Genomic DNA, 57671 nt, shown 5'->3' with positions numbered 1-57671 from the left:
CATGCATCTGCCGTCAGTCCTCAGCTTTCTCATCTGGATTCCCGTGGTGTCAGGCATCTTCGTGCTGACGTTCAGCCCGTCCGCGACGCTCGCGCGCGCGGCCGCCCTGTTCGGCGCGGTGCTCGGCGCGCTGCCGCTCGTGCCGCTCGTCGCGCACTTCGACGCTGCCTCGGGCGCGATGCAGTTCGTCGAGCGCGTTGAATGGCTGCCGCAGTTCGGCATCGCGTATCACCTCGGTGTCGATGGCATTTCGCTGTGGTTCACCGTGCTGACGGCGGTGACGACGCTCATCGTCTTCATCGCGTCGTGGCAGTCGGTCACGAAGCAGGTCGCGCAGTATTACGGCGCGTTTCTCGTGCTCTCGGGCTGCATGCAGGGCGTGTTCGCCTCGCTCGACGGCATGCTGTTCTTCGTGTTCTTCGAGGCGTCGCTGATTCCGCTGTATCTGCTCATCGGCACGTGGGGCGGCGGCGAGCGGCGCGTCTACGCGGCCATCCGCTACTTCTTCTTCTCGCTGCTCGGCTCGCTCGCGATGCTCGCCGCGCTGATCTATCTGTGGTCGCAGGCGCATACCTTCGACATCGACGCATGGCGCCATCTCGAACTTGGCTTCGCGCCGCAGATCGCGATCTTCGTCTGTTTCCTCGCGGCCTTCTCCGTCAAGGTGCCGATGTGGCCGGTCCACACCTGGCTGCCCGACGTCAACGCAGAAGGGCCGACTGGCGCGGCGGTGCTGCTCGGCATGCTGAAGATCGGCGGCTACGGGATGCTCCGCTACGTACTGCCGATCGTGCCCGACGCCGCGCATTTCTTCGCCCCGGCGATGATCGCGCTGTCGCTCGTCGCGGTCATCTACGGCAGTCTCGTCGCGCTCGCGCAGACGGACATGCGCAAGCTGCTCGCGTACTCGGCCGTCGCGCACATGGGGCTCGTCACGCTCGGCCTCTTCACCTTCGACCGCCTCGGCACCGAAGGCGCGGTCGTGCAGATGTTGTCGTACGGCATCGTGTCCGGCGCGATGCTGCTATGCACGGGCGTGCTGGTCGAGCGCACGAACAACGGTTCGATAGATGCCTACGGCGGCGTCGCCAACACGATGCCGAGGTTCGCCGCCTGCGCGATGCTGTTCTCGATGGCCAATGTCGGCTTGCCGGGCACGTCGGGTTTCGTCGGCGAATTTCTGGTGCTGATGGGCGCGATCCGCGTGAACTTCTGGATCGGCGCGGCGGCGGCATCGTCGCTGATTCTGAGCGCGGCCTATACGCTGTGGATGGTCAAGCGCGTGATCTTCGGCGCGGTGAAGAACGACCGCGTGGCGATGCTGCGCGATCTGGGCAAGCGCGAGTTCGCATTGTTCGGCGCGATGGCCGTGCTGGTGCTCGCGATCGGCGTGCATCCGAAGACGTTCACGGACGCGATGGGCCCGTCCGTCGAAAGCCTTCTGTCGGCGGCGCAAGGCTCGTCATTGCCCGCCGATGAAAACGCGCCGTCCTACGACGCCCATCACGTCACGGTCTCCGGGCGCACGCCAGGCTGACGCGCTCATCGCACCGCCGCGTGCCGGTGCACGAGCGGCAGGCGCACCTGAAACGTGGTCCCGCCTTCGTTGGCCACGACATTGAGCCGTCCGTCGTGGCGCAGCACCACCGTCCGGTACGCGATGTGCAGCCCGAGGCCATTGCCCTTGCCGGGCGGCTTCGTCGTGAAGAACGGCTCGAAGAGGCGCGGCAGGATATCGGCGGGAATGCCGTGGCCGGTGTCCGAAATCTCGATCACCGCGCAGTTGCCTTCCTGATGCGAGCGGATCGTGAGCTCGCCGCTTTCGTCCATTGCGTCGATGGCGTTGTCGATCAGGTTGGTCCACACCTGATTCATCTCGCTGCCGTACACCGGCACGGGCGGCAGCGCGCGATCGTAGTCCCGCTTCACGACGACGCCATGCTTCAGGCGATGCTGCATGATCGTCAACGTATCCTCGATGCCGCTGTGAATGTCGACTTCCTGCAGCGGCGCCTGATCCATGTAGGAATACGACTTCATCGCCTTCACGATCTCGGAGATGCGCCCGGCGCCGAGCCACGTCTGCTCCGACAGAAAGCGCATCTCGAAGGTCGCCGCGAGCCAGCGCACGCCCGCGACGAACTGATCGCGGCTCGCGCGCTGCGCCACGGCCTCCAGCTCGTCGGGCGCAAAGCCCGCCGCCACGAGCCGCGGCGCGATGAGCCAGGGCTTCTCGAATCCATACGATGAGAGCCACTGCGCGAAACGGTCTTCCGCCTCGCTCTGCCGCAATGCGCCCTGCGGCGTGGCGTCGATGGCGGGCGGCGCGCGGCTCGCCCAGGCGTCGAGCGTATTCATGATCTCAGCGGGCATCGCGCTCAGGACGAGCGCGCGCGTCGCGCGATGCAGGCTGTCGAGCGCATCGCGCATGCCGTCCGCCGCGCGCGACACCGCCGCCGCCGGATTGTTCAGCTCATGCGCGAGCCCTGCCGATAGCCGTCCCAGCGCGGCAAGTTTTTCGCCGCTGAGAATGAACATGTCGTAGGCGCTGATGCGGCCGTACATCGAACGGAAGATCTGCTTGCTGAACGACTCGCATTCGTTCATCAGCGTGCGCACGACGCTCTCGGTCAGCGAGACGAGATAGCAATCCGTGTTCGCGGTGAAGGTGAGCGGCAGCGGCATGCCCGCGAGCAGCGAGGCCTCCGCCACCGATACCGGCGCGGTCCGCGTGTCGTCGATCACCTGACGGCCCGCGACGCGCTTCTCCGTCAGCAGCTCGCCCTCGAGCAGAATGTAGTGATGCGTCACCGTCTGCCCTTCGCGCATCAGAACGTCGCCCTTCTTCAGCCGATGCTCGCTCAGATTCGCGCGCAGCCAAACCTTCCGCTCGGCCGACAATCCCGCAAAAAGCGGCATCTCGAAGAGCATCGATGGATCGCTCATGGGTTGGCGAGATATTGATGAATGAAGTGCACCGCGATCGAACCCTCGCCGACCGCCGCGGCGACGCGCTTGACCGAATCGGCGCGCACGTCGCCCGCCGCGAAGACGCCGGGCACGCTCGTTTCAAGCAGGAACGGGTCGCGGCCGGGCTCCCATCCCGCGGGCGCGCGCCCGCCTTTCACGAGCGCGCGGCCCGTCAGCAGAAAACCGTGCTCGTCGCGCTCCACCACGCCGCGCAGCCATTCCGTGCACGGCGCCGCGCCGATGAACACGAAAAGCCCGCTCGCCGGCACCGTTTCCGAACGCCCGGTCTGCAGGTCGCGCAGCGTGATCTCCGCGAGATGGCCATCGCCGCTCACGCTTTCGACTTCCGTATGCGGCCGGACATGGATGTTCTCCGTCTCGTGAATCTGCTCGACGAGATAATGCGACATGCCCACGCTCAACGATGGCCCGCGGCACAGGATCGTGACCGAGCGCGCGTACTTCGACAGAAACATCGCGCCCTGCCCGGCCGAATTCGCGCCGCCCACGATAAACAGATCCTGCTTCGAGCACGCGACCGCTTCCACCAGCGCCGCGCCGTAGTACACGCCCGCGCCGGTGAGCTCGTGCATGCCGCGCGCTTCCAGCTTGCGATACGACACGCCGCTCGCGACCATCAGCGCGAGACAGCTCACCTCGGAGCCATCGGAGAGCTTGACGAACTTGTACGGCGGCTCGATGCGCAATCCCACCGCGTGCTGCGTGAGGATCATCTCGGCGCCGAAGCGCCGCGCCTGCGCGAGCGCGCGCCTCGAAAGATCCGCGCCGCTCACGCCGGACGGAAAGCCGAGATAGTTGTCGATATGCGAGCTCGTGCCCGCCTGGCCGCCGGGCGCATCGCACTCGATGATCGCGACATGCAGCCCCTCCGATGCGCCATACACGGCCGCCGCCAGTCCCGCCGGCCCGCCGCCGACGATGACGAGATCGTAGAAAGGCGTCGTCGAGCGCGTGTGCAGCCCGACTTTTTCAGCGATTTGCGCGATCGTCGGACGGCTTTGCACGGAGCCGTCCTCGAACACGACGACGGGCAACTGACGCTGGCCCGGGGCAAGCGCATTCAGCAGCGGATCGGCCTCGGCGTGCCGCTCGACATCGAACCAGCGGAACGGAATGTGATTGCGCGCCATGAAATCGCGCAACTGATGCCCTTGCGGCGACCAGCGATGATCGAGAATGCGGATGCCCTGAAACGCCGAGCGCGACGACGCGTGCCAGTCGGCGAGCAGATCGTCGAGCGCGGGATAGAAGTTCTGCTCGGGCGGATGCCACGGCTTGAGCAGATATTGATCGAGATGCACCGTGTTGATCGCGCGGATGGCGGCATCGGTGTCGGCGTAAGCGGTCAGCAGCACGCGCTTGGCCTCGGGAAACAGTTCGATGGCCTGTTCGAGGAACTCGATGCCGCTCATTTTCGGCATGCGCTGATCCGCGATGAAAAGCGCCACGGAGCGATTCTGCAGGCGCAGATGCTGCGCTGCTTCGAGCGCCGCCGGACCCGAATCCATGCGCACGATCTGGTAGTGCTCGCCATACGCGACCTGCAGATCGCGCGCGACCGCGCCGGCCACGATGGGGTCGTCGTCGACGGCGAGGATCACGGGTTTGTCCATGATTATTCACGCGCCGGGCGTAGGGCGCGGCATACGTTGCAGACATTGTAGGCGCTATGACGGCGCAGGTTTCGCGCAGCTTGCATGCCTCACAGCACCGGGCCCGCGAGCCGCTCGCCGGCGTGCGTCTCGCCGCGCCGCCCCGCGAGCGGCAGCGAAACGCGAAAGACCGTTCCGCTCACATCCGATCGCACGCCGATCGTTCCGCCATGCCGGTTCACCACGATGCGGTACGCGATATGCAGACCGAGCCCGAGACTCGGGCCGTGCGCATGGAGCGCGGATCGAGCCTGTCGTTTCAGTGTAGGCAATCCGTGCGCTGGAACGCCGACCGGCCTCGCGGACCGGCTGCACTATCGCAATTGCGCGACTTTCAGCAAAAATCGAAGAGCGCAGCTAACATTTAACCGTTTACGGACGCACGCCGCCCCGCATCGCCTGTTCCGAAATTTGAAATGCAGTCGCCCGATATGCAGTCAATGGAGGCCTGGAGATGAACAAGAAGAATTCCGCAGCCGTCTGGATTCTGGTCGCGATGGTCATCGGCATCGGCGTGGGCTACATGATCTTCACGAGTTTTCCCGACAAGAAGAGCGCCACCGAAATCGCGGGTTACATCTCGCTCGTGTCGGACGTCTTTCTGCGGCTCATCAAGATGCTGATCGGGCCGCTCGTGTTTTCCACGCTGGTCGTCGGCATTGCGCACATGGGCGACGCGGCGTCGGTCGGGCGCGTGTTCGCCAAGGCGCTGGGCTGGTTCGTCACCGCCTCGCTCATTTCGCTGCTGCTCGGGCTGGTGATGTCGAACCTGCTGAAGCCCGGCGACAACCTCGGGCTGCCGCTACCCGACATCGGCGCGTCGGCGAATCTCGCGACATCGAAGTTCACGCTGAAGGACTTCGTCAGCCACATGGTGCCGCGCTCGTTCGCCGAAGCGATGACCAACAACGAGATCCTGCAGATCGTCGTGTTCTCGATGTTCTTCGGCGTCGCGCTCGCCGCGCTCGGCGACAAGGGCAAGATCCTGCTCGCCGCGATCGATCAGCTCTCGCACGTCATGCTGAAGATAACCGGCTACGTGATGAAGCTCGCGCCGCTGGCCGTGTTCGCCGCGATGGCCGCGACCGTCGCGGTCAACGGCCTCACGATCCTGCTCAAGTTCGCCGTCTTCATGGCCGACTTCTATCTCAGCCTGTTCCTGCTGTGGGGGCTGCTCGTGCTCGCGGGCTTCCTGTTTCTCAAACGACGCGTCTTCAGGCTGCTGTCGCTCATCAAGGAAGCGTTCATGCTCTCGTTCGCGACCGCCAGCTCCGAAGCCGCGTATCCGAAGATTCTCGACGCGCTCGACCGCTTCGGCGTGAAGCGCAAGATCTCCAGCTTCGTGATGCCGATGGGATATTCCTTCAACCTCGACGGCTCGATGATGTACTGCACCTTCGCGACGCTGTTCATCGCGCAGGCGTACAACATCCATCTGCCGCTCAGCACGCAGATCACGATGCTCCTGATCCTGATGCTGACGTCGAAGGGCATGGCGGGCGTGCCGCGCGCGTCGCTGGTCGTCATCGCGGCCACGCTCAATCACTTCAACATTCCAGAGGCGGGCCTGCTGCTGATTCTGGGTGTCGACACGTTCCTCGACATGGGCCGTTCCGCGACGAACGCCGTGGGCAATTCGATCGCGAGCGCGGTGGTCGCGAAGTGGGAAGGCGAGTTGCTGTCGGAGTCTGACGCGGCAGCGAATGCGGCGCGCATCGAGGCCGAACAGGACGCCTCGCTTGCGCACCCGGCGCAAGTCTGACGGAGGCGAGCCATGAAGACGCAGCGCTTCTGGACGGCGCTGGCGATGGCGAGCCTCGTCGCCATCGCCAGCGGCGCGCGGGCCGAAGACGTGCATACGCCCGCACCCGACAACGACGCCTACGCGCCCGCCGCGCTGACCGGCACGCTGGCGAAGGCGCGCGATACGGGCGCCATCGCGATCGGTTATCGCGATGCCTCCGTGCCGTTCTCCTATCTCGATGCGCGCAAGCAGCCCATCGGCTATTCGATCGAACTGTGCAAGGCGCTCGTCGCCGCGATCGGCAACGCGGTCCACAAGAACCTGAACATTCAGTGGGTGCCGGTCACGCCGGAAACGCGTATCGATGCGGTCGTCGATGGCCGCGTCGATCTGGAATGCGGCTCGACCACGAGCAATGTGGAGCGGCAAAAGCGCGTGGCCTTCTCGCCGATCTTCTTTGTCGCCGGCACCAAGGTGATGGTCAAGAAGGGCTCGCCGATCCGCTCGTTCCGCGATCTCGCGGGAAAGAACGTCGCGGTGACGGCGGGCACGACGAACGAGAAAGCCTTGCGCGATCTCGACAGGAAATTCGCACTCGGCATGCACTTGCAGGTCGTGCCGGATCATGCGGAAGGCTTCGCGCGCGTGGCGAGCGGCCAGGCCGATGCGTTCGCCACCGACGACGTACTGCTGTACGGCCTCATCGCCGAGAATGCCGCCAAGGGCGGCGCGTATCAGGTGATCGGCGATTATCTGTCGTACGACCCGTACGGCATCATGTACCGCAAGAACGATCCGCAACTCGCGCAAGTGGTGAGGGACACGTTTCAGCAGCTCGCCGCCGATGGCGAAATCGAGCGGCAATACAAGCGCTGGTTCCTGCAACGTCTGCCGTCCGGCAAGAGCCTCGACATGCCGATGAGCGCGCAGCTCGAAAGCATCATCGAAACGATGGCGGGCGGGGAGTCTCAGTGACGCCTCACCAAAGCGCTAGTCCTGGATGAGTTGCCGCACGCGCGCTGCGAGCGTTTCGATCGCGAACGGCTTGGTCAGCACCTGCATGCCGGGTTCGAGCCGCCCGTTGCCGATCACCGAATTTTCCGCGTAGCCGGTGATGAACAGCACCTTCAGGCCGGGACGCGCCTGCCGCGCCGCATCGGCCATCTGGCGGCCGTTCATGCCGCCGGGAAGGCCGACATCGCTGATCAGCAGGTCGATCCGCACGTTCGATTGCAGCAGCTTCAGGCCCGCGACGCTGTCGGCTGCTTCAATCACCGCGTAGCCGGCTTCTTCGAGCACATCGGTGACGAGCATGCGCACGCTCGGTTCATCGTCGACGATCAGCACGGTCTCGCCCGCTTCGCTGCCCGAAATGGGCGGCGCGGCGTGATGCGCGGCTTCGCCATCGGCATCGCCGTAGAAGCGCGGCAGATAGATGCACACGGTCGTGCCCTGCCCGACTTCGGAGTAGATCCGCACTTGCCCGCCGGACTGCTTCGCGAAGCCGTAGATCATCGAGAGGCCGAGACCGGTGCCCATGCCGATCGGCTTCGTGGTGAAGAACGGGTCGAACACCTTCGCCATGACGTCGCGCGTCATGCCGGTGCCGGTATCCGTCACGCACAGCGACAGGAACTGGCCTTCGGGCATGTCGAGGGTCCGGGCCGCGTGCCGGTCGATCCACTTGTTGGCCGTCTCGATCGTGATGCGCCCGCCGTCGGGCATCGCGTCGCGTGCGTTGATGCACAGGTTCAGCAGCGCGTTTTCGAGCTGGCCCGAATCGACGAGCGCGGGCCACGAACCCGCCGCGCCGACTGCCTCGACCCTGATGCCCGGCCCGACCGTGCGCTGGATCAGATCGGTCATGCCGTTGACGAGCGCGTTGACATCGGTGGGACGCGGATCGAGCGTCTGACGTCGTGAGAACGCGAGCAGCCGATGCGTCAGCCCCGCGGCGCGGCGCACCGCTCCTTGCGCGGCGACGACGTATTTATCGACATCGGCGACGCGCCCCTGACTCAAGCGGATGCTCAGCAATTGCAGCGAGCCCGACACGCCCGCGAGCAGATTGTTGAAGTCATGCGCGAGGCCACCGGTGAGCTGGCCGACCGCTTCCATCTTCTGCGACTGCCGTAACTGCTCTTCCGCGCGCATGAGTTCGGCGGTGCGCTCGGCGACGCGCTGCTCCAGCGTCTCGTTGAGCGCACGCAGCGATGCCGCCGCGCGATCGCGCTCCTCCTCCGCCTTCCTGCGCGCGGAAATATCGCGAAAGAGCACGGACACCTGGCGCAGGCTCGGCGGCTCGACGCGCGCCGCCGACACTTCGATATGCCGCGCCGCCGTCAGAAAGTAACGCTCGAAGCGCGCGGGCGCACCGGTGCGCAGCACCGCGCCGTAGAGATCGATCCATCGGTCGGCGTCGGTCGGATCGATATCACGCAGCGTCTTGCCGACGACATCGCGAATGCCCGTATGCCGCTCGTAACCCGAATTGGCTTCGATGTGAACGTAATCGCTGAGCGGTCCGTGCGGACCGTCGAAGAATTCGATGATGCAGAAGCCGTCGTCGATCGTATCGAACAGCGCGCGGTAACGCGCGAGAGCGGACGGGCGGGCGGCGTCGAAATCGGGTGCATCGTTCATCGGTGGATTCTTGTTGAGCGCGTGTGCAGGGCACGGCGACGAGAGCTTACGTCAAACGTAGCACACGGTCACGCCACAACAATATCTACGATAAAAGACGAACTTTCGTCCACCGCATTCAGCGGATTTTCGACGAAATCACGCGGGACTCGACTGCATCACGCGGTTGCGTCCGGATGCCTTCGCGTCGTAGAGCGCTTCATCGGCGGCGCGGATGAGCGCGCTCACGTCGTCGTCGCGTTCGGGCTGCCAGCTCGCGAGGCCGATGCTCGCCGTCACGCGGCCGAACTCGCTGCCCGCATGCTCGATCGACAGGTCGCTGATGGCCGCGCGAATCTTCTCCGCGATGCATGCCGCTCCGTCGGCGGACGTATCGGGCAACACGACGATGAACTCCTCGCCGCCATAGCGCGCGGCGGTATCGGCGGGCCGCCGGATGTTATCGCCGATGCAGCGCGCGACGGCCGCGAGCGCATCGTCGCCGGCCTGATGACCGTAAGCGTCGTTGAAGGCCTTGAAGCGGTCGATATCGACGAACAGCAATGAAAAGAGACTGCGCGTGCGGCGCGCGCGGCGCCATTCCTGATCGAGAATCTCGCCGAGCGTGCGGCGATTGTGGAGACCCGTCAGGCCATCGGTGCGGGCGAGCAATTGCAACTCGGACTCCGCGCGCATGCGCCGCCTGAATTGCGCGGCGAGCACGAACGACAACGCGATGAAACCGATTGCGAGCACGCCCATCGACGAGCCGATGATGATCGCCCGCCGATGCCACGCCGCATAGATATCCTCTTCGCCCTCGGCGACCATGATGATGAGCGGCAGCGTCGGAAAATTGCGGAAGTAGTAGAGGCGCCGCCTGCCGTCGATGGACGATTTCTCGGCGAAGCTCCCTTGCTCGGCGGTGCGAAAGCGCTTGAACGTGTCGGCGTTGCTGATGTCGCGGCCGATCACCTTTGCGTCGAAGGGCTGACGCATGATCATGAGGCCGTCCTGCCCGATCAGCGACACGGCGCCGTGCGGCCCGAGCGAAAGGCCCGCGAAAAGATTGCGAAAGTATTCGAGGTTGACGGCGATCATCGCGACGCCCGCGAACGATCCGTCGGGATGCGAGAGCCTTCGGCTGAGCGCGATGCTGGGCGCACCGTCGCGCAAGCGCGACGCATACGGGCCGCTGATGAAAAGCCCGGTGTCGGGATGATCCCGCTGCGCCGTGAAGTACGCGCGGTCCGAGAAGTCGCCGGGCCTCGGCGTGAGACTGCCGGAATCGATGACGATTTTGCCGTTCGCATCGAGCACGAGGATGGATCCGAGATCGCGCGCGGTCGCGGCGCGATCGAACAGCACGTCGCTGCGCAGTCGTGGCGGCAAGGCCATGACATCGGCGCGTCGCACGCCTTCGACGACGGCCAGCAAGGAGAGTTCGTAAAGTTCGAAATTGCGCTCGATGTCGCGCTCGGCGAGCAGCGCCAGATTGCGCGACGTATCGCGTGCGCGATCGAGCGCGTCGATTCTGCCCTGATACAGCACCAGCCCGCACAGCGACACCATCGCGAGCGCGATGACAGTGCCGCATAACACGATGACACTCGGCGCGGAGAGCCGGCGGCGCGCAGGCGCCGGCGGGTTCAGACTCGGGTCGGAGAGTTTTTCGGTGGCCACTATTTGGAAATCCCGGATACTGGCTCGCGAGTTTATCTTTGCTCTGCACGGTCCTTGGGTCAGCGAGCTCGGCCGATATTCTCTCTCATTTGGCGGATTTGGGTGGGAAGACGGGGAATTGGGGGTTCCCGTCGCGGCATAACCAAGGCGCCTATCCCTCGAAATCGTAGCGCTTACGCTTCAGAAGATTTTTGGTTCGCTCGAGAACGGCGCAGTTCGGACACCATCTGCCTTTATTGATGTTGTGCGGCAATGCCTTCCAGACGTGTGCCAGATGGCACTTCCATTCGAGCTTTTCACTGCTGTGATTCACCTCGGTTGAAAGACACTCCCCGCCGCGTGATTTCGCAATCTCACGCAATCGTTCAATGGTGAGGGTCCGGCGTCCCAGATCGGCGCAACGCTTACACCACGTACCTTGCCATATACGTGCCGCGCTGGTTGTCCATTCATGTCCTTGAGCGCAGCGAAATGCATACTGCTTTTGAGAGCCGTCATAGACGGTGGACAGGCATTCACCGTTGCGCTGACGCGCGGCCTCCTGAAGGCGCTGCAAACCGTCCTTGAACAAGAGCGCTTCCCTAACCCGATCGCCGTGCTCCATGTGCGCGCACTTGGCACACCAACTGCCTTGCACGATGGTGTGCCCCGCCGCCTCCCAGCGATGCCCGCGCGCGCATTCGAACGGATAAAAAGCCATGGTTCCCATGTACACGTCGGCCAGACACCGTCCCCCTTTGTCCACCGCCATCGCTTGTAATCGCGCCAGACCACCCGTCTTGAGCTGGGCCTGCCTGCTCGCCTCTTGTGCGCATTGAGGACACCAACTGCCTTGACGAATGACGGTCCCAAGCGTCTCCCATTCATGCCCGCTCGCACAGCGCAGGCGATACTTTTCGCTGAGCCCGGTAAAGGCGCCAAGCAAGACTCCGCCGCGCGCATGAACAGTGTCGAGCCAACGCGCCCTGATTTCATCGGCCTGGCATTCCTCGCATCGGGGGACGCTCTTCGTGCCGCGCATTACATGGCTCGCGTGCCGTTTCAAACGGTGTCCCTTCGCACACTCGAAATCGTATTGCGTCTTCTCGCCCACCCATCCTTGCGAGACGCAACGCCAACCCAGCTCCGCTGCAATTTCCTGAAGTCGCCTGAGGTGCGGATGCGAGGAGTCGGCGCTCGCCCGCGCACGCGCCGAGGCGTAGCGCTGCGCGTTGTCCTGTCCCCGTTCGAGAATGGCGCACCTGGGGCACCACTGCCCGCTCGTCACATTGTTGGGATTGGCCTGCCACACATGCCCCATCCCGCACTGCCACGTCAGCTTGTCTTTGACATCATCTCGCTGCGACGAAAGACATTTTCCCCCACGCGCCTCGGCGATCTCCTGCAGCGTTTCGATGGGCGTGCGCTGTGCAAAATGCGCGCAGCGTGCGCACCACGAGCCCTGCCAGATCGCATTGGCCGTCTGCGTCCACTCGTGGCCAGCCGCACACCGAAACTGGTATTTCGCCCGCTGGTTGGTGTATTCACTCGATAGACATTCGCCACCATGCTTTCGTGCCGCATCGTGTAGCCTCTCGAGGCCGTATCGACAAGTGAGCGCTTTCGCCGCCCGAAGCCCAACTTCGGCGTCGGCGCATCGACGGCACCATGTCCTTCGGATGACCGCATTACCCGCCGCCTCCCATCGATGCCCCTTCGCGCATTCGAACAGATAGTGGTCATGCCCCGTCGTGTAGGTATCGGACAGACAGCGTCCGCCTCTTGAAGCGGCCACCGCTTGCAGTTTTTCCAAACCATCGCTGCGACGCCGAGCCAGTGACCTTTGCTCACAAGCGCATACCGGACACCATTTCCCGTTGCTCGTATGGATACCGAGTGTCTCCCACTCGTGACCGTTCGCGCAACGCAGGCGGTGGCGCTCGCTCAGTCCTTTGAAAGGACCCAGCATGACGCCGCCATGCGCGGCCACGTTTTCCAGGCAGCGCACGCGAATTGCATCGTCACGGCAAGCAACGCATCGCGGCATCCTATCCAGAAAAGCCGCGGCAACGCGCTCGCTGCGATGCCCACGCGCACATTCGAAGACGTAGAACGCTGCGCGGCCTGCCCATTCATGGGAGAGGCATCGCCAGCCAAGCTCCGTGGCCCGGGCGTGAAGCCTGGCCAGGTGCGGATTGGGTTCACAACGCGGATCTCTATTCATGACTTGCCCAACTTCGTATCTCACTCGGTTTCATAGCGGCGCCCGCCATGTCTTGCTGCGCGGCGATTCGATCGTGTGGATTTGACGCGTGAGCGCCAGGTGCATCGCGAAGGCGGTCGGCAACCCCAGATACAGGCGACGTTCGACGTATGGATCACGGTCACCCACGCGGTCGAGATTGAGCATGCGCGCCCGGTCCGGATGCGCGCGTGTGAACTCGCGCCCCGCCTCGCGCAGGTAGCGCATCTCGACTTCGTGGTAGTGCAGCACGGGATCGGGATGCTGGTCGGCATTCTGTTCGACGCCGGGCGTTTTATCGTTCTTCATTCAGATTCGCATGGTGACGCACACGGGCGTCACTTCATCGACGGCAGCGGTACGCCGAGCTTTTGTGCGGACGCGATGGCGCCCGGCGGCAGGGGCGGCGGTGTCGGTCCCGAAAGCTTCGATCCATCTTTCGCCGAGCTCGTCACGAAGATGCGCGCAGGCAGCGCGAAATGCCGCAACTGCAGCACGTCGAGCGGACCCGCGCCCGCCTCAGCGCGCAGTTGCACCGACAGCGGCAGGCTCGTGCCCTGCTCGGGCGTCCACGACAGCAGATAGCGCGCGTTGTCCTGCTGTTCGACCTTCGCGCGTTCCAGCAGGCGGATCAGTGCGAAACGGCCCTGCGCGTACATCGTCGAGCGCAGGCCCGCCTGCTCGGTCTGCCATTCGAGTTGCGCGTTGTTGTCGAGCGCCTGGCCCGGCCATTCGAACGGTATCCATTGCTCCATCTGGTTGAAGTAGTGCAATTGCTGGCCCGATGAGATGAACTTCATGTCCGTGATGCCCGGCGTGGGCACGCCGCGTAGCTCGAAGCGCACGCGGGCGTCGCCTGAGGGGAATAGCACCGTCGAGACTTGCGTGAGCTTGTTCAAGGCCGCGAGAAACGTCGGATCGAGTGCGAGCGTGCCTTGATTCGTGCCTTGCGCCGCGACCCACCGATCGCCTTGGCGCTTGACGACGCCCGCGAGTTCCGTCGCGACGAACTGCGCGATCAGGCCGTTGTCCGGGCGCATGAAGCGAGCCATGTCGGGCAACGACGCATCGTTGTCTGAATCGGCGAAGGGATAGCGTCCGCCGAAGGCGCGGTTCCAGTCAGCCACGACCGAGGTGCGCCAGATATCGTTCAGGCTCGACGACGCGGGCTGTACGACGACCTGCCACGTTTGATCCAGCGGCGCTTCGAACAGATGTCCGAAGCCCGACCACTGTTCGCCCAGACTCGCGGCGAGGCGGCTCGCGTAGTCGCGGCTGTCGGCGATATCCGAGGTCTTGCCTTGCAGCATCGCTTGAGCGGCCATGCGCGACACGGCGTCTGGGTCGGCGCTCGCCATCATCTGCTGCGTTTTGAGGCGCATGGCGGTCACGCGCTCCAGATAGCGTGGCAGGCTCAGGTCGCCTGTCTGCTGTTGTTGTGTTTTGGCGGTGTTGGCCACGTCGCTGCCCGTCAGACGCAGGATCGGGCCAAAGGCCGCGGCCAGCGGCGCAAGTTCGGCTTGAGTCTGCTTCGACGGGTCTTTTTCGTCCGTGCCCGCCCAGTGTTGTGCCTTCGCGATCAGGTTGTCCGAGAGCGACTGCGTCGAAGCGCCCGCGCTTGCCTGATAGACGATCGCGTTCATCAGCGCCACGAGCGGCGAGCGTTGCGGGTCGCCGAGCAACGTCAGTTGATCGACCGTGCCCGAGAGCGATGATGCGTTCTGCCAGCGGATGCTGTTCAGGAACTGGGCCCACGCGCGGGCGTAGTCGTCGAAGTAGCGCTGACGCAGTTCGGCCTTTAGCGTCGAAGGTGCGGTGTTGTCGATCTTGGCGTCGGACAGCACCCAGTCGCCCGTGACCGTGCGCTGCTCGCTCGCCTCATCAATCGCCTTCGGGATGCGCTCGTCCCATGCCGCGCGCGTGAAGACGCCGGGAACCGTGGCGGTCGTGTTGAATAGGCCGCGGCTTGGGTGGTCGCCCAGCAAGGTTGCGAGCGTGATCGGCGGATACTTCGGCTTCGCGTCCTCGATGATCTGCTGATAGATCTCATCCGTCGAGTTCTGGATGCCGCGCACGCCGATGATCGTCTGACGCGTGGAGGCGACAAGGGATACGTCCGGCGTGATGGCCGGTGCGGAGTCACGTTTGAGGTGGCTCGCGTAGAACGCGATCGCGTGCTGGCGTAGGTCTTCCCAGGTGCCAGGCGTCACGGACGAATTGTTGGGACGCGTCGGTGCGTTGGTCGCCAGCAGTTGCGCGGTCAGGAACGCCGGATCGGCGTGCTCAGGGTGCGCGAGCATCAGGTACGTCTTGAGCGTGTCGTACGCCGCCTGCACTTGCGCGTTGCCGCCGCTGGCGATCTCGGCGTCGGAGAGCGAGGCGAGTTGATTGAGACGTTCTTCGAGTTTGGCCTGAATCGGTGCGATCAGCACGCGCGAGGCTGCGCGCTGGTAGCCTGGTCGGAGCGCTTCCAGCAACTCGGCGTCATGGTTCAGCCCGAAACGCTCGAACCACGGCGCACCTTCCTTGCGATGCACTTCGAGCGTGTCGATCTGTTTGTCCAGGCTCTCGAGGGCCAGCACCGCTTGCGTCGTGTCTTGCACGGACGAGAATTTGGACAGCGTCGCCGACGCTTCCTGCATCGATGCGCGATTCGATACACCCGAAATGACGGTGCCGAGCGACCAGAGCGCAAGTACGGCGATCGCGATCCAGGCCGCTATCGTCGACAACGAGAAGCTCACTCGCCGGCCATGAACCTTGCGGCTGTGATCCGCGATGGTTTGCCAAACCGGATGCTGCACGTTCTGCTCGATGGCCGACGCGTTAATATCCGCATGACGGGCCAACTCCTCAGGCGTCTTGCCGATCGGAAGCGATGCAAACAGCAACCCTTGCACGGAACAACGCGCGAGATGCGATGCTCCCGCCTGCGTCACAAGGTCCACCAGCACCACCCGCAGACTCTCGATGTGCAGCGAAAGCGCTCCAAGGAAGCGATCGCGGGGATTGCCGGCAAGACGCACCACGCCGGTATCCGCCAGACGCGCCGCCAACGTTTGCAGCGTCCCGTTCAGTTCTGCCGGATTCACACGGGCCTCTCCCCATGTCTCACCGACCACGTCGAAGCTGCTCGATGCGTTGCGCCCTAGATCAAGCACGTTGAGCAAGTATGCGGGCGCGGCCCACCCGAGCGCACGGGCGTGACGAGCGAGCTTTTGCGCGATGGCTGGCCCATCGAACGATCGCGTTATTTGAGCGCTCGACTGTTCGATCGCCACCATTGCGTCAACGGGACGCCCCCGCCGAAGTTCACGAATTTGTTCGAGCCAGCTTGCGTCGAGCGAATCGCCGTTCTGTCTCGCATAAAGGAGGACAGTCGAACCGGCAACGGCGTAGCCGTTCTCAACCAAACCGGGCGTCATGCGTGCGACCACCCGCTCATCACCGACGATGGCAAGCCACCGGTCTCGATAGCGCCAACGTCGTCCGTGTCGGTCACGAAGCGTCAGTTCCAGTTTCTCGCGGCGCGATGACCCGAGATCGGCGGCGGTGACTTCAGTTGACTTCGCACGGGCGGAAGCCTCGCGTTCATGCTTTTTGGCGCCGTCACGCGCTGTACTACGTGCCACACGGCGCCATCCCCCAGTGAAATTCGCTCGCGCCACGAGTGCGAACGCGCCGATGGCACACACGTACATCACCCGCTTATAAGGTGATGGATCAATGCTGTCCCCGTTGTACCAGGCAAAGATCGCGCCGCTCACAGTGAGCGCGCCAGCCAGCAGCCAATAGCCGGAGATTTTTGAAAACTTCATACTTCGAATGGGAAAATAAGTTCAGGCGACCGGTTGAACGATCGAGAAACGAAGCGATGCATCGCGCCACGCCACAAGTTGTGGTCGATGCGTCCGTGCCGCGTGTTCGAGACTCAGCGCCAACGCAAGCCATGCCGAGGCACAGCCGCTTCGGCCGAGCGCGGCATCAACATCATGTATGCCGCTTAAGTCATCGGCCTTCGACACGCCGAGTTCGAGCGCCGATGAACCATTCAGCACAGTTGCCTTGTCCGCTTTATCGAGTCCGGCCTGCCACAGATCGGTGACGGCGTCATGTTTCGCACGGCCCCATTGCAGTGCGGTGGATAGCGGTCCGTTGATATCCTCGCCTGATACGTACACCGGACGATGCAGCGATCCGATGCATCCGATCCGCCGACGTGACGCAAGCTGCGGCCAGCCGATCAGCATCGCCACCGCCGCTTCGCCGCTGTTCTGAGGTGGCGAGTCATGCAGTTGCACAGCGACGAACAGCAGGAACTTCTCAAGCGTCGGGCCGCCCTGCTCATCGAGCCATTCGTCCAACGCCATCGCACCTTGATCGGGCGAAACGAGCACGGAATGGGCGGGGCGATTCATCGTCTCATCCCAACAGGTTTGCCAAGTCTGTTGCAATGCCATTTGATCGACATCGGCGGGTAGTTGCAGGCGCACACCGAAAGGCACATCGAATGGAACAGCTTCGATTGCCTTATTTACCGAAGCGATCACCCGCTTGAAGCACACGCGATAGCGACAAGGGTTCTCGTCGTTGCTCACCAATTCAAGCGCGGAGTGCCGAATCGCAGGCTTCCCGTCCAGCGTATCTTGCGCCTCGATCACGCTTTTGAGTTTCACGACATCGGCGGCTACGTGCTCGTTCTGAGTACCCGCTGCGCTCAGATACGCCAATGCCGTCACCGCGAGCGGCTCGCTCGCGAATTCAAGCGCTTTCTCGCGGTCCTCGCGCAAGACTTCCTCTTCCGCGTCCAGGCGCTCGTTCTCCTGATCGCGATACAGAAGGCGAAACCCGAGCGCGACGGCCCACGCGAGCGGAGGAACACCCAGCAGGCGAATCCAGAATTGGACCGTGCCGGTAGGTTCGCCCTTCGGCCAGGTAAGAAGCGTGATCGTGACGCCCGCCACCATGAATACGAGCAGCAGAACCAGCCAAACGATGACGTTCGGCGGCTTGGGACGATCCTCGGTGGACTTCTCGGGAGGCAACTCGACCGGCATCGTGCGACTCAGAGCAAACTGGAGATGAGGTGACAACCGCACATCGCGCGATAGCCGTGGCGAGCTACGGGCACGCCCTCGTCCACCGTCTCTTCGTCGCCATCGATAATGAGGTTCGGCTTGACCTCGGGATGCTTCGGGCAGGTCACCTGGTCGCCCTTGCGGGCGACGCCACGCCCTTCGTAGATCATCGTGGTCGATGCGGTAATGACGCGGCCACCGTGGTCGGTGGCGTCGCCGAGAAGAATCAGGTCGGGCATGGTTACGTCTATCGGGTTAAGAAAGGCTGCTGGTACGACCCGGCGATGCGCAGCTTCCTCACTACGCATCGCGACTTCGTCGTTGGTTATGCTTCGTTGCCGTATGAAATCAAGCGCCACACGCCATCGGTGTGCATGCGACGAACGCCGAGCATGCTATCGAGCATGCCGATCGCCCGCGGTTGCACGACCTCGAGAAGCGGAAGTTTCTCGCCCTTCTGGAAACTTCGTTCGGCGGATGTCGCCACATAACCCGACGGCGGGCAGGCTCGCCAAACGCCGGATTGCGGGCAGACTTCCATAGCGCGAACCGTGGTATTCAATGGGACCTTCGTCGCCATAGCGGATTTTTGTTGCTCCGATAGCGGCAGTCCCGTGGCAGGGTCGAGACTCTTTTCCTTGGCCAGCCGTTCGACTAGTTCTTCAGATGGCTTCGGCGGAGGAACTGCCGCGTCCTGCTGCTTTTGCCATTCAAAAGTGCCGTCCCACGGTGGTAGCTTCGCCGGTGGAAGCGGTACGATCTTGTCGATGTCCGGGACCTTGGGGTTGCGGCTCTCGTTTGAACTTAGAAAGTCTGCGATCTTTCGATAACGTCCGACGCGTTCTGGGTCCTTAGGCAAAGCGAAGAACGTAGCGTCATCCTCTGCAGAGGCGGTCTCAAAGCCCATAGCTAGCATCGAAGCTGACGTTCGATTTCCTGCCTTGACTCCGATCTGGAGAGATCGAACTGCATCGACGAACTGACGATCTCCAATTTGCAGCATCAGTCCAAGCGACAACGCCGCTTCACCGTTCCCTTGGTCAGCGGCGCAGGCATACAACTTTTTCGCAACCTCTGGCGCTTTGTCGTGAGGAGAAAGCTTTTCTCCAACATAAAACTGGGCATCCGGGTTACCCAAGTCCGCCGCTCTCCGGAAATATCGGAGCGACATCTCAGAATCTTGTTTCAGACCATACCCAAGCTCCAGATAGTGACCGATATCGTAGTAGCCACCGGGTACACCTTGCTTGATCAGTTGTTCCGCCAAACCAAGGACTTCACCAACCCCGTCTGGAGAATCGGCAAGCCCTTGCGAAATCAATAGCTGTAGGTTGTGATTGGCCTTGTAGTGATCGTGCGCCGCTGCAATCCGGTAGTAGCGAGCTACTTGATTGAAGTTCTTCTCCCCATCTTGTTTGTATAGGTAACGACCGTACGCAAACAAGCTCTCGGTTCGACCGTCCAACGACGGTAGACGATTTACTTCATGCGAGCATGTGAATGCCAGATTTGCTCGAACTTCTTTAAGGTCAGGTACAGATGCGGACACTGAATTCTCCCTCTCACATGCATTCAACAAAATCACCGTCGCAACGGCCGATAGGATAAAAGTCTTTTTCATCATCAATCACTATCCTGCCGATCCGCCGATAACCTGATGAACTTTACTACCGACGCAAGCGGTGAAGCCTTACCGGTGGCTTCCCGACGCTCGTTTATTTTTAATATATCTTCCCATGCCCTGAAAGCCTTTCCGGCATCATCCTGTGAACCATTCAGATCGCTGTCGACACCGTCTGAACCTGCTCGACGCATCTTCGTATGCATCTCCCACAAGCGCTTCCTCAAAGGCCTTGTAACCTCAGTGTTTTCGTGACAGATATTCAACTCACTGTCTCCTTCCATGCTTCGAGAATTCAAGTTCGCCGATCCCTGCGTCGTGAAGACGTCGTCCACAATCATCAACTTAGCGTGGATATACACGTAATCCCATGCACTTGGCGGCGAATCTGGCGCTACAAGCGTGCAGATATGCATCTTGAGCCCGGGAATAGGCGTCGGGACGACCGGCCCTGGCTTCTGCTTCATTTGCTCCTTGAACTTCGCCGCTTGTGCGCGAGCCGCCTTAGCTCGCTCTCGCGTAGGATTCACCACCGACTCCGGAAACCGTCCCGCGGCCTGTTGAAGCGCCCATTCAAGCTGACTCGCCTCGTAGTCGGCCTGCGATGCTCGTTTCACCAGATCAGCTTGCCTTGCATCCTCTCGCTCAAGGGTCGCAACGCCTGGAATTTGATCTGCACTGCCGAGTGCCTCTAACATCCGATAGGTATTGACTGTTCCAGGGCCGATCCCTTCGTCATTCGAATTTGTAATTACGAACAGATAAATCGGGTTATCAGGACTTCGCCCCTTCGTTATTTGGCGTGCGACGGCTGTCTTGATTTTTTCCGCTAGCGGCACGAACCGAAAATACTGATTCTCCACATAGATATAGTTCGAGACGTTGTTCGCCGCCTGCAGATAGAGCTGTTCAATGTCTCGCTTGCCTTTCTGAGACTGCGTTCGAAGAATCTGAGCCCGAACCGTCGAATGGTCACCAAGGTCAGTTCGTCGTTTCAGTTTCTTATAGAGCAACGCCCGCGAGACAGCGAGAAACTCGCCGGTTGCATCGTCCCACGCCTCACAGAAGTTATGGTTGAGATCCTTCAGGATTGGCCCACTCACTCGACTTGAGATGTCATGTCTCGGATGCAAGCCATTTCGCCCCACGTTCGGCTTTTGCCGCACGCAACTGTGGTCGTCCTTATCCCAATAGGTATCGAGCATGTTATGCCCCATGACGAATCCCACTGCGTTTTCAGGATCCTCGTAGTCAACCAACACCATCTTCTGATGATGCGTGGCAAAGGCGCCCATTACAGCGCCATTCTCCGCTTTGCCTCCCGCACTTCGTTGTTTGTCTTTGCCAAGCAGCGCCGTCCTGAAGGCAATCTCCGCGCGATCTTTTGTGTCGAATCCTCGTGTAGCAAGATCGATGTTCTTGAAACTCCCTTTGCCGAGCAAAGATTCGACCATCGGTGTGATCGGCCCCGTGAACAGTCTATCCATCGTGGATTTGGACACCAGGGGCAAAATGAGTGACTTCGTAACGTTATTCTTGTTGGCGCGGCGATACCACTCCCGATCGAAATCAAGCTGATCATCCGTCTCATAAGGTCGCGAGAACATAGACGACACGACCGGAATGCGCTTCACCACGCCATCAGGTAGATGCTGTTGCGCTTCGGTCGCCACACTGTTCCCGGGCATGTTGTTCTCCGAAATCTCTGCGAGATGAAGGATATCCATCCAGCAAAGGAGCCGCACCTTCACCCCTTCTGCGCCCTTCTTGACAAGCAACGAACCGATAGGCAAGTAATCGGAGTTTCCAGCCGCCCTCTTGAAATACATTGACGGTTGAAATCCCCAACAAATGATGTCGACACTTTTCTTGGCTTGTAGTATGGCGTCATACACTGCTCCGAATGCTTCCTCCCCGTTGACCAATTGGCGGTAGGTAGCGTCTGCCGGGTTGTATTCCGTTTTCTGAACGAACCATGGAAACGTGCCCGTTGCACTATTCGTACTAGACAGAGCAATAGGCGTAACAATTGTGCTAGGGCTAGACATCACTGTTCTCTGAGTCGGTTGAATTCAATAGATTGCTGTATTGCATGCGGTGAACAGCCCTGTCCACCGCATCCTCTGAGCCAGCCAATCCTTCGTGAAACTGAAAGCCCTTGTTAGCGAGTTCGCCGTTGGCGGCATTACCCCGATAGTTTTCCGCGACTGGCACGGAGTAAGTCACGCCGTTCGCTAGCTCCAACCTATATTCCTTTGTCGTGGTCATGTGGTTGACGGGTATCTGACCGTTTTTGCTGATCAACCCTTTGCTAACGACTTTGCCATCAGCAGAAAGTGTGTACGGCATGCCCGCAGGAACAACCGATCTGGACGCCGGTGATGCGGCCAGATTGATCGTAAGCGGCTGGCCCGGCAGGCTGTCTGGCAGCTTCGAACTGATCTGCGCCGACGCTGCGCTCGGCTTGCTCCACACCGCACATTTCTCGAGAATGTCCCCTGGCGTGCCGTTCTCGATGCGATTGGCGTTGATCTTGATGTACGACCCGCCCGCACCAATCCAAACTTCTTTGGCCGCGGACAGTACGAGCCGACCGTCCACGCTCGAAATCGTCACGTCCTTGAGCGCCGACAGTGCCATCTCATCGCCCTGCGACTGCACTTCCACCTTGCCCTTTGCGAACAACTTCATCCCCAGTCTTTGCGCAAAAATCGACACCGCTTCGCCCGCTGCGACTGTGAAGCGACGCAGCACACCAATATCGGCGCTTCCCCCCGCAGTCGCCATGAGGTTCTTGGCCGCAGTCAGCTGCAGATGCTCACCCGATGCAACGCCCACGCCCGCTGGAGCGCTCACCAGTACGCCCGCCTTCTTCAGTTCGCGCAGGGTGCCGTCAAGCAGCGCCTTCTGACTCTCATAGTCGGCCGCAATGGCCTGCGCCGCCTTGGCAGTCACGACGAGGGACTGAGTTTGTAGCAACGCCTGTTCGAGCAGGCCTTGTGCGGGCTGCATATCAAGCTGTTTGCCGCCGGCCGCATTCTGCACGTCCGCAGAAATGAATACGCCCTTCCCCCCTCGGACGGCGACGTGCTCATCGCTGCGCAGCTCCGCCCCGCGCCCCCTCTCCTTGCGATCCCCATCGACCATGTGCCCGAGAGTGAGCTCACTGGCCTGAAATGGCGTCGTCAGATGGATATGCTCGAATCCCCGCTTGTCCTCCATACGCATCTCATTGAGCGCGGCGGTGCGGATGATATTCCGCGTGTGATTCAGGTTGTTGACGAGGTCCGGATTCAGACTGTCATGCAAGGCGCCCGCAATCATGGGCCGATTCGGATCTTGCGCAGTGAAGATCAGCGCAACTTCCGCCCCGTCGATCAGCGGGAAATGGTGACCGTAGTTCTGCCCCGCATACGGCTTCATCATCCGAATCGCACGGCTGCGGCCACCCGGACTCCATTCGTCCAGATCGAACGGCATCGTGGTGACGTACAGCCCTTTCTCGGTCAGATACGAATAGGTGTACTTCCCCGGCGAATCGATTCGCGCTGGCAGGATGCCTTCGATTTTGGGTCGCGTGATCGAACTGATGCTCGTACGCCACCTCCGATCCGCTGGAATCGCCCGGAATGCGCACCAGTACGACGTGCGCCGACCGCCGCCGAGACGGATGGACGTCACGAGCAACCCGTGCGGCGCATCCTTCGGGTTGACGTCCAGGTTCATCGCTTCACCGATCTCGAGCGAGAACGGATTGCCCCGTCCGCGAAAGCTGATCTGCGTGGCCAGATGCTCTTCATGGCGACGGCGCGCGATCTCCTTACCCTCTTCGCGGGTTTCGTAATGTTCACCCCAAGTCGAATCCACGCCATCCGTGGTCTTGTCCGCCGGCGCGACATTCTCTTCCACCAGCAGCGAAACATCCGCTTGCCGATGGTTGTAGTCGTTCAACTGGATCGCTTCAGGCACGCGCCGGGTGATGGTTTTGAGCGAACGGATCGACTCCGCGCCTGCGCTCTCAAGGCCCGAATACAGACGAAATGGCACAATCCTTTTCTTACGAGCATAGGCCTCCAGATCATCCCCGAATATAATCACGGCGCGATCGCGCTTTTGCTCGAAGCGGAACCAAAGGCCTTCCTCCGCACAGAGCCTTTGAACGAATGCAAAGGTCGTCTCGTGATATTGAGTGACGTACTCGTGCCGCTTATACTTGCCGCGAAGTTTCAGAAAATCGAAGTCCACGCCCAAGCGGTAACCGTAGTGGCGCAAGGTGTCCGTGATAATTTCAACGACCGACTGTTTCTGAAACAGTCTGCTTTTGCGCACCCTGGCCAAATCTGCGATTTTCGGCACGAGTGTGACGCGATATCGCGTCTCGTCGGCCGACGTGCCGAGTTTTTCGAACGTGTCAATGATCCCGTGCGTCGCAAACGCCTTGGGCACCTTGCTGAAGTCCTTTGCCCGCTCGCCAAACATACGGGAAAGATAGTCCATATCCGGGTCCACGGGTTCCACCGTGAACGCTGCGGGACGCCCAACCACCTCGTCCATTCCGATATCGGAGTCCGGACTGGTGAATTCGATATTGAATTTGTATAACTCACTAATATCAAGCTTTCCATTGAAGCTCGACACAGAGATAAGCCCGGGCTGCGGCTTGAGTACCAGGCTATACGCCTGACTCGGTAACACCATCGACATGCGAAATACTCCCTGCTGAACTTGCGCCGTTGGCTCGACGACTACACTGAAGCGTTGCGCTACGCCCCATCGGATCACATGCCACGAATTAGCTTTGTAATTCGGGTCAAACCGTTCGATTGTGACCTAAATTTTTACTGCCTGGAGTCAACAATCAATCGCAGTCCGTATAATTGGGAGCATTCCTAGTGGTTGAAGACTTTCCGGCGGTGGCAGTTACCGCTGCGGCGGAGACAAGTGGAAAGACGCCGCGGCCTGGGCCGCGCGTTCAGGTACCTGAGTCCGCCGCCATGCCCGCCGACGTCGCTTACAGCGTCATGGCTTCCCTCGATATGCACCTCTGGTTGAACGCATCAGGGACGCGTAGCGCGTTCGCCTACCATGCGTCGGGCGCGTTCCTGACAACGCCGAGTCTCCCGGTGGACTGTTTGATAGTCCCTACCCTGCCTTCATCTGAAACCGGGCGTTACAACCGCCCGCTCACATCCGGTCCGCCTCGATCACCGCATCGGCGAAAGCGCGCGGCGCTTCCTGCGGCAAGTTATGCCCGACGCCGCCACCAATATTCCGATGCTCATACTTGCCGGTGAACTTCTTCGCATACGCGGACGGCTCGGGATGCGGCGCGCCGTTCGCATCGCCTTCCATCGTGATGGTCGGCACGGCGATCGTCGGCGCGGTGGCGAGGCGCGCTTCGAGCGCATCGAATTGCGGCTCGCCCTGCGCGAGTCCCAGACGCCAGCGATAGTTGTGAATCACGATAGCCACGTGATCCGGATTATCGAACGAAGCGGCCGAAAGTTCATAAGCGGTATCGTCGAACTGCCATTGGGGCGATGCGAGGCGCCAGATCAGCTTGTTGAAGTCGTGGCGATTCGCTTCATAACCCGCGCGGCCGCGCTCCGTCGCGAAGTAGAACTGATACCACCACTGCAGCTCCGCCTTGGGCGGCAACGGCGTTTCGCCGGCCTTCTGATTGCCGATGAGATAGCCGCTCACCGACACCATCGCCTTGCAGCGCTCCGGCCACAGCGCCGCGATGATATTGACCGTGCGCGCGCCCCAGTCGAAGCCGCCGAGAATCGCCTTGTCGATCTTCAAGGCATCCATGAATTCGATGATGTCATGCGCGATCGCCGCCTGCTGCCCGTTGCGCGGCGTGTCGGAGGAAAGAATGCGCGTCGGGCCGTAGCCTCGCAGATACGGAACGAGCACGCGATAACCCGCCGACGTGAGCATCGGCGTGACTTCGGCGAAGCTATAGATGTCATACGGCCAGCCGTGCACGAGTATGACGACGGGACCATTGCGCGGTCCGGCTTCCGCATAACCGATGCGAAGCGTCGACGTCTCGACATAGCGTAGATTCGTGAACGAAGCGGGCGGCGTGAACATGCTGCGCGGCGTGCTCGCGTGCTGCGCTTTCGCGAGCCCGCTCAGGCCGAGTTCGAGAAGGCCGATGCCGGCAACGATCGTGCCCAGCAAACGGCGGCGGCGTGTATTGATCGGATCCGACATGGCATTTCCCCTTGTTGTGCGTGTTGGCTTGGGGATATTAGAACCGGCCGACGTATCCGGCTCATGTCGAATGCGGGTGAAGTTGAATCGCTATGTATCGCCGCGCCGCCCGGATACATTGCGATACACAAGCCTGCTTCAGCGACGAAGCTCCGCGCGTTTCAGCCTGCCGCTGTAGTACCGTTCACGCGATACGCGGATCGCCGTATCGAAGTCCGGCGCCGTCGCGAGATGCTTGTGGTCCACGCTGACGAGCCATCCTTGCGCGGACCGGCACCAGCGGATTCGTCCTTCGTCGTACAGTCCGGAAAACCAGCGCCAGAGCGTGGTATCTTCCTTGTCGGCCAGCTTGGCCGCGTCGCTTCGGACGGTGTCGTTAATGATCGCGAGCATGGTCGTTCAAAGCCTCAGGCTAGTTCATTTGCCTGACACGCGCTCAGGAAACGGAAGCACGTCCAAGTTCCATATAGCGGGCAAGATGATGATCCTCGTCGCCGAGTTGATGATCGATCATCACGAGGCGCTTCGCGTAATGAGCAAGCGGCAGCTCCCACGTCATGCCGATGCCGCCATGCAGTTGAATCGACTCCTCTGCGACGCGCGCGCCGATGCGCCCGACCGAATACTTCGCCGCCGACAATGCACGTTCACGCGCGACACCCGATTCACCGACCGCCGCCGCCGCGTTGATCGCAGCCGAGCGCGCCTGTTCGATCTCGATCAGCACATCGGCCATGCGATGCTGCAGCGCCTGAAACGCGCCGATCGGCGTGCCGAACTGCTTTCGCGTGCGCAGATACTCGAGCGTGTGCTCTTTCGCGACGTCCATCGCGCCAACCGCTTCCGATGCCAGCGCGACGAGTCCATAGCCCACTGCATGCTCCAGCGTCGCGTAGCCATCGCCTTCATGACCGACGAGCGCGTCGGCATCGAGCGTGACATCGTCGAGCAAGACTTCCGCCGCGCGTCCGCCATCGATCTTTCGATAGCCACGCACGCTCACGCCTCGATGCTCACGCGGCACCATGAAAAGCGCTATGCCCGCTCGTTCGAAATCGCCGCCGGACGTGCGCGCCGACACGAGCAACACGTCCGCATGCTCGCCCTGCTGCACGACGCCCTTCGCGCCTTTCAACACCCATTGATCGCCACGCCGTATGGCGCGCGTCGTCACGCGCGCGCGCTCGTAGTGCGAGCCGGGTTCATCGTGCGCGAATGCCGCGATCGTTTCGCCCTCAATCAACTTCGCGATGATGTCACGCTGCGCCTCGCTGCCCGCATGCGCGAGCGCGCGCCCGACGATCAGCGCATCGATAAACGGCTCGACGACGAGCCCGCGCCCGAGCGCTTCGAACACGACGGCGACATCGAAACCATCGCCGCCGAAGCCGCCCGCCGCTTCATCGAAAAACGCGCCGATGATGCCGAGCTCGCAAAAACGCCGCCACATGTCGCGGCTGAAGCCTTCTTCGGAGCGCGCGATGCGATCACGCATGTCGAACCCGTATTGTTCGACGATGAAGCGATTCAGCGAATCCGCGAGCATCCGCCGGTCTTCGGTGTGCTGGAAATTCATCGCGCGATTCCTTTAGAGCCCGAGCATCATCTTCGCGATGATGTTCTTCTGAATTTCGTTGGAGCCGCCGAAGATCGACAGCTTGCGATTGTTGAAGTACTGCGCGGCCTCCGTTGAAGTTTCGTCATCCGAACCATATTCGATGACAGGCTGCGCATACGGCCCCATCGCGCGGCGCATCAGCGACGAGATCTCCTGGCGAATCTCCGTGCCGCGAATCTTGAGCATCGAGCTTTCCGCGCCCGGCGCGCCGCCGCCCGCAACCGCCGCGAGCACACGCAGGTTCGTCGTCTTCATGTTCTCGAGATCGATCTCCACACGCGCGAGACGCGCGGCGAACAAGGGATCGTCGATGAGCGCGCGGCCATTGCTCTGCATCCTGCCCGCCGCCGCTTTCAGGCGGCCAAGCGCCGCGACCGAAAAGCCCACGCCCGCGATATTCGTGCGCTCGTAGGTCAGCAGATATTTCGCATAAGTCCAGCCCTTGTTCTCCTCACCGACGAGATTCGCGGCGGGCACGCGGACATCGGTGAAGAAGACTTCGTTGACTTCATGCTCGCCGTCGAGCGTGATGATCGGACGCACTTCCACGCCCGGCGTGTTCATGTCGATCAGCAGAAAGCTGATGCCTTCCTGCTTGCGCGCGTCCCGCGATGTGCGCACGAGGCAGAAGATCATGTTCGCGTAGTGCGCGAGCGTGGTCCACGTCTTCTGTCCGTTGACGACGTAGACCTCCTCGCCGTTCTCCATCGTACGCACCGCCGACGTGCGCACCGATGCGAGATCGGAGCCCGCGCCCGGCTCCGAATAACCCTGACACCACCAGTCGGAGCCATCGAGAATGCGCGGCAGCCAGTGGCGCTTCTGTGCCTCGCTGCCGTACTTGATGAGCACCGGCCCAAGCATGTTCACGCCAAAGGGCACGATGCGCGGCGCGCCCGCAATCGCGCATTCGTTCTCGAAGATGAACTTCTGCACCGCGGTCCAACCGGGTCCGCCGTATTCCTTCGGCCAGTGATTCGCGAGCCAGCCTTTCGCGTCGAGAATGCCGTGCCATTGCGCCATGTCGTCGCGCATCAGACGCTTGCCTGTACGCACTTTTTGCGCGATGTGCTCCGGCAACGACGTGCGCAGGAATTCGAGCACTTCGGCGCGGAAGCTCTTTTCCTCCGCGGTGAATTTCAGGTCCATGACTGCCGATCCCTATGAAGTTCGATTCAGGCTCGCGAAGTTTTTGCCGCGCTCGACGAGATCGACGATCAATGGCGATGCGCGCCAGAACAGCGGATCTTCCTTCGCGAACGCGCGGATATCGGCGAGCACGTTGGCAAGGCCGATGGTGTCAGCGTAGTGCATCGGACCGCCGCGATGGCGCGGAAAACCGAAGCCGTGCATCAGCGTGGCGTCGACATCGAGCGGACGCTGCGCGACGCCTTCATGCACGATGTTCGCGCCTTCGTTGATCATCGCGGCCATATAGCGGCGCACGATCTCGTCGTCGCTGAACGTGCGCGGCGTAACGCCCGCACGCGCGCGCTCCGCGTCGATGATCGCCTCGACTTCCGCATCCGGCTTGCCGATGCGCGCGCCGTCTTCGTATCGATAGAAACCGCGTCCCGTTTTCTGGCCGAACCATCCGCGCTCGCACAGTTCATCGCCGACACGCACATAGCGCGCATTCGGATCGCGCGTTGCGGCGCGGCGCTTTCTCGCGGCCCAGCCGATGTCGCCGCCCGCGAGATCGATGACCTGATACGGGCCCATCGGAAAGCCGAAGTCGCGCACGGCTTGATCGATCTGATACGGCGACGCGCCGTCTTCCATCAGATGATCCGCCGCCGCGCGATACACCGCGAGCATGCGATTGCCGATGAAGCCGTCGCACACGCCCGCGCGCACGGCCACTTTCTTCAGCTTCTTCGCGAGCTCGAAGCCGGTCGCGACGACATCGGCGGCGACGCGCGCGGGCACGACCACTTCGAGCAGCTTCATGATGTTCGCCGGCGAAAAGAAGTGCAGCCCGAGCACGTCTTGCGGACGCGAGATGCTCGCCGCGATCTCGTCGATGTCGAGATAGGACGTGTTGGTCGCGAGCACCGCGCCCGGCTTGCACACGCGATCGAGCTCGGCGAAAACGGCTTTCTTCACCGCCATGTCCTCGAAGACGGCTTCGATCACGACATCGGCGTCGGCGAGCGCGTCGTAGCGCGTGGCGCCGTCGAAGCGCTGCAGCGCACGCGCCTTCGCTTCCTGCGTGATGCGCCCTTTCCCGATCAGCGCGTCGTACACGTTTTCGATGTGCGCGCGGCCGCGTTCGAGCGATGCGTCGTCGCGTTCGATCATCGTCACCGCGAGGCCCGCATCGAGCAGCGCGACGGCGATGCCCGCGCCCATCGTCCCGCCGCCGACGACTCCGACGGAGCGAATCTCGCGCGGCTTTGCATCGCGCGTTTCCGGCGACTTCTGCACCTCGCGCTCGGCGAAGAACGCATGCACGAGTCCCGCGCGCTGCGGGCTTTCTCGGCATTCGAGGAATCGTTCGCGCTCGAAGCGCAGACCTTCATCGAAGGGAAGATTCAGCGCCGCTTCCACGCAGTCGACGATCTTCAGCGGCGACAGCAGCCCGCGCGATTTCTTCTGCGTTTCCGCGCGCGCGGCGGCGATCGCGGCGGTGCTCGCGTCCTTGTCCGCGAGACCGCGCGCGTTTTTCGTGCGACGCGGCGCGGCCTGCGTCGCGATGAGTTCGTGCGCGAAGGCGAGCCCTTCGGCGACCACGTCGTCGCTCTGGCCGACGCGATCGACGAGACCGAGACGCAGCGCTTCCTGCGCGCCGACGTGACGGCCGCTCAGCATCAGCGACAACGCGGCCTGCGCGCCGATCAGACGCGCCGAGCGCTGCGTGCCGCCCGCGCCGGGTAAAAGACCCAGCAGCACTTCGGGCAGACCGAGCTTCGCGCCCTCGACGGCGATCCGGTAATGCGACGCCAGCGCGATTTCCAGCCCGCCGCCGAGCGCCGCGCCGTGAATCGCCGCGATCACCGGCTTGCCGCACGCTTCGATGCGATTGCACACGTCGGGCAGCGACGGCGGCACCGGCGGCTTGCCGAACTCGCGGATATCCGCGCCCGCGATGAAGCCGCGGCCCGCGCCGACGATCAGCACCGCGCGCGCGGACGCGTTGGCATCGGCGGCGTCGATCGCGTCGATGAGGCCGCGCCGCACGCCTGCGTTGATCGCGTTGACGGGCGCATGATCGATCGTCACGACGAGGACGCCGCCGCGCAATTCATGTTGGACGGCCGCGGTTTCGGGCGCGCTCGAAAGCGTCATGGAGCAAGTCTCCTGATTGGATTTTTTTCGGAATGGCGTGGGTGCATTGTCGCGGGGAAAGGCATCCTTGACAATTACAGCGCCGGTTGACAGACTGTCAAATCGCTTTTGACAATTAATATTGCCGTGGATGTCAACGAACTCACGCTGCTGGTCGAAATCCTCGATGCGGGCAATCTGAGCGAAGCCGCGCGGCGCCTCAAGATGAGCCGCGCCAATGTCAGCTATCACCTGAATCAGCTCGAAAAGTCGGTTGGTCTGCAACTCGTGCGGCGCACCACGCGCCGCGTCGAGCCGACCGAGATCGGCCTGAAGCTGTATGAGCATGGGCTGTCGATCCGCAACGCGCTGCTCGCGGCGCAGGAATCGGTGTCGACGCTCGGGCAGCGGCTGCAGGGACGCGTGCGACTATCGGTGCCGAGCGGTTACGGGCAGCTCGTGATGTCGGAATGGCTGATCGCGTTCAAGCGGGAGTATCCGGATATCGTGCTCGACGTGATGTTCGAGAATCGCGTCGAAGACCTGCTGCGCGATGAAGTCGATATCGCCGTGCGCGTGATGCCCGAGCCGCCGCCGAGCCTCGTCGCGCGCGATATGGGGCCGGTGCGTTATGTCGCGTGCGCGTCGTCGGCCTATGCGCAGGCGCACGGCATGCCGACGCGGCTCGAAGCACTGCGCGTCGCGCCGGTGATCACCGCGTCGGTGATCGGCAAGCAGACGCGCGTGGCCGCCTATCTCGGCGACGAACGTCATGAAGTGCTGCTGGAACCGAGCGTGATATCGGAGAACTTTCTCTTTCTGCGCGATTCGATTCTCGCGGGACTGGGCGTCGGCATCGTGCCGGATTATGTCGTGATGGAAGACATGCGGCGCGGCGATGTGGTCACCGCGCTCGATGAATGGCGTCTCAGCATCTTCGGCACGCACATGTACATGCTGTATATGCCGAACCGGCATCACACGCGCGCGACGCTGGCTTTCATCGACTTCATGCTCGATCGGGCGCAGAAGGCGGGACGGGGGCGTGTGCCTGCGGCGTCCGCTGATGTGCGTGGCCAGTAGCTACATGTCGCCTTGCATATCGACCACGTAGGGCGGACTCTTCCTTGAATCGCCGTTATTTCCTGTGCCTCTTCCCGCAGGCCTCGTTCACCGCTACGCGAGACATTGATCAGCGTGCGCGTGATTTTTACGGCTTTTTCGGATTGGCTTTTCGACGGAACGTCGACACGGGTGACAAATGCCTGAACCATATGCATCGCATGTGCGGATAAACACGTGCGCAGTATCGCTCGCCGGCATTGCCTGTCACTTGTTCGCCCGTCGCTCCGCAAACCCTATCGCCACCGACATCACCCCAATCCCCGCAAGCTGCACGCTGCTCAATCGCTGATCGAAATACCACCAGTCGATGACGATGGCCACCGCCGGATAAACGAACTGAAACACCGCGATGCGGCCCGTATTCAGACGCGCCATGCCGATGTAGATGAGCGTGTACGCGAGCCCCGTGTGGATCAACCCGAGCCCCGCGAGCCACACCCACGACACGCCCCACGCGGGCCATCCGTGCTCAATCGGCCAGACCGACAATACCAGCGTGCCGACCGCGCATTGCCACCAAGCGAGGACGCCGGCCGGCATGCCACGCAGCCGTTTCGCGATGATGGTCACGCACGCCAGACAGAACGAACCCGCGATGCATGCGGCAACGCCGATCCAATAATCGGCCTTCAGCGTGCCGCCTGTCGCGTGCTCGACGATGCCGGTCGCAAGCACCAGTCCGAACATCGCGACCGCCACCGCAACGATGCGCCGTCCGCCGATCGCCTCCTTGAGCAACAACGATGCTAGCACCAGCACCCACATCGGCTGAACATGAAACAGCACGATCGCGACGCCCGCCGAAATGCGCTCGACCGCGCTGAAGAACAGCGCCCAGTTCAGCACCATCAGCATGCCGGCGGCGAGCACCCACGGCCCGGTGGTTCGCGTCAGACGCAGAAAACCCGTTTGCCCGCGCAGGATGACCCACGCGCTCATGCCGAGCAGTCCGAATGCGCAGCGAAACCACGTCGCGGTCAATGGATCGGCGTGGGCTTCGTGCAGGAAAACGCCGATGGTGCCCAGCAGCGCGCAGCCGAGCAAAAAAGGCCAGGCGTCTGGCGCGCGGCGCTCCGCAAAGCGCATTGTCGTGTGATGGGTATCCATGCCCGCAGTGTGTGCCCCGCTGATGCGAACGAAAAGCGCATAATTCGAACGTCATCCATTCGCTTTTCGAAAGCATCGCATCGACCATGAAACAACACGATCTGCAAACCGACTGGCTCAAATGCTTCGTCGCGGTCGTCGACGCGGGATCGCTGTCGAGCGCGGCCAGCGAAGTGCATCGCTCGCAATCGGCGGTGAGCATGCAGTTGAAGAAGCTGGAAAGCGCGCTGGGATTGCGTCTCATCGAGCGGAGTTTGCGCACGCTCGAATTGACCCACGACGGCCAGACGCTGCTCGGCTACGCGCGACGCATTCTCGATCTGCACGCCGAAGCCCACGTCGCGCTGCAAGGCGAGCAACTGAGCGGCCGCGTGCGCCTCGGCGTGCCCGACGACTACGCGGCGAAGTATCTGACGCCCGTGCTCAAGCGCTTTGCGCCGAAGCACAGCGGCGTCGAAATCGAACTGATCTGCGAGCAATCGACTTCGCTGATTCCGCGTGTCGCGAATGGCGAACTCGATATCGCGCTGGTTTCGCGCGACCACGGCCGACGCGGCACGCTACTTTTCCACGAGCCGATGGTCTGGGTCGGCGCGACGCAGTTCGAGTCATGGCGGCGCGATCCGTTGCCGATCGCCGTCTATGAAAGCACGAGCCTCGCGCGGCGCGGCGCGATCAATTCGCTCGCGCAGCAAGGGCGACGCTACAAGGTGGTCTACAACAGTTCCAGTCTCGCGGGGCAGATCGCGGCCGTCGAAAGCGGCCTGGCCGTCGCGGCGCTCACGCAATGCAGTGCGCCGGAGCATTTGCAGATTCTCGGCAGCGACGAAGGTCTCGGGCCATTGGCGCCGATGGAAGTCGCGGTATATCGAAGCCGCGATTCGCGCGGCTCGAAAGCGGTCGATAGCCTGCACAGCCTGCTCGTGAAGACGCTCAGGCAATCGGCGTCAGTCTGATCGAAGCAGTCGTGACGCGATGCCTTCGATCTCGACCAGCAGATCGGCGCGGCAGATATCGACCTTCAGAAAACGGATGTTGGCGTCGGGATGAAACGCGGCCTTTGCGAGCTTCGTCACCGATGGCAAGTCCGTCGCGTGCCGGTAATAGACCTTGATCTGATCGAGATTATGCAGCGCGTAGTTTTGCGAGCCGATCAGATGCGCGATGTTGTCGATCGCGACGCCCCACTGCTTGCGCAGATCGCCCGCATGCACCGTCTCGTGCCCGAGAATGCTGGCCGTGCCCGATACGAACAGCGCGTCGCCCAATTGCGTGCCGCGCGCGAAGCTCGGCGCTTTCGGACCGTAACGCTGCGGATATTCATACGCGGGCGTCTGACGCGAATTCTCGATGTGCCTCATCGCGCTCTCACGGCACGCCAGAAAATAGAAGCCGACGCCATCGCCCGATGTGCCGATGCCCGTCGCCGCCGGCATGCCCGAGGCCGCCGCGTAATCCTCTTCGAATGCGACTGCGCGCCCGCGGCAGAAATCGCGATACACCTCCAGCCCTTCCCGGTTCTCTCCGTTGATATGCGGAATGAAGTTCCACATGCGGAAAATCTTCGGAAAGCCCAGTTCGCGGACGAGCGCAAACGCATCGCCATACGCCTGGCGCGTGGCGTCGGTGTATCGGTCGGAAGACGGGATGAACCCTGCGCAAAACAGGAACTCGTCGTCGTGGGCGAAGACGAGACCGTGGAAGATTCCGCTGCGAACCGGCGCGGCGCCAGGCCAGATTTCGGCGAAGCCATCGCGCGCGTCGTCGTACATGTCGAGGTGCAGCGTCGGCACACCGTTCTCGATGCGTGGCCGCCCGCTCGTATCGCCGAAGACGATGCGCGCAAGCGCGCCGCCCTCACACGTCTCGTCGATACGGACGAAGCGGGACGCGATCATGAAACCTGATCCGGCTCTTCGGTGGACGGGTCGCCGAAAAGATCCGCGGTCGCGATGCGATCCTGCTGCAACGCAGGCAACGTGCCGCTCTTCACTTGTTCGAGAAGATCCGGCGGCAGCCAGGTCTCCTCCATTGCGCTGATGCCGTTCTCGATCATCTGCTGAAGAAAGAACGATTGCTTGCGTCCCGTCACTTCAGCCAATAGTCGCAGCCGTTGCTCGAATTGTGGATCGACCCGCACTGCGACCACCTTCAACTTGTTTTCGGCGGTCCGTCTCACTGCATGCTCCTGTCACGTTCGTTGCGCGCCGCGAGGCTTGGCGCGCGCATGCGGTGCTTATACCACACGCGTCGCCAAGGACGTGTGGCAATGCGGCGCACGATCGTGCGAGAGCGAAGGCGAAAATCAAGCCGTTTGCTTCCATCCCCCGAATTGCACGATATCCTCGAGCGACAATCTCGCGCGCGGCGCAAGCTCACGCTCGGCCAATGCCGAAGGCAAAGCGCGCGCATCGCCATGATGCGCGACGGAAATCACGGAAAGCGCGGTCAAGCGCTCGGGAATCGCGAACGTCTTTTCGAAGCCGTTTGCATCGAAGCCGCTCATCGCGTGGGCGGCAAGATCCTGCGCATGCGCCTGAAGCAGGATCGCCATTGCGGCGGCGCCCGCGTCATAACTTGCGTTCGGAACCGGCTCGCCCTTCGCGTTGAGCGTGTCCGCGAGCACGACGATCAGCACTTGCGCATTCGCATTCCACGTCTGATTGAACGGCACGAGAAACGAAAACGCGCGCGCGAAGGCATCGGCATCCCGCGACTTCTCGAACACGACGAAGCGCCACGGTTGCGCGTTGTATGCCGATGGCGCCCAGCGCGCCGCTTCGAGCAACGCGACCACTTGCGCATGCGCGACGGGCCGATCCGCATACGCGCGCGGGCTCCAGCGTCCCGCGATCAGCGGATGAATGGCGATATCGGTGGGAGCGGGTCGATGTGTCATGAAGATATCTTTGCGCGAGCTATGCCAGCGTAGAAGCATAAGCGACGCATCGGCCGACGCGAACGAATTTACGCTGCTAAGCAAATCAATGGATGAACGATTCCTTTCGCATATACGCTCCGATTCAAAGCTGCGGTCGCATAACCTCGACCGGCACTGACTCGACGCAAGAACGCATAGCTTGCACGACAGCGTGCGATGGAACTATCAAGCGCTCGGGCAGTATGAGTTGAACGGTTTGGCTTGCGATTTCGCTTACTTATGCGCATCCGTATATGGCGGTGTAAGCCGGTTGCCGTCGCCAACCCTCTCTAAATTAACGGGCCCCGCTTCGATTTCACGCAATCCAAGCATCCTTGCCGCCGCAAACGACAAATCAATGATGCGTCCTTTGGTGTACGGTCCTCGATCATTGATACGGACGATCACCGATCTCGTCTTCGATCCATTGCTGACACGAACGTAAGTTCCAAAAGGCAGCGTTCGATGTGCCGCTGTCAAAGCATGCATATCGAAACGCTCGCCGCTCGCCGTACGACGCCCCTGAAACTTCTTGCCGTACCATGACGCCCTGCCAGCCTGCACAAAATCCGTGCTTGCTTGCGCAGGCGGCTTTAGTGCGAGCGGCGCACTCTGAAGCCCAATGGCCGATGAGGCATTCACGCTGGAAGCAGCAGAATCCGGAGAGGATTCGGGCTGCATCGCAATTTGAATATCTGCCGGCCGGCTTTCTACTACCGCGGGATTTTTTAATTGTCCCGCGCAACCCGCGAACAGCAGACAGGCAGTCCACGACAACATTCGATACGACACGGCTTCTCTCCTTGAATCGTGAGAAGGTTCGAAGGCTCGACGGGATTCGCCATGACTGTTGGACGAAGAGCGAAGAAGCTTCTTCGTGAATCACGAATCCAGACCTTCAAGACGCGCATTAGAAATGCGGTGAGAAGACACACCATGAATTCGATGCGTCTCTCACTGCAGCCAGAAAGACCGCGTGTTTCGCGATCTGCCTCCGGATCAGGAATGGGTCGACGGATGACGCGAAAGTATCGGAACGAGTCAGCGTTCTCGTGCTTCCGCCGCACAGATCACAACGATCTGCGACGCTTATTGCTTCGGCGCCGATGCGGCGACCGGAGCGCAGGCCGCAGCCACCGACACGGCGCTGTTCGACGCTGCCTTGGCCGCATCCGCGCTCGATCCATTCGATCGGTCAGGCAGTAACGCCGTACGTTTCGGGAAGTTGACCAGACGGTCCCGCAATCAAAATCTTTGACAACTATGCGGCGCATTCAGTGAAATTCGCGCCGAGCATTGCTTTTCGATTCGAGGTCATGGCCATACCGACTCGGATTACTCCTATGGTTGAAGACTGTTGATTGCTCTACTGTGCCGAACGCTTTCATTACCTCGGGCAAAAAGCAGAGTTCCGGCTCGCGTACCGCTGGTCTGTCTGGTTGACACAAGGTTTTTCCAGTCCGTTGCCTGATGGCGATGCCACTCACATTCTCATCACGCCCTTGCGGAAATCCCTGTGAAATCGCGTCTTTTTGTCTCTCGATCACGCACGAGTCCCCCCGCGATCATTCAGCATTCGATGACCACCTCATGAAGCCTCTGATCCCATTTCTCATCGTTGCGGCGTGCGTAGCGGCTTCGTGTCTGGCTCACTCCGTCATAGATCGTGGCAAGACAGCCGGAGCGCAAGGCGGCGTCGACGGGTCGAAGCCGATACCGGCTACCGAGGCTGTCGTGAGAGCGCCCGATCGCAACTACTGGGGGAAGCATCGCAGCGCGTCGAGGGCCCGGGCACATGGGCATGACAACAAAGAGCCGGGCACGGATCATGAACCGGTTGCCACCGAGGCAACTCCGCACTAAGAGATGGTTCCGGAAAGGGTTGGTAGCAGCCCAAGTCAAGTCATCAGAAGGTCAACGAATTCAAAAGATGTCGTATCGATTCAGTCTTATCAACGGACGTAACGTCCTGCTCCGGAACACGGTCAGAACCGGCCTCATGTGCATCCCGCTTATCGCGGCCGGCTGCGCGAGCAATGCATCCGGACCGGAAGCGCAACCCGTCATGCCCGGTTCGCTCATCGCACCCACTTCCGCTACGGCGCTGCCCGCGGGCTACTACGCCGTCGCGCCGGGCGACACGCTGGCCTCGATAGCGAACGCCTACGGACGCAGCGTCACGGAGCTCGCTTCCTGGAACGCGATCTCCGCTGACGTTGCGTTAAGCGTGGGTCAGCGGTTGCGAGTCGGTCCGCCTGCGGCTTCATCGTCTCGCGCGATTCCGCCCGAAACGGTTCGGCCCGATTCGGGAAAACAAGCCGCTGACCGATTTCCCTGGCCCGCAACTGGCCCGCTCATCGCACCCTTTGGAGCATCGGGTTCGAAGGGAATCACCGTGGGCGGCGCCGCCGGCGAACCGATCAAATCGGTCCGGAACGGACGCGTTGTCTATGTGGGCAGCAAAATCGAGGGATATGGAAACCTGGTCGTGATCAAGCACGACGAGCATCTCATCACGGCCTATGGCAATGTGCATCGCGCACTCGTGCGCGCGGGCGCCTCTGTGAAGCAAGGACAGGCCATTGCAGAAATGGGCGCTCGGGCTGATGGTCAGCCATCGTTTCTATTCGAAGTACGAATAGATCGATCACCGGTGGACCCGCTCGCGTATCTCAGTGCGAGAAATCCGCAGTAAGGCGTGAACGGCGCACAGTAATGAAGCGCGGTATGGCTGCAAGCCATATCGCGCGGTCGTCATTCACGAGCTGCCCCATCGACACACTTCACCGCCCCGCCACTGCCTGCGCATCGCCCGACCGGTAGAGCGTATCCGCAATGCGCTGCTCACGTGCTGCCAGTCGCCTGTCGAGCGCATGGAATTCCGATCGTCCATGCTCGGCTGAGAACTTCGCCCGCGCCGGGCTTTGCTTCATCTTCTCCAGATAATTCTTCTCGACGGCCGGCATGTTCTGCGTCCACGACGAGATGCCATGCGCATCACGTGGCATTTGGCCATCGTCGTAAAAGCCGTCCGCGTGCATTGCTTAGCAGATTCGCTTCGTTGGCGAATGCGATCCGCTCCCATAACGTAGATGGATGACGTCTTTAAATCAGAACGCGGTCATCTGACTCGAAATCCAGGGAGCATCGAACTTGTCTCGATCCATTTCATCGCGACGGCCACGCGTGGTCGGCATCGGCGGCACGACGCGGCCACAATCATCGACCGAACGGGCGCTCGCTTTCGCGCTGCGCGGCGCGCAGGAAGCCGGTGCGGGCGTGCAGCTCTTCGGCGGCGCGTTCCTGCACAGCCTGCCGCACTATGCGCCGGAAACGCGCGAGCTCACCGACGAGCAACATGAACTCATCGAAGCCGTGCGCGCAGCGGATGCGCTCGTCATCGCGACGCCGGGTTATCACGGCGGCATCTCGGGGCTCGTGAAAAACGCGCTGGATACGCTGGAAGAGCTGCGTCTCGACGAACGTCCCTATCTCGAGGGCCGCGCGGTCGGCAGCATCGTCACGGCATATGGATGGCAGGCGGCGGGCACGGTGCTCACGTCATTGCGCTCGATCGTGCATGCGCTGCGCGGATGGCCGACGCCGTTCGGCGCCGCGGTCAATACGCTCGAAACGCGCTTTGAATCCGCCGATACGTGTTCCGATCCGAAGGTGGTCGAGCAGCTTCGCACCGTGGGGCGGCAGGCTTCGAGCTTTGCGCTCGCGTTCGGCGCGGCGCGCGCGGACGATCATCACGCCGTGGAACGGCGCGTCGCGCTCACGCAGGATTGAATGTCGAACGATGAAGCTGCGCATCGCGCGCAGCTTTCCGTTTCAGTGCAGCGCCGACTCTCCCGACAACTGGAATGCGTCGACGGTATAGCCCATGTTGAAATATCCCGCACGCGCATAGGCGGAAATGTGCTCGAGCTGTTCCGCGCGCGTGGTGTCGTTCTGCGTCGGCGCAGCCCGCGCCGCGTCGTCTTTCGTAAAGTGCTTACGCACGTATCGAGTCAGAAAGTGCGGCATGGATCGGCTCCCAATGCATGAATAGCTCAAATCTAGGCCGTAAAGAACGCCTGGACAAACAAGCTTTTCTGCTATGCATTGCAAGGCCGCGCCGCCGTGAGGCATCAGGCCGCGTGCGCGCCGAGCTCGATCCGGTCGAAGACGGCGCTGACGGCCGGCGAAACGAAGCAGCGCATCGCCTGCACGTGCGAGTCATCGAGGAAGTTGTTGTCGCGATAGACGCCCGCTACTTTCGCCAGCCGATCGAGGATGATGCGGTGAACGATGGACGTGTCCTGCCCATAGTCGCGCGCATTGGCGGTGGCGAGTCTGTCGACCGCGCGCACGGTGTTGATGAAGGCGTCCGCATGGGCCTCGAAGAGGCTGGAGTACATGGCGACGATGCGCTCGATGTCGTGTGGATCGAGGCCGGGATACCACAGCGCCAGAAGGCGGCGCCGGGCGATTTGCAGGAACTCGCGCGCCACGTCGTGCCGGCTGTTGGTGAAGCTGCCGCGATGCGACCTGTGCTCGGTGAGCACTTCGTCGACGTTGGCGAGCTTGCCACCGGCGGCCATGACGGAGGTGAGATAGTCGAGATCTTCGGCGCTGGCGGCGCATTCGTCGAAGCGGATGCGATGCCTGCGGATGAACGAGCCACGCACCATGAGCGTGCCGCCGCTGATCGTGTTGAGGCCGTCGAACAGGTGCGCCTTGATGTCGCCATCGCCGAGCGCGCAATACGCGATGCCCTCGGGAACGTCGCCGAACACGCGCGCGTGTGATCCGGCGGCGGCCAGGCAGTCGTTGTCCCGGAACGCGGCGATCTGGACAGCGAGCCTTTGCGGAAGCGCGATGTCGTCCGAGTCGAGACGCGCGATGAACTCGCCGCGAGCCGCATCGAAACCGGCGTTCGACGCGACGCTGATGCCCTGGTTCCGGTCGAAATGTATGAGACGGATGCGCGGGTCTTCGCCGGCGGCCTGCCGCGCGGCGGCCAGGGTCTGATCGGTCGAGCCGTCGTTCACGACGATGAGCTGCCAGTCATCGAGCGTCTGATGCTGGATGGAGGCGATCGCTTCGCCGATGAATGATTCGGCGTTGAAAGCCGGAATGACGACAGTGACGAGAGGAGAGGATGACAAGGCTATCTCGGGCATGAAGAGGCCCGGACGATTACTTCCGCGGTCGTAGGGACGACGGCGCTGTCCGGCCAATGAGAGTCTGAAGCGTCCGAGTATAGGTTCTTACGAAGCGTGACTTTCTAAGAGGTCTCCGAAGTCGGGTTGCTCGAATGCAAACAGGCTGTTTCACAAATGGAGTCTCGAACGGACCCGCGATCAGGCCGCGTCGGCCTCGCTGCGCACCGCGCGCCCGGCCTGCGCCTGCTCCAGATGCCGCAGAAGCAGCGTGACCATGGCGACGACGGTGAATGCAAGAATCACGAAGAACACCGCGAGCGGCGTGAGAATCTGCACCGAAACGAAACCCGCCAGACCCATCATCGCCGACGAAACGAGCAGCAGCGCGCAGCCGAGGATGGCCGCCGTCAGCCCCGCGATATGCGGAAACAGCGAGTTGCCCTTCGCCATGAACGTCGGGTACATCGCGCCCGCGCAGAAGCCCATCACGAGAACGGGCGCGCAGAGCGTCCAGACGGTGAGGCCGATCGTCAACGACAGCAGCAGCATGACGACCGACGCGCCCGCCATCACGCGCGCGCCGATGCGCAGCCGTTGCTCGGCGTTCGGCAGACGCGGACCGTGCACGCGGTTAGACAAGCCACCGAGAAAGTACATCATGCCGATGGCGAGCGCGAGATAGCCGAAGTAAGTCGGCGGCTTGTGCAGCGTGTTCTGCACCATGAACGGGCCGACGATGTTGAACACCAGCAGAATGCTGTAACACAGGCCTTGCGCGAGAAAGCAGCTCTGAAACACGCGGCTCGACAACACCTTGCCCGCGTTCGATATCAGCGTGCGCGGCGCGAGCTGCACGGGCTTCTGCAAGGTCTCGCGATAACGCCATACGAACGTCGACATGACGATCGCATAGATCAGCAGGAACACGAGGCAGGCCTTCCAGCCGAACCACGTCTGCAAATGCGCGCCGATGACGGGCGCGACGATCGGCGCGAGTCCCCACGCGATCGACATATAGGTGAACACGTGCATCAGCGCCTGACCCGAGAACGAATCCGTGATGATGGTCTTCGCGAGCAGGTTCGTCGCGGCGATGCCGAAGCCCTGCAGGCAGCGCGCGAGCAGGAAGGTTTCGAGATCCGTCGCGGCCAGCGAGAGCAGGCAGCCGAGCGTGAAGACGACGAGCCCGAACGCCAGCACCCGCTTGCGGCCGTAAGCATCGGCGATGGGGCCCAGCACGAGCTGGCCGATCGCATACGCCGCCATATAACCGGAGACGCTCGACTGGATCGCCTGCGGCGAGGTCGCGAAGTAACGCGCCATCGCGGGCAGCGCCGGCACGTAGATGTCGATGGCGAGTTGCCCCGCCGAAGCGAACAGGCACACCAGAAACAGCAGGAAACGCGGGGAATTCTTCGCAGGAGCGTGGTTCATGACAACGATGAGTGAGCAGGGCGCGGCTGCGTCTTCGGGCCGGCCCGGATGGCGGAATCATCGTATTGTGCCTGTCGAACGCGCGCATCGCTCAAAGGCCACGTCGCGCGCAGTGGTCAAGCCAACGAAGGCATCGGCGTTAGCTAATCACGCGAAGCGTCAGTTGTTCTTTACAGCGAGGCGATCATGCCTTGCCATCCAGAATGGGATGCGATTGCCCCGGTATCGGACGTCCGCGATTGTCGGTCGGAACGAGTTGCGTCTGGAACGCGACGAAGAGCGCCTGAAACTTGCCGTCGACTTCGATCATCACCGCGCCGTCCTGGAAGACGCCGTTCTCGTTCGAATGATCTTTGACCTGGCTGCCATTGCCCGGCTTCGGATTGCCCTGGTTCATATGCGTTTCGTGAAGGCCGTCCTTCGCCGGTTCGAAGAGAAAGCCGAAGCCGTACACGGTGACGTCCTTCGTGGGCTTCCAGCCGAGGCGATGGTCCTTGTAGCTCGGCGTCGGATAAACGAAGTCGACGCCATCGGCGGACATGTCGAGTTGCAGCATCTCGTCGAGCAGCGCGTTGATATCGTTCTGCTCGTGCTCGGTGTCGAGCGGAATTGGACGCATTGCGCTCAGATCGACGAGACGCGTATCGTGCACGTAATCGAGCTTCGGGAATCCCGACATCGAAACGCCCGCGGGCAGCTTCGCGAGATCGGCGGTCATCGGATGATCGAAGTACTGGTTCCAGAGATAGAGCACGAGATAACCTGCCGGCCCCGTCAGCGAGCTATCCGATTTCACATTGGTGACGATACGGAATTCCTTGCCGTTCGCATCGTCGCTAACGATGACATAGTGCGGGTCGCCCTTGTAACCCGCGAGAAAGGGAACGCCGAGCCTCACCTTGCCTTTGAAGAGAACATATTCATTGCGCGCCATGATGCTGCTCCGTGAAGTGAGCGATCATTTGATGCGACAAGTGTGACATCCTTCCGTTCAGCTCGCAGATGAAGTCCGCACCCGCGCCAAGATCAGCGAATGGCTTTTCTCGCAGCCTTGATGCGCTGCTTCTGTTCGGCGTCGAGCGCGCGCAGCGCATGTTTCGTCACACTGTCGCCGATGGGAAGCGTGCCCTGCGCCAGCAGATCGTGGCTCGCGACGACATCGTTCAATGCGCCGAAGCGCTTTTGCAGGCGCTTCAGGCTCTTCACCTTCGAGCGTAGTTTCGGCTTGATATCCGGATCGAAGAATTCGAGCAGATAACGCACCTTTTTTCCGGCCTTGCGCACTTCGTGATAAGCCGCATAGTCCGACTGCTTCGCGTGCAGCGCGCGCTTGATGCGCTTCTTCAACTGAGTGCGCGCCGCGTCGATGCGCTTCTTCGCGAACCGTTCGACGGGCACGCGCTTGCGTCCCGTGTTGAGCTCCTGATTCGCTTCCTTGAGCCCCGTCCACAACACATGCTTGACGTCCGCATTCGCAATGGTCTCGATGCTCGTCGCGAGCACCGCCGCACGACGCTCTTTCGCGGGCTCGTCGAGCCCTTCTACATCGAGCTCCTTCATCAATTCGAGCAGGATGTCCCAGTCGCGCGCGCTTCCCGCGGAGGTCGCGAGATATTTGAAGACTGCGCGCTGGCGCGTGTCGAACTCCTCGTCCAGCAGGGGCCGGTACGCCCAGAACAACGTACGCAACCGGCGCAGCGCGACCCGCAGCTTGTGCAGTTCTTCCGGGTCCGAATTCGCGTTGAGCGCGGATGCATGGTGCGTCGCCTCGTCGATCAGCGGCGAAGCAAGATCGCCGAATCTCGATTGCGCCGTTTCGGGCCTGGCGCGCTTGTCGTCGCGATGACCGTCGCGTCTGTCGTCGTTCAGGGTCATGATGTCCTCCTCGTGAATGCCCTTCGTAGTGCAACATGCATACCTGCCCGGCGACGCGGCCCACTGCATTTTTTGAGCCGAGGAACAGGTTTTGCGCAATGCGCAATACCGGACATGCCACTATTTGTGCGTGCCCCACAACGCTATGCGCGTTCGATAAAATTCACCCGCGCGCAGGACGCCCCTGCACATTCGAAGACGAATCAAAACAGCTATCGGAGTCGGTTTGAAAAAGCGAGCTACGGTCATCTGTCGACGAGGGGACCACATTCTGCTCGTCGCGCGGCGCCGCACCAAATGGGCGCTGCCCGGCGGCATGCTCAAGCGTGGTGAACAGCTGTCCGACGCCGCGCTGCGCGAGCTCAAGGAGGAAACGCGTCTTTCCGGCAAGTCGGCGAAGTTTCTGTTTCAGCATCGCGGAAGACAGAAGCATCATCACGTGTTCGTCTGCGATGTCCCGAAGAGCGCCAAACCTCGCGCCAGCAACGAAATCGACCGATGCCGCTGGGTTCACGTTGCGGACATCCCGCGTCTTGCCGCCAGTGAACCGACCAAGCTGATCGTCAAGGCGCTCAACGGAAATCGCAGCAAACGCTGAGATTCAGTCAGCCGTCACGCGCGCTGCTCCGGCGCATCGCCATACACGACGCGCACCGCGGGCACGAACCACGCGAGACACAAGCCGACGAACGCGGCGAGCGCGGCCACGGCAAGCCCGACATGAATCGACTCGACGAGCGCCATGCGCGCCGAGTGCATCATCGTCATCGCGTCGTTCGACTGGCCGGCGGCGACGAGACGCTCGATCAGCGCGGACTGTTCCGCACGATCTATCAGCAAATCCGGGCTCGCGAACGATTTGAGCCATTGCGTCGCCTGATATGAATCGAGCGGACGATGCACATTGTTCGCATAGAGATGCCCGAGCAGCGCGCCCGTGATCGCGGTGCCCAGCATGCCGCCGAAAATGCGCAGCGATTGCAGCAGGGCGGTGACCGCGCCGAGCTGTTCGCGCGCGACGATCTGCTGCGAGCAGATGGTGAGATTCGTCGCGACGAGCCCGAGGCCGAGGCCGCTCGCGCCCATGCACGCCATCCAGATGGCATGCGGTTCGTGCCCATTCAGCGAGACGAGTGCGAGACAGCCCGCCGTGCATAGCGCGAAGCCCGCGTACAGCAGCATGTTCGCGCGGCGGATGCGCGTGACGATGCGATTGTTGAGCATGCTGCCGACCGTCGTGCCGAGCAGGAGCGGCGTGATCAGCATGCCGGAATCGTGCGGCGACATGCCGTAGCCGCCCTGAAACAGCAGCGGAATGTAGAAGGCCATCGAGAAAAGCGCGAAGCCGCCGAGCACCGAGATCGCGAACAGCGCCGCGAGCTTGCGGTCGAGCAGCACATCGACGGGCACGACGGGATAGCCCATGCGCTTTTCCCAGAAGTACAGCGTCGCGCCGAACACGAGCGTGACGAGCGAAAGCACGATCGTCGTGCCGCTCAGTCCTTCCTTCGGCAGCATTTCGATCAGCAGTTGCAACGCGCCCAGCGTCACCGCGACGACGCACGCGCCGAGCCAGTCGAGCTGAATCCGCTCGCGCCGTTTCAGACGATGCAGGTTCGGCACGAACAGTTGCACGAACATCAGCGAGACGAGGCCGATCGGCACGTTGACGAAAAACACGAGCCGCCAGCCGTGCATCTGCGTGAGCATGCCGCCGAGCGTCGGGCCGATCACGTTCGCGATGCCGAACGTCGACGTGACGATCACGAGCCAGCGCAGGCGCAGCCTCGGGTCGGGGAAGAGATCGGCGACGGTCGCGAACACCGTGCCGAGCAGAATGCCGCCGCCGATGCCCTGCACGCCGCGCGCGATGACGAGAAACAGCATGCCGTTCGCGAGCCCGCACAGGACGGAAGCCAAGGTGAACAACACGACGGCGGCGAGCAGAAACGGCTTGCGTCCGTACAGGTCGCCCAGGCGCCCGAAAATCGGGATCGTGATGACGGACGCGAGCATGTACGACGTCGCGACCCACGCGTACAGGTCGAAGCCTTTCAACTCGGCGACGATGCGCGGCATCGCCGTGCCGACGATGGTCTGGTCGAGCGCGACCAGCATCGTCACCAGGGCGATGCCGAGCATCGCGAGCAGCGATTCGCGAAACGGCAGGCGCTGCCGCTCGGGATCGTGAACGTCGATGAACGCGCTCATGCCGTGCTCCCGCCGCGCGCGAGCACGTGGTCGACGCGCCCGCGCCGTGCGCTTACTGCCCGCCTTCCTGAATCGTCAGAACATTCTTCACGGACGTGACGCCGTCGACGCCCTTCGCGATCTGCGCGGCCTTGTCGATCTGCGTCGCGTCGGCGGTGTGCCCGGCGAGCGTGATGGCGCCATTCTTTGCGATCACGTTCATGCCGGCCGTATCGACGCCGCCCTTTTGCAGCGCCTGCTGCACCTTCTTGCTGAGTGCGCGGTTGGCCTTGCGGACCTGGGATTTCGAGGGCTTGGCGCTCGCGGACGGCGCGGTCGTGCCGGACGCCGCATCGGTGGTTTGCGGCCACACGTTGACGGAAAAGACGACCGCCGTCGCGGCGGCGGCGAGTTTGAGCGCATTGATCGTTTTCATCGCTTGGCTCCAGGGTGGCGTGAAGGTCGGAAGGGCACGATGAATTCTAGTCGGCGATGCGCCACATCCAAGGGATAGTTTCATTCATCAGGAGAGCCACACGATTCACGCGACGGCAAAAGCGCGCAATTCAGCCGCCGAGAGGGCGAAATGCGAGCCTTCCGATCGTGAAATCAATGAACGTTCGTACGCGCAGCGGCTGCTTCGTCCGGTGCCGGTAGTAGATGTAGACCGATTCGCGCTGCGTCAGCTGACCGCATGACTCGCGGCCTGCGGCGAAATCCCCTGATCAATGGCCGCGCGCCGCAGATTGCCGAGCGTGGCGGCGCGAGGCGCTGCACGCTGAAGGCGATCGCGGAAAGGAACGCGTATGTCGCGGCGGAAACGGAAAGCTGGAAAGCGTTGGCCAGCTCGACGGATTTCGCGACGTGCATGAGCGGGAGCGACAGCGCGATCGAGCGTGCGCGTCATGCGTCGCGCACTTTGCCCGTGAGCGCGAGGCGCGTCGCGAGCGCGGAGAGCGCGTTGTAGGCCTCGCGCGACACCGCATCCCATCCGCCGATCGCCCGCGCCTGCGACTCGACCACCGCGCGGTCGCCGCGCGCGGCGGGACCGGTCAGCGCATCCTTCGGGCCGAGCGCGAGCACGTTGTCGACGGCATTGCGCGACAGCGTGTGCATCATGTCGTCGATGAGCGGCTGTGGAATGCCCGCCGCCTGCCACATCTCGACCGACATCGCCGCGAGCACCGGCAGAAAGTTCGACGCGACGACCGCCGCCGCGTGGTAAAGCTGCTTGCTGCCCGGCTCGATCTCGAAGCAGCGCGCGCCGATCGCCGCGAGCACGTCGCTCCACGCGGCGCGCGCGGCGCCGTCGCCTTCGAGCCCGCACGGTGTGCCTTCGAACTGGAACACGGACGTGCCGGGATTCGCGAAGCTCAGCATCGGATGCGCGCTCGCGACGCTCCAGCCGATCGCGCGCAAGGGCGCGAGCGTGTCCGTATCGAGCGCGCCGCTGCAATGCACGGCGACCGCGGGCGCTGCGTCCTTGCGATGCTGCGCGAGCGCCAGCGCCACGTCGGCGATGCGCATGTCCGGCACAGACAGCAGCCAGATATCGGCGGGGCGCATCGCGGCGATATCGTCGAGCGCGCGGCCCGCGCCGATGAAATCGACCGCATCGCGCGCGCGCGAGAGATCCGTATCGCACACGTCGCCGATATCGAGCACGCGGTTCGCGACGATGAGATTGCCGAGCGTCGCGCCCACGCGCCCCGCGCCGATGATGTTGAGAATCGCCATCAGCCGTGCTTGATCGCGATGGTTTTCAGACTCGTGAAGCCGTACAGCGCTTCGAAGCCTTTTTCGCGTCCGTGGCCGCTCGCCTTCACGCCGCCGAACGGCAACTCGACGCCGCCGCCCGCGCCATAGTTGTTCACGAACACTTGCCCCGCCTGCAGCTTGCGCGCGAGACGCAGGCCGCGCGAGCCGTCGCGCGTCCACACGCCCGCAACCAGACCGTAGTTCGTGCCGTTCGCGAGCTTCACGGCTTGCGCTTCGTCATCGAACGACATCACGGCGAGCACCGGGCCGAAGACTTCTTCCTGCGCGAGCTTGCTGTGCGGCGGCACGTCGCGGAACAGCACGGCTTCCTGGAAGAAGCCGTTGCGCGATGCTTCCACCGCGATCCTGCCGCGCGCCGCAACGCGAATGCCCTCGCCTTCCGCCTGCTCTACGATGCCGCGCACGCGTGCCTGCTGCTTCGCGTTGACGAGCGGGCCCATGTCGAGATCCAGCGAAGAAGGCCCGGTGCGCAGCGCTTCGAAGCGTTCGGTCAGACGCTCGATCACCGTTTCGTAGATGCCGCGCTGAACCAGCAGACGGCTGCCCGCCGAGCACGTCTGTCCGGCGTTCTGCACGATCGCGTTGAGAATGACGGGCAGCGCTTCGTCGAGATCGGCGTCGTCGAAGACGAGTTGCGGCGACTTGCCGCCGAGTTCCAGCACGCTCGGGCAATGACGTTCCGCAGCCGTGCGTCCGACGAGCGCGCCGGTCGCCGTCGAGCCTGTGAACGAAATATGGCCGATGCCTTCGTTCGCCGACAACGCCGCGCCCGCTTCGCTTCCCAGACCCGTGACGACGTTGATCGCGCCCGCCGGAAAGCCGACGTCGGCGGCGATTTCGGCGAGCCGCAGAATCGACAGGCTCGCGTCCTCCGCAGGCTTCACGACGCACGCATTGCCCGCCGCGAGCGACGCGCCGACGCTGCGCCCATAAATCTGCATCGGGTAATTCCACGGGATGATGTGCCCCGTCACGCCGATCGGCTCGCGCACCGTCATCACCGTGAAGCCCGTCGTATAGGGCAGCGTTTCGCCGTGCAGTTTGTCGACGCAGCCTGCGTAGTACTGGAGGTAACGCGCGAGCACGGCGGCGTCGGTGCGCGCGGTCTTGAGCGCCTTGCCGGTGTCGCGCGCTTCGAGTTGCGCGAGCTCGTCGGCGTGATCGAGCACGGCCGCGGCATACGCGAACAGCAGGTTCGCGCGCTCGACCGGCGAGAGCTTCGCCCACGGACCGTCGAGCGCTTCGCCCATCGCGCTTCGCGCCGCCGTTACCGCGACGTCGATATCGGCGGCATTCCCGCGTGCGATCGACGCGAACGGCTCGCCATTGCTCGGATCGATGACATCGAGCGATTCGCCGTTATCCGCCGCTTTCCACGCGTTGCCGATGAAGTGACGATATTCCATTGCTTACTCCGTAATCAGTGCGTGTTCCGTGACGGCCGCGGCGATCGCCGTGCCGACTTCGATGGTGTTCGCCGCGCCGCCCATGTCGGGCGTGCGCGGGCCGTTTTCGAGCACGGCTTCGATGGCGGCAACGATGGTCTTCGCCGCCGCTTCGTAGCGCGCTTCGCCGCGGCCGAGATGTTGCAGCATCAATGCGGCCGACCAGATCTGCCCGATCGGATTCGCGATGCCCTTGCCCGCGATATCCGGCGCCGAGCCGTGCACCGGCTCGAAGAGCGACGGGAAGCGCCGCTCCGGATTCAGGTTCGCCGAAGGCGCGATGCCGATGGTGCCGGTGCATGCCGGCCCGAGATCCGAAAGAATGTCGCCGAAGAGATTCGACGCGACGACCACATCGAAGCGATCCGGATGCTGCACGAAATGCGCGCACAGAATGTCGATGTGGAACTTGTTCGTCGCGATCTCGGGATAGCGCTTCGCGGCCTCAGCCAGGCGCTCGTCCCAGTAAGGCATCGTGATCGAGATGCCGTTCGATTTCGTCGCCGCCGTGAGCTGCTTTTTCGGGCGGCCTTGCGCGAGCTGGAACGCGAAGTCGAGAATGCGGTCGACGCCCGTGCGCGTGAACACCGACTGCTGCGTCGCGAACTCGCGCTCGGTGCCTTCGAACATGCGCCCGCCGACCGACGAATATTCGCCTTCGGTGTTTTCGCGCACGACCAGAAAGTCGATCTCGCCGGGCTTGCGGTTCGCGAGCGGCGAAGGCACGCCGGGCATCAGGCGCACGGGGCGCAGGTTCACGTATTGATCGAATTCGCGGCGAATCCTGATGATCGATTCCCACACGGCCGTGTGATCCGGCACGACGTCGGGCGTGCCGACCGCGCCGAAGAAAATCGCGTCGTGCTTGCCTATCTGTTTAGCCCAGTCGGCGGGCATCATCGTGCCGTGCTGCACGTAGTGCTCGGTGCACCACGACGCGAATTCGTCGAAATCGAGCGGGATGTCGTAACGCGCGGCGGCGGCCTTCAGCACGCGCAGGCCTTCGACCATGACTTCCTTGCCGATGCCGTCGCCCGGAATGACGGCGATGTGATGCGTTGTTGCCATTGCGCTCTGTCTCCTGTTATTCGACGTGGAACCGCCCGTCATACAGGAGGGGAATCTAGCGGACGCTTTCGCGTGAAGGAAGTGCGAATCCGGGAACGGGAGTCTTCGAATATCCGCAAGGGCTCAGCCGGCCGGACGTTCGGCGCCGGGCGCGACGAGCGACGCGGGCGCGAAGGCGGCGAGAAAATCGAAAAGCCTGCGCGCGGGCAGCGGCGCCGCGCCCGCGCGAATTCCGACCGACATCACGCGCTCGGCCCACGGATTCGTCAGGCGGATGAAGCGCAGATGCATCGGCTCGCGAAAGAGCCGCACCGCGCCCTCCGGCAATACGCCGATGCCCTGCCCCGCCGCGATCAGACGGCACATCGCCTCGAAGCTTTGCACCTGCACGCGAAAGCGGATCGTGCGGCCCGCGAGCGCCGCTTCCTTGACGAGCATGCGCGTGACCTCGGCTTTATCGTCGAGGCCGACGATATCGTGCTCCAGCAGCGCCTTGAACTCGATCTCCTCGCCTTGCAAAACGTGATCCTCCGGCACGACCACACTGATGCGGTCCGTGCAATACGGCGCGAGGCGAATGCCTTCCATGCCAGCCTGCGACGTCACCACGCCGACGTCCGCGCGCCCCTCGCGCAGCGCCTGAAGAATGTCCATGCTGCGCAATTCGCTGATATGCAGCTTGATGTCCTGATACCGCTGCGAGAACGCGCGCAGATGATCGGGCAAGTCCTGGCTGATCGCGGAGATATTGGCGAACACGCGCACGCGGCCGACGGAGCCTTTGGTGTAATCGGAAAGCTCGCTGTAGATGGCGTCGGTCTTGAGCAGCAGTTCCGTGGCATGACGCGCGAGCGCTTCGCCCGCGGGCGTGGGCTCGACGCCGGCGGACGTGCGGTTCAATAATCCGACGCGAAAGTGATGTTCGAGTAGCGCGATGCGCCGGCTCGCAGTCGACAGCGACATATGCGATTGCTGCGCCGCCTTGGACAGGCTGCCCATTTCGACGGCGCGCAGAAAAAGAGCCAGCGACGTGAGATCGAACAAAACGCAACGCTCCGAAAAAGATCATGCCGCGCAGTATGGCATTGGCCTGCGCGCGCTGCTTCGCGGTGCGGTACAGGAAAACCCTAGTGCGCGTGCATGCGAGGCATTCGAACTATTCGAAAGCCCGCTTCACGGATTTCGCATATCACCTGCGCTCAGCAGCCGCTACATTTCCCCTGTCCCGCCGCGTCTTTCGCGAGCAGAGGCCAAAAAACAGACATGGAGACAGACGTGGAAATCGATGCGACCAGGTTGGCCCGCGGCGCGGCACCGCCCGCCTCTTCACACGATGCGGCCACCGCCGACCGCATCTTCCGCCGTCTTGCGCTGCACATCCTGCCGATATTGATGTTCGCGTACATCACGTCGTACATCGATCGCGTGAACGTGAGCTTCGCGAAACTGCAGATGGCGCAGCAGCTCGGCTTTTCCGATGCCGTGTTCGGCTTCGGCGCGGGCATCTTCTTTCTCGGCTACGTGGTATTCGAAGTGCCGAGCAACATGATCCTGCAACGCGTCGGCGCGCGGCGCTGGATCACGCGGATCATTCTGTCGTGGGGCATCGTGTCCGGGCTGACGGCCTTCGTCTCCACGCCGATGCAGTTCTATGTGATGCGCTGCCTGCTCGGCGTCGCGGAGGCCGGCTTCATTCCGGCGATCGTGTTCTATATCGGCCGGTCGTTCCCGCGTGATCGTCGCGCGCGCATCCTGAGCATGTTCTATGCGGCGCTCGCGCTTGCCGGGCTGATCGGCTCGCCGTTGACCGGCTTCATCATGCAGTACTTCGACGGCCTCATGCAGTTGCCCGGCTGGAAGTGGATCTTCATCGTCGAGGCATTGCCCGCGTTTCTCGCGGCGTTCTACACCTGGAAGGGCCTCGACGACGACGTGACGAAAAGCCCGCGCTACAGCGAAACCGATCGCGCGTTCCTGGCGCGCGTGCTGGCGGAAGATCGCGCGGTGACGGCGCAATCGAATCACACGGGCCTCTTCTCGAGCTTTCTCGTGTGGGCGTTCTGCTTCATCTATTTTCTCGATGTCTTCGCCATCTACGGCTACACCTTCTGGGCCCCGACGATGATCAAGTCGATGGGCATCACCGGCGACTTCGCGATCGGCGCGCTCGCGGCCTTGCCCAATGCGGTCGCGGTCGTCGTGATGGTGCTGTTCGGCCGCAGCGCGGACAAGCGCGGCGAGCGGCGCCTGCACGTCGCGGCGCTGCTGCTGATGGGCGCGCTCGGGCTTTCGCTCTCCGTGCTCTGGCACGACAATCTGTGGCTCGGCATGTTCGCGCTGTGCATCGCGAATGCGGGTTTGCTGTCGTTTCCGCCGCTCTTCTGGAGCATGCCCACCGCCGTGCTCGGCCCGGCGGCCGCGGCGGTCGGCATTGCATGGATCAGCGCGTTCGGCAATCTCGGCGGCTTCTTCGGCCCGTATGCGGTCGGCTTTCTGAAACAGGCGTCGGGCGGCATGACGCTGCCGATCTTCTCGATGGTCGGCTGCCTCGCGCTCGGCATCGTTCTGACGATGCTGCTGCCGAAGCGGCTCGTGAACCGCTGAGCTTTTTACCGCATAAAAGGAAGAGACAAAGCATGAAACAGCGTATCGGCATGATCGGCATCGGCCTGATGGGGCACGGCATCGCACGCAATGTCATGAAGCACGGCTATCCGCTGACGGTGGTCGAGCATCCCGGCAATCAGCCGCTCGACGAACTGCGCGCGGGCGGCGTGAAGACCGCCGCGAACGGCGAGGCGCTCGCGCGCGAGTCGGACATCGTCATTCTGTGCGTGACGGGTTCGCCCGAAGTCGAAGCGGTGTTGACCGCGCCCGATGGCGTGCTCGCGGGCTTGCAGCCGGGCGCGATCGTGATCGACTGCTCGACGGCGGTGCCCGCATCGACGCGGCGCATGGCCGCGCTCGTCACGGAAGCGGGCGGCCTGTTCGTCGATGCGCCGATGACGCGCACCGCGAAGGAAGCGCATGAAGGACGCCTGAATCTGCTGGTCGGCGCTTCAGCCGAACTGTTCGCGCGCATCGAGCCGCTGTTGCGCACGTATGCGGAGAACGTGACGCTCGTCGGCGGCGTCGGCGCGGGGCACAGCATGAAGCTGCTGCACAACTTCGTGTCGCTCGGGACGATCGCGCTGATCTCCGAAGCGGCGGCCTGCGCGAAACGCGCGGGCGTCGATGCGCAGACCTTCGTCGATGTGCTCGCGAAAGGCGGTGGCGGCGGCGCGGCGCTTGAGCGGCTGCGTCCGTCGCTCGTGGATGGCGATCCGTCGGGCATGCCGTTTCACATGTCCAACGCACTGAAAGACCTCGGCTATTACGTGACGATGACCGGCGACACGAACGCCGTCGATGTAATCGCCGCCTCCGTGCAAGCGACGTATGCGGGCGCGGTCGAGCAAGGCGGGGCGCATCGGACGTTGCTGGAGTTGCCGAATCTGCTCGGCAATTAAAAAAGCCGCTCCGAAGAGCGGCTTTCGAGTCTCGCCGCGAACGCTGCTTCAGTCGTCGAGCATGGACAGGTCGCGCACCGCGCCCTTGTCCGCCGACATCACCAGCTTCGCATAGGCCTTCAGCGCCGCCGACACCTTGCGCGGACGCGCCTTCGCCGGCTTCCAGCCCTTCGCGTTCTGCTCCTCGCGACGGCGGGCGAGTTCCTCGTCGGACAGGAGCACGTCGATCGTGCGATTCGGAATGTCGATGCGGATCTTGTCGCCGTCGCGCACGAGACCGATCGCGCCGCCCGCCGCCGCTTCCGGCGAGCAGTGGCCGATCGACAGTCCCGACGTGCCGCCCGAGAAGCGGCCGTCCGTCAGCAGCGCGCACGCCTTGCCGAGACCCTTCGACTTGATATAGCTCGTCGGATACAGCATTTCCTGCATGCCGGGGCCGCCCTTCGGACCTTCGTACCGGACGATGACGACATCGCCCGCCTTCACCTTGTCGCTGAGAATGTTCTCGACCGCCTCGTCCTGCGATTCGGTGACGTGCGCCGTGCCTTCGAACACGAGGATGCTTTCATCGACGCCCGCGGTCTTCACGACGCAGCCATCCAGCGCGATGTTGCCCGTCAGCACCGCGAGGCCGCCTTCCTTCGAGAACGCATGCTCGTAGGAACGGATGCAGCCTTCGGCGCGGTCGGTGTCGAGACTCGGCCAGCGCGTGTTCTGGCTGAACGCGATTTGCGTCGGCACGCCCGCGGGACCGGCCATGTAGAAGGTCTTCACGGCTTCGTCGTCGGTGAGCTTGACGTCCCACTGCGCGAGCGCGTCCTTCAGCGTGGGCGCATGCACGGTCGGCGCATCCGTGTGCAGCTTGCCCGCGCGATCCAGTTCGCCGAGGATCGCCATGATGCCGCCCGCGCGATGCACGTCCTCGATGTGATACTTGTTCGTGTTCGGCGCGACCTTGCACAGTTGCGGCACGGTGCGCGAAAGACGGTCGATATCCTTCATCGTGAAGTCGATCTCCGCTTCGCGCGCGATCGCGAGCAAGTGCAGGATCGTGTTGGTCGAGCCGCCCATCGCGATATCGAGCGTCATCGCATTTTCGAACGCCTCGAAGCCGACCGCGCGCGGCAGCACGCGCGCCTCTTCCTGTTCGTAGTAACGTCGCGCCAGCTCGACGATGCCGCGTCCCGCGCGCTTGAAAAGCTGCTCGCGATCCGCGTGCGTCGCGACCACGGTGCCGTTCCCTGGCAGCGAGAGACCGAGCGCTTCGGTGAGGCAGTTCATCGAGTTGGCCGTGAACATGCCCGAGCACGAGCCGCACGTCGGGCACGCGGAGCGCTCCACTTCGGCAACTTCGGCATCGGAATACTTTTGGTCCGCGGCGATCACCATGGCGTCGACGAGATCGAGCTTCTTGAACTCCATCGCCTTCGTGACGGGATTCGCGAGGCGCGTCTTGCCCGCTTCCATCGGACCGCCCGAAACGAAGATCACGGGAATGTTCAGGCGCATCGCGGCCATCAGCATGCCGGGCGTGATCTTGTCGCAGTTCGAGATGCAGACCATGGCGTCGGCGCAGTGCGCGTTGACCATGTATTCGACCGAATCCGCGATGATTTCGCGGCTCGGCAGCGAATACAGCATGCCGTCGTGACCCATCGCGATGCCGTCATCGACGGCGATGGTGTTGAACTCTTTCGCGACGCCGCCCGCGGCTTCGATCTCGCGCGCGACGAGCTGGCCCAGGTCTTTCAGATGGACGTGGCCCGGCACGAATTGGGTGAACGAATTGACGACGGCGATAATCGGCTTCGAGAAATCTTCGTCTTTCATGCCGGTGGCGCGCCAGAGCGAGCGCGCGCCCGCCATGTTGCGGCCGGCGGTGGAAGTTTTGGAACGGTATGTGGGCATCGTGGTTGCTGTTGGAATATCGCGGGATAGACACGGGCCACGAGGGTAACGGCCCTTGCGCGCCGGGCTGCGGCGACCTTTTGGGTCGCGCTTCGATTCGAACCCGCGCGAATTTTGAGATTATCCCATACCTAGTTATCTGCTTCGTCCATTCCGGCTCGCCTCGCCGCGTCCACCAGCGCGCGGATCGCCCAGCGCCGGACCTTACGCGCACGCGCTTTGTCGAGTTGCAGCACGTCCTTGCAGACGATCATCGCTTCCGTGCCGATGACGAGCGCAAGCGCCTGAGTCAACGTATCGAACGAGGCGGGCTTCAACCGATCGCGCGCGGGCGCGAGCGCCGCTTCGATCAACGGCGTGCGCCGGTTCTGGCGCAGCGGCATCTCGTCTTCCGGTTCGCCCTTCGCCACGCGTTCGAGCGAATGCGCGAGCATCATGCGCAGGGGCGCTTCGTTGGCGAGGATCATGTCGTTGAGCGCGGCATCGACACGCAGCAATCGCGCGACAGGATCGTCCGATCCGCGCGCGGAAAAGAGCGTGCCGGCGTCCGGCGTATCGACATCGAGCGACGCTTCGAGCAATAGCGCATCGACGCTCGGGAAATGCCGGTACGCCGTTGCGCGCGACACCAGCGCTTCACCGGCGATCTCTTCGAGACTCGGTTTGTGCCCCTGCTTCATGAGCCGCGATGCTGCCTGCAGCAGATCCTTGCGCGTGCGCTGCTTCTGATTCCCGCGCGTTTTCGTGACGGATACAGCCATATCACTCCTGCGGCAACTGACCGATGATCGCCGCGAGATCGACCCACACGTTCTCGCGCTTGATCTGCCCGCTCTCGCTGAATTCGACGACATGCAGCATGCGAAATTGCAGCGCACGTCCGCGCCCTTCGAGTCCGAACGGCGTGCCCGGCGCCTTGCCTTGCCACATCGATTCGTCGATGACGAAGCCATCGCCATAGAGACGCCGCAGACATTCGACACGGCTCTCCGACAAATCCGCGAACAGCGCCTCATAGAACGGCCGCGCGCGCTCGCGTCCATGCGCGGGGCCAGCGGGCCAGCCGACGATATCGTGCTCCACGTCGTCCGTCAGCGTGGCGAGCACGCCTTCGACATCGTCGCGCCGCTCGAAGCCGAAATGCTCGTCGATTTTCTGGTCCATCTCCACACGGGTCAGCGTCATGATTGCCTCCTTGCGTCATGCCTGCCAGTTTCATTCTAGTGAGACAACAGTCTCATTACAAGATTGAAATGTCTGATCGACACGACCGCTTAGCTATGCAATCACTTCATCAAAGCGCAAAAAAAAAAATGGCGCAGCCTCTTTCGAGACTGCGCCATTTTTGCGTCAAAAGCGGGAGTTAAACCGCCCGGCGCACCATCAATTCCTTGATCTTGCCGATCGCCTTGGTCGGATTGAGCCCCTTCGGGCACACGTCG

General features: G+C 62.5%; 48 protein-coding genes and 2 pseudogenes. 11 read left to right on the top strand and 39 right to left on the bottom strand.

Annotation, left to right across the window (positions count from 1 at the left end):
• Position 1 precedes the first annotated feature (1 nt).
• A complete protein-coding gene (locus AWB75_RS16965; protein ID WP_061125354.1) occupies positions 2-1537 on the top strand; it encodes an NADH-quinone oxidoreductase subunit M in 1536 nt (511 codons plus the stop codon).
• A gap of 5 nt (positions 1538-1542) precedes the next feature.
• Here the strand turns inward: AWB75_RS16965 and AWB75_RS16960 are convergent, their stop codons facing one another.
• From AWB75_RS16960 to AWB75_RS37080, 3 genes are all read right to left on the bottom strand, one after another.
• Positions 1543-2946, bottom strand: a complete 1404-nt coding sequence (locus AWB75_RS16960; protein ID WP_061125255.1) for an ATP-binding protein — start codon at positions 2944-2946, stop codon at positions 1543-1545.
• Positions 2943-4604, bottom strand: coding sequence for an FAD-dependent oxidoreductase (locus AWB75_RS16955; RefSeq protein ID WP_061125254.1), 1662 nt, complete (start codon positions 4602-4604; stop codon positions 2943-2945). The genes AWB75_RS16960 and AWB75_RS16955 overlap by 4 nt, the downstream gene beginning before the upstream one ends.
• Positions 4605-4693: 89 nt before the next feature.
• Positions 4694-4915: an ATP-binding protein gene (locus AWB75_RS37080; protein ID WP_327219217.1), complete on the bottom strand. Its 222-nt coding sequence runs from the start codon at positions 4913-4915 to the stop codon at positions 4694-4696.
• Positions 4916-5097: 182 nt separating this feature from the next.
• Here AWB75_RS37080 and AWB75_RS16950 point away from each other — a divergent pair, with 182 nt between their 5' ends.
• Complete coding sequence (locus AWB75_RS16950; protein WP_061125253.1) at positions 5098-6405, top strand: dicarboxylate/amino acid:cation symporter; 1308 nt, start codon at positions 5098-5100, stop codon at positions 6403-6405.
• Between the two features lie 12 nt (positions 6406-6417).
• Positions 6418-7362: an amino acid ABC transporter substrate-binding protein gene (locus AWB75_RS16945; protein WP_061125252.1), complete on the top strand. Its 945-nt coding sequence runs from the start codon at positions 6418-6420 to the stop codon at positions 7360-7362.
• 15 nt (positions 7363-7377) lie between these two features.
• Here the strand turns inward: AWB75_RS16945 and AWB75_RS16940 are convergent, their stop codons facing one another.
• The 5 genes and pseudogenes from AWB75_RS16940 to AWB75_RS16915 form a co-directional block, all read right to left on the bottom strand.
• The gene (locus tag AWB75_RS16940; RefSeq protein ID WP_061125251.1) at positions 7378-9030 is read right to left on the bottom strand and encodes a response regulator; all 1653 of its coding nucleotides are present in this window, start codon (positions 9028-9030) and stop codon (positions 7378-7380) included.
• A 138-nt stretch (positions 9031-9168) separates the two neighbouring features.
• Positions 9169-10692 (bottom strand): sensor domain-containing diguanylate cyclase, encoded by a 1524-nt coding sequence (locus AWB75_RS16935; RefSeq protein ID WP_087086662.1) that lies wholly within the window; start codon positions 10690-10692, stop codon positions 9169-9171.
• 151 nt (positions 10693-10843) lie between these two features.
• Positions 10844-12484 carry a zinc-ribbon domain-containing protein gene (locus tag AWB75_RS38535; RefSeq protein WP_235012137.1) on the bottom strand — a complete coding sequence of 547 codons (1641 nt, stop codon included), beginning with the start codon at positions 12482-12484 and terminating at the stop codon, positions 10844-10846.
• Positions 12485-13033: 549 nt separating this feature from the next.
• Positions 13034-13222, bottom strand: a pseudogene (locus AWB75_RS16920) (type VI secretion system baseplate subunit TssF); the annotation flags it as partial.
• A 29-nt stretch (positions 13223-13251) separates the two neighbouring features.
• A complete protein-coding gene (locus tag AWB75_RS16915; RefSeq protein ID WP_235012136.1) occupies positions 13252-16005 on the bottom strand; it encodes an ImcF-related family protein in 2754 nt (917 codons plus the stop codon).
• Positions 16006-16116: 111 nt separating this feature from the next.
• On the opposite strand from AWB75_RS16915, the gene AWB75_RS38530 reads away from it, so the two are divergent.
• The gene (locus AWB75_RS38530; RefSeq protein WP_235012135.1) at positions 16117-16449 is read left to right on the top strand and encodes a hypothetical protein; all 333 of its coding nucleotides are present in this window, start codon (positions 16117-16119) and stop codon (positions 16447-16449) included.
• 303 nt (positions 16450-16752) lie between these two features.
• On the opposite strand, the gene AWB75_RS16910 is transcribed toward AWB75_RS38530, so the two are convergent.
• The 10 genes from AWB75_RS16910 to AWB75_RS16865 form a co-directional block, all read right to left on the bottom strand.
• Positions 16753-17703: a hypothetical protein gene (locus AWB75_RS16910; RefSeq protein ID WP_235012134.1), complete on the bottom strand. Its 951-nt coding sequence runs from the start codon at positions 17701-17703 to the stop codon at positions 16753-16755.
• A 275-nt stretch (positions 17704-17978) separates the two neighbouring features.
• Complete coding sequence (locus AWB75_RS16905) at positions 17979-18230, bottom strand: PAAR domain-containing protein (protein ID WP_061125246.1); 252 nt, start codon at positions 18228-18230, stop codon at positions 17979-17981.
• Positions 18231-18316: 86 nt separating this feature from the next.
• Positions 18317-19612, bottom strand: a complete 1296-nt coding sequence (locus AWB75_RS16900) for an SEL1-like repeat protein (RefSeq protein ID WP_200822996.1) — start codon at positions 19610-19612, stop codon at positions 18317-18319.
• Positions 19613-19614: 2 nt separating this feature from the next.
• On the bottom strand, positions 19615-21660 hold the full coding sequence (locus AWB75_RS16895) for a phospholipase D-like domain-containing protein (protein ID WP_061125244.1): 2046 nt from the start codon (positions 21658-21660) through the stop codon (positions 19615-19617).
• Positions 21653-24316 (bottom strand): type VI secretion system Vgr family protein, encoded by a 2664-nt coding sequence (locus AWB75_RS16890; RefSeq protein WP_061125243.1) that lies wholly within the window; start codon positions 24314-24316, stop codon positions 21653-21655. Before AWB75_RS16890 ends, AWB75_RS16895 begins: the two co-directional genes overlap by 8 nt.
• Before the next feature lie 480 nt (positions 24317-24796).
• Positions 24797-25834, bottom strand: a complete 1038-nt coding sequence (locus tag AWB75_RS16885; protein WP_061125242.1) for an alpha/beta fold hydrolase — start codon at positions 25832-25834, stop codon at positions 24797-24799.
• Between the two features lie 138 nt (positions 25835-25972).
• On the bottom strand, positions 25973-26227 hold the full coding sequence (locus AWB75_RS16880; protein ID WP_061125241.1) for a hypothetical protein: 255 nt from the start codon (positions 26225-26227) through the stop codon (positions 25973-25975).
• Positions 26228-26270: 43 nt separating this feature from the next.
• Complete coding sequence (locus AWB75_RS16875) at positions 26271-27410, bottom strand: acyl-CoA dehydrogenase family protein (protein ID WP_061125240.1); 1140 nt, start codon at positions 27408-27410, stop codon at positions 26271-26273.
• Between the two features lie 12 nt (positions 27411-27422).
• Positions 27423-28601, bottom strand: a complete 1179-nt coding sequence (locus AWB75_RS16870) for an acyl-CoA dehydrogenase family protein (protein ID WP_061125239.1) — start codon at positions 28599-28601, stop codon at positions 27423-27425.
• A 12-nt stretch (positions 28602-28613) separates the two neighbouring features.
• A complete protein-coding gene (locus tag AWB75_RS16865; RefSeq protein WP_061125238.1) occupies positions 28614-30740 on the bottom strand; it encodes a 3-hydroxyacyl-CoA dehydrogenase NAD-binding domain-containing protein in 2127 nt (708 codons plus the stop codon).
• A 126-nt stretch (positions 30741-30866) separates the two neighbouring features.
• On the opposite strand from AWB75_RS16865, the gene AWB75_RS16860 reads away from it, so the two are divergent.
• Positions 30867-31802: a LysR family transcriptional regulator gene (locus AWB75_RS16860; protein ID WP_061125237.1), complete on the top strand. Its 936-nt coding sequence runs from the start codon at positions 30867-30869 to the stop codon at positions 31800-31802.
• Positions 31803-32048: 246 nt separating this feature from the next.
• Here AWB75_RS16860 and AWB75_RS16855 read toward each other — a convergent pair whose 3' ends face one another.
• Entirely contained in the window at positions 32049-32930 is an 882-nt protein-coding gene (locus tag AWB75_RS16855) for a DMT family transporter (protein WP_061125351.1), read from the bottom strand.
• Positions 32931-33037: 107 nt separating this feature from the next.
• On the opposite strand from AWB75_RS16855, the gene AWB75_RS16850 reads away from it, so the two are divergent.
• The gene (locus tag AWB75_RS16850; protein WP_061125236.1) at positions 33038-33907 is read left to right on the top strand and encodes a LysR family transcriptional regulator; all 870 of its coding nucleotides are present in this window, start codon (positions 33038-33040) and stop codon (positions 33905-33907) included.
• Here AWB75_RS16850 and AWB75_RS16845 read toward each other — a convergent pair.
• The 4 genes from AWB75_RS16845 to AWB75_RS16830 all read right to left on the bottom strand — a co-directional run bounded on the left by AWB75_RS16845 (position 33899) and on the right by AWB75_RS16830 (position 36663).
• Entirely contained in the window at positions 33899-34849 is a 951-nt protein-coding gene (locus tag AWB75_RS16845) for an FkbO/Hyg5 family chorismatase (protein WP_061125235.1), read from the bottom strand. The genes AWB75_RS16850 and AWB75_RS16845 overlap by 9 nt on opposite strands.
• On the bottom strand, positions 34846-35130 hold the full coding sequence (locus AWB75_RS16840; RefSeq protein ID WP_061125234.1) for a hypothetical protein: 285 nt from the start codon (positions 35128-35130) through the stop codon (positions 34846-34848). The genes AWB75_RS16845 and AWB75_RS16840 overlap by 4 nt, the downstream gene beginning before the upstream one ends.
• 126 nt (positions 35131-35256) lie before the next feature.
• Positions 35257-35850, bottom strand: coding sequence for a nitroreductase family protein (locus tag AWB75_RS16835; RefSeq protein WP_061125350.1), 594 nt, complete (start codon positions 35848-35850; stop codon positions 35257-35259).
• Positions 35851-36105: 255 nt separating this feature from the next.
• Positions 36106-36663, bottom strand: coding sequence for a septal ring lytic transglycosylase RlpA family protein (locus AWB75_RS16830; protein WP_235012133.1), 558 nt, complete (start codon positions 36661-36663; stop codon positions 36106-36108).
• A gap of 1273 nt (positions 36664-37936) precedes the next feature.
• Between AWB75_RS16830 and AWB75_RS16825 the strand changes: the two genes are divergently transcribed.
• On the top strand, positions 37937-38566 hold the full coding sequence (locus tag AWB75_RS16825; protein WP_159462789.1) for a peptidoglycan DD-metalloendopeptidase family protein: 630 nt from the start codon (positions 37937-37939) through the stop codon (positions 38564-38566).
• A gap of 88 nt (positions 38567-38654) precedes the next feature.
• On the opposite strand, the gene AWB75_RS16820 is transcribed toward AWB75_RS16825, so the two are convergent.
• Positions 38655-38912, bottom strand: coding sequence for a hypothetical protein (locus AWB75_RS16820; RefSeq protein ID WP_061125231.1), 258 nt, complete (start codon positions 38910-38912; stop codon positions 38655-38657).
• Between the two features lie 112 nt (positions 38913-39024).
• Between AWB75_RS16820 and AWB75_RS16815 the strand changes: the two genes are divergently transcribed.
• Positions 39025-39663, top strand: coding sequence for an NADPH-dependent FMN reductase (locus AWB75_RS16815; protein WP_061125230.1), 639 nt, complete (start codon positions 39025-39027; stop codon positions 39661-39663).
• A gap of 42 nt (positions 39664-39705) precedes the next feature.
• Here AWB75_RS16815 and AWB75_RS16810 read toward each other — a convergent pair whose 3' ends face one another.
• The 5 genes from AWB75_RS16810 to AWB75_RS16790 all read right to left on the bottom strand — a co-directional run bounded on the left by AWB75_RS16810 (position 39706) and on the right by AWB75_RS16790 (position 44330).
• On the bottom strand, positions 39706-39900 hold the full coding sequence (locus AWB75_RS16810; protein WP_061125229.1) for a hypothetical protein: 195 nt from the start codon (positions 39898-39900) through the stop codon (positions 39706-39708).
• 104 nt (positions 39901-40004) lie between these two features.
• On the bottom strand, positions 40005-41024 hold the full coding sequence (locus AWB75_RS16805; protein ID WP_061125228.1) for a glycosyltransferase family 2 protein: 1020 nt from the start codon (positions 41022-41024) through the stop codon (positions 40005-40007).
• A 195-nt stretch (positions 41025-41219) separates the two neighbouring features.
• Positions 41220-42455 carry a multidrug effflux MFS transporter gene (locus AWB75_RS16800; RefSeq protein ID WP_061125227.1) on the bottom strand — a complete coding sequence of 412 codons (1236 nt, stop codon included), beginning with the start codon at positions 42453-42455 and terminating at the stop codon, positions 41220-41222.
• Positions 42456-42639: 184 nt separating this feature from the next.
• The gene (locus tag AWB75_RS16795; protein WP_061125226.1) at positions 42640-43389 is read right to left on the bottom strand and encodes a DUF2278 family protein; all 750 of its coding nucleotides are present in this window, start codon (positions 43387-43389) and stop codon (positions 42640-42642) included.
• 92 nt (positions 43390-43481) lie between these two features.
• The gene (locus AWB75_RS16790; protein ID WP_087086657.1) at positions 43482-44330 is read right to left on the bottom strand and encodes a CHAD domain-containing protein; all 849 of its coding nucleotides are present in this window, start codon (positions 44328-44330) and stop codon (positions 43482-43484) included.
• Between the two features lie 226 nt (positions 44331-44556).
• Between AWB75_RS16790 and AWB75_RS16785 the strand changes: the two genes are divergently transcribed.
• Positions 44557-44928, top strand: coding sequence for an NUDIX hydrolase (locus AWB75_RS16785; protein ID WP_061125225.1), 372 nt, complete (start codon positions 44557-44559; stop codon positions 44926-44928).
• Positions 44929-44942: 14 nt separating this feature from the next.
• On the opposite strand, the gene AWB75_RS16780 is transcribed toward AWB75_RS16785, so the two are convergent.
• The 6 genes from AWB75_RS16780 to AWB75_RS16750 form a co-directional block, all read right to left on the bottom strand.
• Entirely contained in the window at positions 44943-46541 is a 1599-nt protein-coding gene (locus tag AWB75_RS16780) for an MFS transporter (RefSeq protein WP_061125224.1), read from the bottom strand.
• Positions 46542-46593: 52 nt separating this feature from the next.
• On the bottom strand, positions 46594-46956 hold the full coding sequence (locus AWB75_RS16775) for a BON domain-containing protein (RefSeq protein WP_061125223.1): 363 nt from the start codon (positions 46954-46956) through the stop codon (positions 46594-46596).
• A gap of 467 nt (positions 46957-47423) precedes the next feature.
• A complete protein-coding gene (locus tag AWB75_RS16765) occupies positions 47424-48257 on the bottom strand; it encodes a Rossmann-like and DUF2520 domain-containing protein (protein WP_061125221.1) in 834 nt (277 codons plus the stop codon).
• Positions 48257-49705, bottom strand: a complete 1449-nt coding sequence (locus tag AWB75_RS16760) for an aldehyde dehydrogenase family protein (protein ID WP_061125220.1) — start codon at positions 49703-49705, stop codon at positions 48257-48259. Before AWB75_RS16760 ends, AWB75_RS16765 begins: the two co-directional genes overlap by 1 nt.
• Positions 49706-49708: 3 nt before the next feature.
• Positions 49709-50812: a tartrate dehydrogenase gene (locus tag AWB75_RS16755; RefSeq protein WP_061125219.1), complete on the bottom strand. Its 1104-nt coding sequence runs from the start codon at positions 50810-50812 to the stop codon at positions 49709-49711.
• Positions 50813-50935: 123 nt separating this feature from the next.
• Positions 50936-51856 (bottom strand): LysR family transcriptional regulator, encoded by a 921-nt coding sequence (locus tag AWB75_RS16750; RefSeq protein ID WP_061125218.1) that lies wholly within the window; start codon positions 51854-51856, stop codon positions 50936-50938.
• A 231-nt stretch (positions 51857-52087) separates the two neighbouring features.
• Between AWB75_RS16750 and AWB75_RS16745 the strand changes: the two genes are divergently transcribed.
• Positions 52088-53416, top strand: coding sequence for an MFS transporter (locus AWB75_RS16745; protein ID WP_061125348.1), 1329 nt, complete (start codon positions 52088-52090; stop codon positions 53414-53416).
• Positions 53356-54321, top strand: a complete 966-nt coding sequence (locus AWB75_RS16740; protein WP_268807840.1) for an NAD(P)-dependent oxidoreductase — start codon at positions 53356-53358, stop codon at positions 54319-54321. The genes AWB75_RS16745 and AWB75_RS16740 overlap by 61 nt, the downstream gene beginning before the upstream one ends.
• A 48-nt stretch (positions 54322-54369) precedes the next feature.
• On the opposite strand, the gene ilvD is transcribed toward AWB75_RS16740, so the two are convergent.
• The 4 genes and pseudogenes from ilvD to sdhB all read right to left on the bottom strand — a co-directional run.
• Positions 54370-56229: a dihydroxy-acid dehydratase gene (gene ilvD / locus AWB75_RS16735; protein ID WP_061125216.1), complete on the bottom strand. Its 1860-nt coding sequence runs from the start codon at positions 56227-56229 to the stop codon at positions 54370-54372.
• Positions 56230-56360: 131 nt separating this feature from the next.
• Entirely contained in the window at positions 56361-56990 is a 630-nt protein-coding gene (locus tag AWB75_RS16730) for a TetR/AcrR family transcriptional regulator (protein WP_061125215.1), read from the bottom strand.
• 1 nt (position 56991) lies between these two features.
• Positions 56992-57414, bottom strand: coding sequence for a nuclear transport factor 2 family protein (locus tag AWB75_RS16725; RefSeq protein WP_061125214.1), 423 nt, complete (start codon positions 57412-57414; stop codon positions 56992-56994).
• A gap of 178 nt (positions 57415-57592) precedes the next feature.
• A pseudogene (gene sdhB, locus AWB75_RS16720) lies at positions 57593-57671 on the bottom strand (succinate dehydrogenase iron-sulfur subunit); the annotation flags it as partial.

It is taken from the genome of Caballeronia catudaia (assembly GCF_001544755.2).
GTDB lineage: Bacteria > Pseudomonadota > Gammaproteobacteria > Burkholderiales > Burkholderiaceae > Caballeronia > Caballeronia catudaia.
Note: the sequence above shows the minus strand (reverse complement) of the source record. Positions and strands in the feature narration are given on the sequence as shown.

Bases quoted from the DNA above. Each gene is read 5' to 3' on its own strand.
- AWB75_RS16965 (WP_061125354.1), top strand. From the start codon at position 2: ATGCATCTGCCGTCAGTCCTCAGCTTTCTCATCTGGATTCCCGTGGTG.
- AWB75_RS16950 (WP_061125253.1), top strand. From the start codon at position 5,098: ATGAACAAGAAGAATTCCGCAGCCGTCTGGATTCTGGTCGCGATGGTC.
- AWB75_RS16900 (WP_200822996.1), bottom strand. From the start codon at position 19,612: ATGAAAAAGACTTTTATCCTATCGGCCGTTGCGACGGTGATTTTGTTG.
- AWB75_RS16945 (WP_061125252.1), top strand. From the start codon at position 6,418: ATGAAGACGCAGCGCTTCTGGACGGCGCTGGCGATGGCGAGCCTCGTC.
- AWB75_RS16895 (WP_061125244.1), bottom strand. From the start codon at position 21,660: ATGTCTAGCCCTAGCACAATTGTTACGCCTATTGCTCTGTCTAGTACG.
- AWB75_RS16865 (WP_061125238.1), bottom strand. From the start codon at position 30,740: ATGACGCTTTCGAGCGCGCCCGAAACCGCGGCCGTCCAACATGAATTG.
- AWB75_RS16730 (WP_061125215.1), bottom strand. From the start codon at position 56,990: ATGGCTGTATCCGTCACGAAAACGCGCGGGAATCAGAAGCAGCGCACG.
- AWB75_RS16940 (WP_061125251.1), bottom strand. From the start codon at position 9,030: ATGAACGATGCACCCGATTTCGACGCCGCCCGCCCGTCCGCTCTCGCG.
- AWB75_RS16825 (WP_159462789.1), top strand. From the start codon at position 37,937: ATGCCCGGTTCGCTCATCGCACCCACTTCCGCTACGGCGCTGCCCGCG.
- AWB75_RS16725 (WP_061125214.1), bottom strand. From the start codon at position 57,414: ATGACGCTGACCCGTGTGGAGATGGACCAGAAAATCGACGAGCATTTC.
- AWB75_RS16870 (WP_061125239.1), bottom strand. From the start codon at position 28,601: ATGGACCTGAAATTCACCGCGGAGGAAAAGAGCTTCCGCGCCGAAGTG.
- AWB75_RS16760 (WP_061125220.1), bottom strand. From the start codon at position 49,705: ATGGAATATCGTCACTTCATCGGCAACGCGTGGAAAGCGGCGGATAAC.
- AWB75_RS16855 (WP_061125351.1), bottom strand. From the start codon at position 32,930: ATGCGCTTTGCGGAGCGCCGCGCGCCAGACGCCTGGCCTTTTTTGCTC.
- AWB75_RS16905 (WP_061125246.1), bottom strand. From the start codon at position 18,230: ATGCCCGACCTGATTCTTCTCGGCGACGCCACCGACCACGGTGGCCGC.
- AWB75_RS16810 (WP_061125229.1), bottom strand. From the start codon at position 39,900: ATGCCGCACTTTCTGACTCGATACGTGCGTAAGCACTTTACGAAAGAC.
- AWB75_RS16820 (WP_061125231.1), bottom strand. From the start codon at position 38,912: ATGCACGCGGACGGCTTTTACGACGATGGCCAAATGCCACGTGATGCG.
- AWB75_RS16960 (WP_061125255.1), bottom strand. From the start codon at position 2,946: ATGAGCGATCCATCGATGCTCTTCGAGATGCCGCTTTTTGCGGGATTG.
- AWB75_RS16835 (WP_061125350.1), bottom strand. From the start codon at position 35,850: ATGACACATCGACCCGCTCCCACCGATATCGCCATTCATCCGCTGATC.
- AWB75_RS16780 (WP_061125224.1), bottom strand. From the start codon at position 46,541: ATGAGCGCGTTCATCGACGTTCACGATCCCGAGCGGCAGCGCCTGCCG.
- AWB75_RS16890 (WP_061125243.1), bottom strand. From the start codon at position 24,316: ATGTCGATGGTGTTACCGAGTCAGGCGTATAGCCTGGTACTCAAGCCG.
- AWB75_RS16880 (WP_061125241.1), bottom strand. From the start codon at position 26,227: ATGCTCGCGATCATTAACGACACCGTCCGAAGCGACGCGGCCAAGCTG.
- AWB75_RS16795 (WP_061125226.1), bottom strand. From the start codon at position 43,389: ATGGCGCGCAATGAATATGTTCTCTTCAAAGGCAAGGTGAGGCTCGGC.
- AWB75_RS16800 (WP_061125227.1), bottom strand. From the start codon at position 42,455: ATGAACCACGCTCCTGCGAAGAATTCCCCGCGTTTCCTGCTGTTTCTG.
- AWB75_RS16755 (WP_061125219.1), bottom strand. From the start codon at position 50,812: ATGGCAACAACGCATCACATCGCCGTCATTCCGGGCGACGGCATCGGC.
- AWB75_RS16955 (WP_061125254.1), bottom strand. From the start codon at position 4,604: ATGGACAAACCCGTGATCCTCGCCGTCGACGACGACCCCATCGTGGCC.
- AWB75_RS16765 (WP_061125221.1), bottom strand. From the start codon at position 48,257: ATGGCGATTCTCAACATCATCGGCGCGGGGCGCGTGGGCGCGACGCTC.
- AWB75_RS16775 (WP_061125223.1), bottom strand. From the start codon at position 46,956: ATGAAAACGATCAATGCGCTCAAACTCGCCGCCGCCGCGACGGCGGTC.
- AWB75_RS16845 (WP_061125235.1), bottom strand. From the start codon at position 34,849: ATGATCGCGTCCCGCTTCGTCCGTATCGACGAGACGTGTGAGGGCGGC.
- AWB75_RS16875 (WP_061125240.1), bottom strand. From the start codon at position 27,410: ATGAATTTCCAGCACACCGAAGACCGGCGGATGCTCGCGGATTCGCTG.
- AWB75_RS16790 (WP_087086657.1), bottom strand. From the start codon at position 44,330: ATGACCCTGAACGACGACAGACGCGACGGTCATCGCGACGACAAGCGC.
- AWB75_RS16850 (WP_061125236.1), top strand. From the start codon at position 33,038: ATGAAACAACACGATCTGCAAACCGACTGGCTCAAATGCTTCGTCGCG.
- ilvD (WP_061125216.1), bottom strand. From the start codon at position 56,229: ATGCCCACATACCGTTCCAAAACTTCCACCGCCGGCCGCAACATGGCG.
- AWB75_RS16885 (WP_061125242.1), bottom strand. From the start codon at position 25,834: ATGTCGGATCCGATCAATACACGCCGCCGCCGTTTGCTGGGCACGATC.